General features: G+C 39.5%; 47 protein-coding genes, 1 tRNA gene, 1 pseudogene and 1 other annotated feature. Of the genes and pseudogenes, 41 read left to right on the top strand and 8 right to left on the bottom strand.

Going from position 1 to position 48,620, the window contains the following annotated elements; genetic code table 11:
• From HMPREF2619_RS10785 to HMPREF2619_RS05260, 3 genes are all read left to right on the top strand, one after another.
• Window positions 1-220, top strand: a 220-nt coding sequence (locus tag HMPREF2619_RS10785) for an LPXTG cell wall anchor domain-containing protein (protein WP_186821492.1), incomplete at its 5' end; no start/stop codon positions are given.
• A 127-nt stretch (window positions 221-347) separates the two neighbouring features.
• Complete coding sequence (locus HMPREF2619_RS05265; protein WP_070459705.1) at window positions 348-1,172, top strand: phosphate ABC transporter ATPase; 825 nt, start codon at window positions 348-350, stop codon at window positions 1,170-1,172.
• 3 nt (window positions 1,173-1,175) lie between these two features.
• Complete coding sequence (locus HMPREF2619_RS05260; RefSeq protein ID WP_070459702.1) at window positions 1,176-2,024, top strand: NAD(P)H-hydrate dehydratase; 849 nt, start codon at window positions 1,176-1,178, stop codon at window positions 2,022-2,024.
• 23 nt (window positions 2,025-2,047) lie between these two features.
• Here the strand turns inward: HMPREF2619_RS05260 and HMPREF2619_RS05255 are convergent, their stop codons facing one another.
• Complete coding sequence (locus HMPREF2619_RS05255; protein ID WP_070459699.1) at window positions 2,048-2,233, bottom strand: hypothetical protein; 186 nt, start codon at window positions 2,231-2,233, stop codon at window positions 2,048-2,050.
• Window positions 2,234-2,351: 118 nt separating this feature from the next.
• On the opposite strand from HMPREF2619_RS05255, the gene HMPREF2619_RS05250 reads away from it, so the two are divergent.
• From HMPREF2619_RS05250 to pyk, 15 genes and pseudogenes are all read left to right on the top strand, one after another.
• Entirely contained in the window at window positions 2,352-4,805 is a 2,454-nt protein-coding gene (locus HMPREF2619_RS05250; RefSeq protein WP_186821491.1) for a bifunctional DnaQ family exonuclease/ATP-dependent helicase, read from the top strand.
• 32 nt (window positions 4,806-4,837) lie between these two features.
• Window positions 4,838-6,061 (top strand): FtsW/RodA/SpoVE family cell cycle protein, encoded by a 1,224-nt coding sequence (locus tag HMPREF2619_RS05245; protein WP_070459697.1) that lies wholly within the window; start codon window positions 4,838-4,840, stop codon window positions 6,059-6,061.
• A gap of 10 nt (window positions 6,062-6,071) precedes the next feature.
• Window positions 6,072-6,623, top strand: a complete 552-nt coding sequence (locus HMPREF2619_RS05240; protein WP_070459694.1) for a DJ-1 family glyoxalase III — start codon at window positions 6,072-6,074, stop codon at window positions 6,621-6,623.
• A 105-nt stretch (window positions 6,624-6,728) separates the two neighbouring features.
• Window positions 6,729-7,292, top strand: a complete 564-nt coding sequence (locus tag HMPREF2619_RS05235; RefSeq protein ID WP_070460265.1) for an HAD family hydrolase — start codon at window positions 6,729-6,731, stop codon at window positions 7,290-7,292.
• Between the two features lie 29 nt (window positions 7,293-7,321).
• The gene (gyrB, locus tag HMPREF2619_RS05230; protein ID WP_070459690.1) at window positions 7,322-9,268 is read left to right on the top strand and encodes a DNA topoisomerase (ATP-hydrolyzing) subunit B; all 1,947 of its coding nucleotides are present in this window, start codon (window positions 7,322-7,324) and stop codon (window positions 9,266-9,268) included.
• A gap of 81 nt (window positions 9,269-9,349) precedes the next feature.
• On the top strand, window positions 9,350-11,077 hold the full coding sequence (gene ezrA, locus HMPREF2619_RS05225; protein ID WP_070459688.1) for a septation ring formation regulator EzrA: 1,728 nt from the start codon (window positions 9,350-9,352) through the stop codon (window positions 11,075-11,077).
• Window positions 11,078-11,191: 114 nt separating this feature from the next.
• Entirely contained in the window at window positions 11,192-12,583 is a 1,392-nt protein-coding gene (gene pgdA, locus HMPREF2619_RS05220) for a peptidoglycan-N-acetylglucosamine deacetylase PgdA (protein ID WP_070459685.1), read from the top strand.
• Window positions 12,584-12,671: 88 nt separating this feature from the next.
• Window positions 12,672-12,802: a sequence feature (ribosomal protein L20 leader region), on the top strand.
• Between the two features lie 15 nt (window positions 12,803-12,817).
• Window positions 12,818-13,348 carry a translation initiation factor IF-3 gene (gene infC / locus HMPREF2619_RS05215; RefSeq protein ID WP_000848177.1) on the top strand — a complete coding sequence of 177 codons (531 nt, stop codon included), beginning with the start codon at window positions 12,818-12,820 and terminating at the stop codon, window positions 13,346-13,348.
• A gap of 32 nt (window positions 13,349-13,380) precedes the next feature.
• Entirely contained in the window at window positions 13,381-13,581 is a 201-nt protein-coding gene (gene rpmI / locus HMPREF2619_RS05210) for a 50S ribosomal protein L35 (RefSeq protein WP_001125942.1), read from the top strand.
• 51 nt (window positions 13,582-13,632) lie between these two features.
• On the top strand, window positions 13,633-13,992 hold the full coding sequence (gene rplT / locus HMPREF2619_RS05205) for a 50S ribosomal protein L20 (protein ID WP_000124830.1): 360 nt from the start codon (window positions 13,633-13,635) through the stop codon (window positions 13,990-13,992).
• A 56-nt stretch (window positions 13,993-14,048) separates the two neighbouring features.
• Window positions 14,049-14,435 (top strand): lactoylglutathione lyase, encoded by a 387-nt coding sequence (locus tag HMPREF2619_RS05200; RefSeq protein ID WP_000157160.1) that lies wholly within the window; start codon window positions 14,049-14,051, stop codon window positions 14,433-14,435.
• Between the two features lie 58 nt (window positions 14,436-14,493).
• Window positions 14,494-15,015: pseudogene (locus HMPREF2619_RS05195) on the top strand (B3/4 domain-containing protein); the annotation flags it as partial.
• Window positions 15,016-15,132: 117 nt separating this feature from the next.
• Entirely contained in the window at window positions 15,133-18,234 is a 3,102-nt protein-coding gene (locus HMPREF2619_RS05190; protein ID WP_070459682.1) for a DNA polymerase III subunit alpha, read from the top strand.
• A gap of 80 nt (window positions 18,235-18,314) precedes the next feature.
• Window positions 18,315-19,322, top strand: a complete 1,008-nt coding sequence (pfkA, locus tag HMPREF2619_RS05185) for a 6-phosphofructokinase (protein WP_070459680.1) — start codon at window positions 18,315-18,317, stop codon at window positions 19,320-19,322.
• A gap of 65 nt (window positions 19,323-19,387) precedes the next feature.
• Window positions 19,388-20,893 carry a pyruvate kinase gene (gene pyk / locus HMPREF2619_RS05180; protein WP_014713116.1) on the top strand — a complete coding sequence of 502 codons (1,506 nt, stop codon included), beginning with the start codon at window positions 19,388-19,390 and terminating at the stop codon, window positions 20,891-20,893.
• A 506-nt stretch (window positions 20,894-21,399) separates the two neighbouring features.
• On the opposite strand, the gene HMPREF2619_RS05175 is transcribed toward pyk, so the two are convergent.
• Together HMPREF2619_RS05175 and HMPREF2619_RS05170 are read right to left on the bottom strand one after the other, a co-directional pair.
• Window positions 21,400-21,472, bottom strand: a tRNA-Thr gene (locus HMPREF2619_RS05175).
• Between the two features lie 112 nt (window positions 21,473-21,584).
• A complete protein-coding gene (locus tag HMPREF2619_RS05170) occupies window positions 21,585-22,340 on the bottom strand; it encodes a lysophospholipid acyltransferase family protein (RefSeq protein WP_070459677.1) in 756 nt (251 codons plus the stop codon).
• A gap of 130 nt (window positions 22,341-22,470) precedes the next feature.
• Here HMPREF2619_RS05170 and HMPREF2619_RS05165 point away from each other — a divergent pair, with 130 nt between their 5' ends.
• The 6 genes from HMPREF2619_RS05165 (at window position 22,471) to HMPREF2619_RS05140 (ending at window position 29,541) form a co-directional block, all read left to right on the top strand.
• Window positions 22,471-24,807: a cation-translocating P-type ATPase gene (locus HMPREF2619_RS05165; protein WP_070459673.1), complete on the top strand. Its 2,337-nt coding sequence runs from the start codon at window positions 22,471-22,473 to the stop codon at window positions 24,805-24,807.
• A gap of 101 nt (window positions 24,808-24,908) precedes the next feature.
• Window positions 24,909-25,586 carry a tRNA (adenine(22)-N(1))-methyltransferase gene (locus HMPREF2619_RS05160; protein ID WP_070459671.1) on the top strand — a complete coding sequence of 226 codons (678 nt, stop codon included), beginning with the start codon at window positions 24,909-24,911 and terminating at the stop codon, window positions 25,584-25,586.
• Window positions 25,573-26,370, top strand: coding sequence for a Nif3-like dinuclear metal center hexameric protein (locus HMPREF2619_RS05155; RefSeq protein ID WP_070459668.1), 798 nt, complete (start codon window positions 25,573-25,575; stop codon window positions 26,368-26,370). The genes HMPREF2619_RS05160 and HMPREF2619_RS05155 overlap by 14 nt, the downstream gene beginning before the upstream one ends.
• Before the next feature lie 16 nt (window positions 26,371-26,386).
• Window positions 26,387-27,484: an NAD(P)/FAD-dependent oxidoreductase gene (locus HMPREF2619_RS05150; RefSeq protein WP_070459665.1), complete on the top strand. Its 1,098-nt coding sequence runs from the start codon at window positions 26,387-26,389 to the stop codon at window positions 27,482-27,484.
• Window positions 27,485-27,587: 103 nt separating this feature from the next.
• Window positions 27,588-28,607: a UDP-glucose 4-epimerase GalE gene (gene galE, locus HMPREF2619_RS05145; protein ID WP_070459662.1), complete on the top strand. Its 1,020-nt coding sequence runs from the start codon at window positions 27,588-27,590 to the stop codon at window positions 28,605-28,607.
• Complete coding sequence (locus HMPREF2619_RS05140) at window positions 28,591-29,541, top strand: glycosyltransferase family 2 protein (protein WP_075230676.1); 951 nt, start codon at window positions 28,591-28,593, stop codon at window positions 29,539-29,541. The genes galE and HMPREF2619_RS05140 overlap by 17 nt, the downstream gene beginning before the upstream one ends.
• Window positions 29,542-29,643: 102 nt before the next feature.
• Here the strand turns inward: HMPREF2619_RS05140 and HMPREF2619_RS10780 are convergent, their stop codons facing one another.
• Entirely contained in the window at window positions 29,644-29,841 is a 198-nt protein-coding gene (locus tag HMPREF2619_RS10780) for a ferredoxin (protein WP_080979354.1), read from the bottom strand.
• Between the two features lie 45 nt (window positions 29,842-29,886).
• Here HMPREF2619_RS10780 and HMPREF2619_RS05135 point away from each other — a divergent pair, with 45 nt between their 5' ends.
• The 6 genes from HMPREF2619_RS05135 to pdxT all read left to right on the top strand — a co-directional run bounded on the left by HMPREF2619_RS05135 (window position 29,887) and on the right by pdxT (window position 33,754).
• The gene (locus HMPREF2619_RS05135) at window positions 29,887-30,375 is read left to right on the top strand and encodes an SAG1386/EF1546 family surface-associated protein (RefSeq protein ID WP_070459659.1); all 489 of its coding nucleotides are present in this window, start codon (window positions 29,887-29,889) and stop codon (window positions 30,373-30,375) included.
• Between the two features lie 8 nt (window positions 30,376-30,383).
• The gene (cmk, locus tag HMPREF2619_RS05130; protein WP_045762908.1) at window positions 30,384-31,055 is read left to right on the top strand and encodes a (d)CMP kinase; all 672 of its coding nucleotides are present in this window, start codon (window positions 30,384-30,386) and stop codon (window positions 31,053-31,055) included.
• A 139-nt stretch (window positions 31,056-31,194) separates the two neighbouring features.
• Complete coding sequence (locus tag HMPREF2619_RS05125) at window positions 31,195-31,533, top strand: zinc ribbon domain-containing protein YjdM (RefSeq protein ID WP_049548267.1); 339 nt, start codon at window positions 31,195-31,197, stop codon at window positions 31,531-31,533.
• Between the two features lie 2 nt (window positions 31,534-31,535).
• Window positions 31,536-32,168: a Pr6Pr family membrane protein gene (locus HMPREF2619_RS05120; protein WP_070459655.1), complete on the top strand. Its 633-nt coding sequence runs from the start codon at window positions 31,536-31,538 to the stop codon at window positions 32,166-32,168.
• 137 nt (window positions 32,169-32,305) lie between these two features.
• Entirely contained in the window at window positions 32,306-33,181 is an 876-nt protein-coding gene (pdxS, locus tag HMPREF2619_RS05115; RefSeq protein WP_070459652.1) for a pyridoxal 5'-phosphate synthase lyase subunit PdxS, read from the top strand.
• A complete protein-coding gene (gene pdxT / locus HMPREF2619_RS05110) occupies window positions 33,182-33,754 on the top strand; it encodes a pyridoxal 5'-phosphate synthase glutaminase subunit PdxT (RefSeq protein ID WP_070459648.1) in 573 nt (190 codons plus the stop codon).
• A gap of 29 nt (window positions 33,755-33,783) precedes the next feature.
• Here pdxT and HMPREF2619_RS05105 read toward each other — a convergent pair whose 3' ends face one another.
• Both HMPREF2619_RS05105 and HMPREF2619_RS05100 read right to left on the bottom strand, forming a co-directional pair.
• Entirely contained in the window at window positions 33,784-34,431 is a 648-nt protein-coding gene (locus HMPREF2619_RS05105; RefSeq protein WP_061863265.1) for a PAQR family membrane homeostasis protein TrhA, read from the bottom strand.
• Window positions 34,421-34,876: a DUF1836 domain-containing protein gene (locus tag HMPREF2619_RS05100; protein ID WP_070459644.1), complete on the bottom strand. Its 456-nt coding sequence runs from the start codon at window positions 34,874-34,876 to the stop codon at window positions 34,421-34,423. Before HMPREF2619_RS05100 ends, HMPREF2619_RS05105 begins: the two co-directional genes overlap by 11 nt.
• 134 nt (window positions 34,877-35,010) lie before the next feature.
• Here HMPREF2619_RS05100 and HMPREF2619_RS05095 point away from each other — a divergent pair, with 134 nt between their 5' ends.
• The 7 genes from HMPREF2619_RS05095 (at window position 35,011) to trxB (ending at window position 39,366) form a co-directional block, all read left to right on the top strand.
• Window positions 35,011-35,511 (top strand): GNAT family N-acetyltransferase, encoded by a 501-nt coding sequence (locus tag HMPREF2619_RS05095; RefSeq protein WP_070459641.1) that lies wholly within the window; start codon window positions 35,011-35,013, stop codon window positions 35,509-35,511.
• Complete coding sequence (locus HMPREF2619_RS05090) at window positions 35,504-36,016, top strand: methylated-DNA--[protein]-cysteine S-methyltransferase (protein ID WP_070459638.1); 513 nt, start codon at window positions 35,504-35,506, stop codon at window positions 36,014-36,016. The genes HMPREF2619_RS05095 and HMPREF2619_RS05090 overlap by 8 nt, the downstream gene beginning before the upstream one ends.
• A gap of 12 nt (window positions 36,017-36,028) precedes the next feature.
• The gene (locus tag HMPREF2619_RS05085; protein ID WP_070459635.1) at window positions 36,029-36,385 is read left to right on the top strand and encodes a Spx/MgsR family RNA polymerase-binding regulatory protein; all 357 of its coding nucleotides are present in this window, start codon (window positions 36,029-36,031) and stop codon (window positions 36,383-36,385) included.
• A 156-nt stretch (window positions 36,386-36,541) separates the two neighbouring features.
• Window positions 36,542-37,342, top strand: a complete 801-nt coding sequence (locus HMPREF2619_RS05080) for an amino acid ABC transporter permease (protein WP_070459632.1) — start codon at window positions 36,542-36,544, stop codon at window positions 37,340-37,342.
• Window positions 37,342-38,085, top strand: a complete 744-nt coding sequence (locus tag HMPREF2619_RS05075; protein WP_070459629.1) for an amino acid ABC transporter ATP-binding protein — start codon at window positions 37,342-37,344, stop codon at window positions 38,083-38,085. The genes HMPREF2619_RS05080 and HMPREF2619_RS05075 overlap by 1 nt, the downstream gene beginning before the upstream one ends.
• A 79-nt stretch (window positions 38,086-38,164) precedes the next feature.
• Complete coding sequence (locus HMPREF2619_RS05070) at window positions 38,165-38,389, top strand: DUF4059 family protein (RefSeq protein ID WP_000960970.1); 225 nt, start codon at window positions 38,165-38,167, stop codon at window positions 38,387-38,389.
• 65 nt (window positions 38,390-38,454) lie between these two features.
• Complete coding sequence (gene trxB, locus HMPREF2619_RS05065; protein ID WP_060955540.1) at window positions 38,455-39,366, top strand: thioredoxin-disulfide reductase; 912 nt, start codon at window positions 38,455-38,457, stop codon at window positions 39,364-39,366.
• A gap of 181 nt (window positions 39,367-39,547) precedes the next feature.
• Here trxB and rlmB read toward each other — a convergent pair whose 3' ends face one another.
• Both rlmB and def read right to left on the bottom strand, forming a co-directional pair.
• A complete protein-coding gene (gene rlmB / locus HMPREF2619_RS05060) occupies window positions 39,548-40,276 on the bottom strand; it encodes a 23S rRNA (guanosine(2251)-2'-O)-methyltransferase RlmB (protein WP_000855759.1) in 729 nt (242 codons plus the stop codon).
• A 44-nt stretch (window positions 40,277-40,320) separates the two neighbouring features.
• Entirely contained in the window at window positions 40,321-40,932 is a 612-nt protein-coding gene (gene def, locus HMPREF2619_RS05055) for a peptide deformylase (protein WP_001272935.1), read from the bottom strand.
• A 160-nt stretch (window positions 40,933-41,092) separates the two neighbouring features.
• On the opposite strand from def, the gene HMPREF2619_RS10775 reads away from it, so the two are divergent.
• The 4 genes from HMPREF2619_RS10775 to HMPREF2619_RS05030 all read left to right on the top strand — a co-directional run.
• Window positions 41,093-42,412, top strand: coding sequence for a CapA family protein (locus HMPREF2619_RS10775; protein ID WP_083279597.1), 1,320 nt, complete (start codon window positions 41,093-41,095; stop codon window positions 42,410-42,412).
• Between the two features lie 24 nt (window positions 42,413-42,436).
• Window positions 42,437-43,264, top strand: a complete 828-nt coding sequence (locus tag HMPREF2619_RS05040; protein WP_070459626.1) for an HAD family hydrolase — start codon at window positions 42,437-42,439, stop codon at window positions 43,262-43,264.
• Between the two features lies 1 nt (window position 43,265).
• A complete protein-coding gene (locus HMPREF2619_RS05035; RefSeq protein ID WP_070459622.1) occupies window positions 43,266-43,901 on the top strand; it encodes an SGNH/GDSL hydrolase family protein in 636 nt (211 codons plus the stop codon).
• A gap of 411 nt (window positions 43,902-44,312) precedes the next feature.
• Window positions 44,313-48,620 (top strand): Spy0128 family protein (locus HMPREF2619_RS05030; protein ID WP_148130371.1); only part of this gene is annotated, 4,308 nt, incomplete at its 3' end.

Here is a 48,620-nt window from a genome sequence, read left to right as displayed (position 1 = left end):
ACTTTATGCGATTGTCTATAAAGAACAAAACCAAGAACCAGTAGAACAAGCTCATGGACCAGCAGTTAATGTAGAAGTTCTTGAAAATGCTTCAGAGAAAGTAGATTCAGCAAGACTTCCAGAAACAGGTGAAAGTCGATCTGATACAGCTGCCTTCCTAGCAAGTCTCAGTCTTGTTTTATCAGTGGCACTACTAACAGTTAAACGTAAAGAAAAATAAGGACTGATAACTCCCAGCTCTAAAAAAATAATCATTATAAATAAAGGAGAAGATAGCATAGTCTTCTCCTTTATTAATTGATTAGTGAGGTGTATAATGAAAGTAAGAGAATGTGAGGAGAAGGACCATGCTTGTAAAAGTTTGTAATGCAGATTTTAGTCTCCAGTGGGATGGGATGTATCAATTTGCTCTTGAAAACTATCCTCAGATTCAAGAATGGGAATTGGAGAAGCTAGCAAAGTTTATTGCTTATGAACAGGACCATCGTCGTCAGACCATTATGGAATGTGAGGATCATGAATTAAATAAACAAATTCATGATTACTTGCAAGAGCATAGCTTTTTTCCTCCCTACAGACCAAGTCATCGCCTTGTAGCTTCTACCTATGATATCCAGAGGAAGTTGGTTACCTCAGATTATTGTAGTCATACTTGTACAGTTGAGGTGGCTCAGGCTATTTTTCAGACTGGAAAACTCATGTCAGCGGTTAAAGTATTTGGTAAAAGTGGGGCTGAGCTAGTTACAGATAGTCGTAATGCAGCTTCTGATCCAGCAGACTATTTTGACTATATCATGTTTGGATGGTCTAATACGACTTCGGGTTACCGACTCGCTATGGAGCGTTTGTTAGGACGGGCACCGTCTGAGGAGGAATTGCAAGAAAAGTTCATTCCTGGCGTTAGTTTTCATTTCCTGTATGAAGAATTAATTCAAGCGCCAGGTTATATCTTTGATGGCTATCATGTTGCGAAGGTAAGAGATAGTTTAGATTTGGATGCCTTTCTTCATTTGTGTGTTATTCCTTCAAAAGATAAGGCTTGTTTTGAAGGTTTGATTTCTAGTCAATTACAAGATAGAGTGATTTACCTAGACTATGAGGGAGAAGGGTTACAGGATTGGAATACTAAGGTTAATCAAGTGTTACATAGTAAGGTTAAGTTGAAGGAGTAGTGTATGAAAGAGATTGATCAAGCTCTATTGAAAAAAGTGATCATCGAGCGTTCTCGTTCTAGTCATAAGGGAGACTATGGGCGTCTTCTCTTGATTGGAGGGACTTATCCCTATGGGGGAGCGATTATTATGGCTGCCTTAGGTGCTGTTAGAAGTGGCGCAGGCTTAGTGACAGTAGCAACGGATAAGGAGAATATTCCAGCTCTACATAGCCATCTGCCGGAGGCTATGGCTTTTGCTCTTGATGATAAGCAATTGCTTGAGCAACAGTTGGAGAAAGCAAGTGTTGTCTTGCTTGGGCCTGGATTAGTGGATGATAAGAGTGGAAAAGAGCTTCTCCAAACAGTCTTTCATCATTCAAATCAAGACCAGACTCTCATACTGGATGGTGGCGCCTTATCCATTTTTGCTAAGACGGGAATGAAATTCCCCAAAGCTCAGCTTGTTTTAACTCCTCACCAGAGGGAATGGCAAGTCTTGTCAGGCTTAGATTTGGATTCCCAAGGAAGCAAGGAAACAGGAGAGGCTTTGATGAGTTTTCCTTCAGGAACGATTTTGGTTCAAAAAGGTCCAGCTACTCGAATCTGGCAAGCCGGGCATGCTGATTTTTATCAGCTGGGTGTTGGCGGTCCCTATCAGGCGACTGGCGGCATGGGGGATACTCTGGCTGGGATGATCGCTGGCTTTGCAGGTCAATTCCCACAAGCAAGTCTCTATGAAAGAGTGACGGTAGCGACCTATTTACATTCAGCAATTGCCCAAGAACTAGCTGAGGACAATTTTGTAGTTCTGCCAACCACGATTAGTCAACATATCCCAGCCTTCATGAAAAAAATACAAAAAGACACCTGAGGCTTTCAGGTGCCTTTTAAGGATTAGAAGAGTCCTTTGACCTTATCAACAAGATTACCGATTCCTTCTGAGCCTGAAACTAAAGCTTGTGCTTGGTTAAGATACTCACCGAGTTGGTCCTTATTTTCTTCGACAAAGGTTTTTGAGGCAGCCAAATCTTTTTTCTCGATTAGCTCCTTTACTTGATTAAACAAATCTAATGGGTTCATGATGTCCCTCCTTTTCTAAACTTCTATTCAATCATTTTTTAGAAAAACTTGCAAGAAACTTGACCCTTCCAATAAAGTTCATGGATGTCAAATTGTGTAAATTTTGATATAATTTTTAATGATGAATTTTAGAAATGATCGGTACGTGGTCGTGGATTTAGAGGCGACCAGTACCGGAAGCAAGGCAAAAATTATCCAAGTGGGAATCGTGGTCATTGAAAATGGCGAGATTGTTGACCAATTTGCAACGGATGTCAATCCCCACGAACCCTTGGATTCTCATATCAAAGAATTAACGGGCTTGACCGATCAGCGACTAGCAGAGGCACCGGAATTTTCTCAGGTGGCTGGAAAAATTTTTGACTTGGTCAAGGACGGTGTTTTTGTTGCGCACAATGTCCAGTTCGATGCCAATTTGTTGGCAGAATTTCTCTTTTTTGAGGGCTATGAATTGCGCACTCCTCGTATCGATACAGTCGAGTTGGCTCAGGTATTTTATCCTCAACTTGAAAAATACAATCTGGGAATTCTCTGTCAAGAGTTGGGAATTTCACTAGAAAAAGCCCATACTGCCTTATCAGATGCCCAAGCAACAGCAGAGCTCTTTCTTTGTATGAGACAAAAGATGTTTGGACTGCCAAAAGGATTGTTGGAGCGCTTATTGAGTTTATCAGATAGCTTACTCTATGAATCTTACCTAGTCATCGAGGAAGTTTATCAGAAACAGTCTCTCCTTGTTGAGCATGATTTGATAGAAGTGCAAGGCTTATTCTTAAGAAAAGAGAAGCCAGTCCTTTCTCCACGTAAACTATCTAAAGATTTCCAAACCAATATTGCCTTGTTGGATTTGGAAGATAGAGCCCCACAAGCTAGCTTCGCTCAGAAGGTTCAAGATTTTCTACAGAATGAGAAAATTGCTTTTGTGCAAGCTCAGACTGGAATTGGGAAAACCTACGGCTATTTGTTACCCGCTTTATCACTAGAAAACGAAAAAGGAATCCTTCTCAGTGTTCCTACTAAAGTTCTACAAAATCAAGTCATGCAAGAAGAGGCTCGTAGATTGGAAGAGGTCTTTCACCTTTCGATTCATAATCTTAAAGGACCACAGAATTATCTAAAACTAGATGCCTTTCATCATGCACTAGAGGAAGAAGAGTCCAATCGCTTGTACACACGTTTTAAGATGCAACTCCTGGTTTGGTTGACCGAAACAGAAACTGGAGATTTGGATGAGATTGGACAACTTTATCGCTACCAGCAGTTTTTACCAAACTTGGTACATGATGGTAATCTTCCCAAAGCTTCTCTCTTTTGGTTAGAGGATTTTTGGAGACGGGGGCAGAAAAAAGCTCGCTCTTGCCAGCTACTTGTGACCAATCATGCTTATCTCGTTACCCGACTTGAGGATGATCCCAGTCTACTAGAGGGCCGTCTCTTGATTTTGGATGAGGCCCAGAAGATCTTACTAACTTTGGAAAGTCTGTTACAAAAGAGTTTCGTTTTAAATGACATAGTAGACCAGCTAGATCAAGCTCTAGTTCGAGAAGAAGGGACGCTTCAGAGACGCTTGATGGAGAGTATTCGCTTTGAGCTTTGTCATTTGATGGACCAGTTCCTATCAGGCAAACGAAGAATGTGCCCTGCGACAACAATGGCACAACTCCAACAGGATTTCTCAGAGTTAGGAGGTCAAAGTTTTCAAGATTATCAGCGATTTTTCTGCACTGATGGAGAATTTTGGCTATCAGCCTCAGACTTGTCTAGCAAGAAGGTTGTCATTTCTTCCAGTCGCAATCAACGTCTGCTCTTTTCGGAAATCTTTCCAGAGAGTTGTCAACTCTTAGCTGTCTCTGCAACCTTGGAAATTAGTAGCAGAGTATCTTTACCAGAACTAATGGGATTTCCGTATGCAGCTTTTGACAGACTGGAAGAGAATTTTCAAGAAAATCAAGAAATTTTGGTTGTTAAGGATTTTCCATTGGTGACTGAAACCTCTCAAGAAGACTATGCTCATGCTCTTGTAGAAGTGCTGGAAGATTTGTCCTATCTTGAAGAACCCATGCTCGTTTTATTCACTTCAAAAGACCTTTTGTTGCAGGTATCAGATTCTTTATCTCTTTCTCATTTAGCCCAATATAAGAACGGGAATCCGGCTCAACTCAAGAAACGATTTGAAAGAGGAGAGTCTCAACTCTTACTAGGGACAGGTAGTTTTTGGGAGGGAGTTGATTTTGCAACTCACCCTCGAGTGATTGAAGTGGTGACACGCCTGCCCTTCCAAAATCCAGAAGATCCTTTTACGAAAAAAATGAATCAGGAACTGCGTCTTGAAGGGAAAAATCCTTTCTACGACTATCAACTGCCAATGGCTATTATTCGCCTCAAACAAGCAATTGGTAGAACCATGCGTCGTCTAGGGCAACGCTCCTCTGTCCTTATCTTGGATAGCCGAATGACAAGCAAGCGATATGGAAAGCAGATTGGCAAGGCTTTGTCACAGACTAGTCGAGTCAGAGAAATTGGCAAAGAGCAAGTATTTTCAAAAGTTCAAGAATTTTTACACAAAAAATAAAATAAACATCTGAAAGAATGAAGGAGACCTTTATGAAACGTTCTCTCGACTCTCGGGTCGATTATAGTTTGATATTGCCAGTATTCTGTTTGCTGGTGATTGGAGTTGTGGCTATTTACATAGCTGTCAGTCATGACTATCCTCAAAATATTTGGCCTATTCTCGGTCAGCAACTAGCATGGATCGTCTTGGGAATTATCATCAGCTTTGTAGTCATGTTTTTTAATACAAAATTTTTATGGCAGGCGACTCCCTATCTCTACGCCCTAGGTCTAGTCCTCATGGTTTTACCCTTGGTTTTTTACAATCCCAATTTAGTGGCAGCAACAGGGGCCAAAAACTGGGTATCAATTGGAGGAGTGACACTTTTCCAACCCTCCGAATTCATGAAAATTTCCTATATTTTGATCTTGGCTCGGGTCATTGTTCAGTTCACACAGAAACACAAGGAAAAAGAACGAACGATTGCATTAGACTTTCACTTGATATTGTGGTTGATTGTCTTTACCCTACCAGTCTTAGTTTTACTGGCCTTGCAGAGTGACCTAGGAACGGCCTTGGTCTTTGTCGCCATCTTTGCTGGACTTGTCTTGCTCTCTGGCGTTTCTTGGAAAATTATCATTCCAATTTTTGCGACAGTTGTATCAGGGATTGCAGGATTTTTGGCAATTTTCATCACAAAAGATGGGCGTGCTTTCATGCATCAGGTCGGGATGCCAACCTATCAGATCAACCGTATCCTTGCTTGGCTCAATCCCTTTGATTATGCACAAACGACCACCTATCAACAGGCGCAAGGGCAAATCGCCATTGGAAGTGGAGGCTTATTTGGTCAAGGATTTAATGTATCCAACCTCCTCATTCCCGTTCGTGAGAGTGATATGATTTTTACCGTCATTGCAGAAGATTTTGGTTTTATCGGCTCTGTCCTCGTAATTACGCTTTATCTCCTACTTATCTATCGAATGTTAAAAATCACTCTCAAGTCCAATAATCAATTTTATACCTACATTTCAACTGGCTTCATTATGATGCTCTTGTTCCATATCTTTGAAAATATCGGTGCAGTGACAGGTCTTCTTCCTCTGACAGGGATTCCTTTGCCGTTCATTTCCCAAGGGGGATCAGCCATTATCAGTAATCTGATTGGTGTTGGTCTGCTTCTATCGATGAGTTATCAAACGCATCTAGCCGAAGAAAAGAGCGGTAAGACAAGATTTAAACGGAAGAAAGTTGTTTTGAAAAAAGTTAAATAAGGAGTAAATCATGGCTAAAGTTGCAGTTATCTTAGCAGATGGCTTTGAAGAAATCGAAGCCCTAACAGTTGTGGATGTATTACGTCGTGCCAATATTACTTGTCATATGGTTGGTTTTGAAGCCCAAGTGACGGGGTCACATGCCATCCAAGTACAAGCAGATCGTGTGTTTGATGGTGATTTATCTGACTACGACATGATTGTCTTACCAGGAGGTATGCCAGGTTCAGCTCACTTGCGTGATAATGAGCAATTGATTGCTGAACTTCAAAAATTTGAGCAAGTTGGTAAAAAAATAGCAGCCATTTGTGCAGCACCAATTGTACTGAATCGAGCTGGACTCCTCAAGGATAAAGGGTTCACCTGTTATGATGGTGTCCAAGAGCAAATTGCTGATGGTTACTATCGCAAGGAAACAGTAGTTGTCGATGGTCAGCTGACTACCAGTCGTGGTCCAGCAACTGCCCTTACTTTTGCTTATAACCTAGTAGAACAACTTGGTGGAGATGCAGATGCTTTGAGAGAAGCCATGCTCTATCGTGATGTGTTTGGAATAGATTAACTAAAACGAGAGGAATCTATGAATTAGGGGATTCTTCTCGTTTTTTACTGTTAAAATAGAAGGAAATCGTCGCTTTTTTGATAAAAAAATGCTATAATGAAGGGTATGAAATATCACGATTACATCTGGGATTTAGGTGGAACTTTACTTGATAATTATGAGACTTCGACTGCTGCTTTTGTGGAAACATTAGCTCAATTTGGAATCGAAGAAGAACATGATAAAGTTTACAATGCCTTGAAAGTGTCAACTGCTTTTGCGATTGACCAATTTGCCCCAACAATAGAGCATTTTTTAGAAAAATATAAGGAAAATGAAGCGCGAGAGCTTGAACATCCTGCCTTGTTTGAGGGAGTACCTGCTTTGTTGGAGGAAATCTCAGATCAGGGAGGACGGAACTTTTTAGTTTCGCATCGCAATGACCAAGTTTTGGAAATCCTTGAAAAGACTGGAATTGCTGACTATTTTACAGAAGTAGTAACAGCTAGCTCTGGCTTTAAGAGAAAACCAAATCCAGAGTCTATGATCTATTTGCGAGATAAGTACAAGATAGGTTCTGGCATCGTTATTGGTGATCGACCTATAGACATTGAAGCTGGACAAGCGGCTGGCTTAGCGACGCATCTCTTTAAAAATATCGTGACATTGAGACAAGTATTAGAAATGTAAGAAAAAGGAAAAAAAGAAAAAGGGAAAAAATGACAGAAGAAATCAAAAACCAACAGGCACAGGATTATGATGCCAGTCAGATTCAAGTTTTGGAAGGTCTGGAAGCCGTTCGTATGCGTCCTGGAATGTATATCGGATCGACTTCAAAAGAAGGCCTACACCACCTAGTCTGGGAAATCGTTGATAACTCTATCGATGAGGCCTTGGCGGGATTTGCTAGTCATATTCAGGTCTTTATTGAGCCAGATGACTCTATTACGGTTGTTGATGATGGACGTGGTATCCCTGTTGATATTCAAGAAAAGACAGGTCGTCCTGCCGTTGAAACTGTCTTTACCGTTCTTCACGCTGGAGGTAAATTTGGCGGTGGCGGATACAAGGTTTCAGGTGGACTCCACGGTGTAGGTTCATCCGTTGTAAATGCTCTTTCTACTCAGTTGGATGTTCGTGTTCACAAAAATGGAAAAATCCATTACCAAGAATACCGTCGTGGACATGTTGTTGCTGACCTTGAGGTGATTGGAGATACTGATAAAACAGGTACAACCGTACACTTTACTCCAGACCCAGAGATTTTTACAGAAACAACAACCTTTGATTTCGATAAATTAAACAAACGTATCCAAGAACTCGCCTTTCTGAATCGTGGCCTTCAAATCTCCATCACTGACAAGCGTGAGGGATTTGAACAAACAAAACACTACCACTACGAAGGTGGGATTGCGAGCTATGTTGAGTATATCAATGAAAACAAGGATGTCATTTTTGAAAAACCAATCTACACTGATGGAGAAATGGATGATATCACAGTCGAAGTAGCCATGCAGTACACAACTGGTTACCATGAAAATGTCATGAGTTTCGCCAATAACATTCATACACATGAAGGCGGAACACATGAACAAGGTTTCCGTACAGCCCTAACTCGTGTCATTAACGACTACGCTCGTAAAAACAAACTCCTCAAAGACAATGAAGATAATCTAACAGGTGAGGATGTTCGTGAAGGATTGACTGCTGTTATCTCTGTCAAGCATCCAAATCCTCAGTTTGAAGGACAAACGAAAACTAAACTTGGAAATAGTGAAGTTGTCAAGATTACCAACCGACTCTTTAGTGAAGCATTTTCAGACTTCCTAATGGAAAATCCTCAGATTGCTAAGCGTATCGTTGAAAAAGGGATTCTGGCAGCTAAGGCGCGTGTCGCAGCCAAGCGTGCGCGTGAGGTTACTCGTAAGAAATCTGGTTTAGAGATTTCAAACCTTCCAGGTAAATTAGCAGATTGTTCCTCAAACAATCCAGCTGAAACTGAACTTTTCATCGTCGAAGGAGATTCAGCAGGAGGTTCTGCAAAGTCTGGCCGTGACCGTGAATTCCAAGCGATTTTACCAATTCGCGGTAAAATTCTCAACGTTGAAAAAGCCAGCATGGATAAAATCCTTGCCAATGAAGAAATCCGTAGCCTTTTCACAGCTATGGGAACAGGTTTTGGTGCTGAATTTGATGTCAGCAAGGCCCGTTACCAAAAACTCGTTATCATGACGGATGCCGATGTTGATGGAGCCCACATCCGTACCCTCTTGTTAACCTTGATTTATCGTTATATGAAACCCGTTTTAGAAGCAGGTTATGTTTATATCGCTCAACCACCAATTTACGGTGTTAAGGTCGGCAGTGAAATTAAAGAATACATCCAACCTGGAGCAGATCAAGAAACCCGTCTACAGGAAGCCTTAGCTCGCTATAGTGAAGGACGTTCAAAACCAACTATTCAGCGTTATAAAGGTCTTGGAGAAATGGATGACCATCAACTTTGGGAAACAACCATGAACCCAGAACATCGTCTCATGGCGCGTGTATCAGTTGATGATGCTGCAGAAGCAGATAAAATCTTTGATATGCTCATGGGTGACCGCGTAGAACCACGTCGAGAATTTATCGAAGAAAATGCTGTCTACAGTACGCTTGACGTTTAAAAAAATTGGGAAATAGTTCCCATGGTTTGAAAAATATGATATAATCATTACAATTGTTTCATGTATAAAAAGGAGTTTGATATGTCTGATAATCTGTTGATTATTACTATGATTGCAATCGCGGCTCTTCTGATTATTGCATATGTTGTGGCAGTTTTGTTACGCAAACGCAATGAAAAGAGGCTGGCAGTATTAGAAGAAAGAAAGGAAGAGTTGTATAACCTTCCAGTTAACGATGAAGTAGAAGCTGTTAAGAATATGCATCTGATTGGTCAAAGTCAGATTGCATTTAGAGAGTGGAACCAAAAATGGGTAGACCTATCACTCAACTCATTTGCGGATATTGAGAATAATCTGTTTGAAGCAGAAGGGTACAATAATTCATTTCGTTTCTTGAAGGCTCAACACAAAATTGATCAAATTGAAAGCCAGATTACCCTTATCGAAGAAGATATTGCTTCCATTCGAAATGCTTTGGCAGATCTAGAAAAACAAGAATCCAAAAATAGTGGTCGTGTCTTGCATGCTTTAGATTTATTTGAAAGCCTGCAGAAAACAGTCGCAGAAGATTCTGAGAAATATGGTCAAGCGCTTCCTGAAATTGAAAAACAATTGGAGAACATCCAATCTGAATTTTCTCAATTTGTGACGCTAAACTCTTCAGGAGATCCAGTTGAAGCAGCAGGGATTTTGGATAATGCTGAAAATCATATTCTCGCTTTGACACATATCGTAGAGAGAATTCCAGCAATTGTTACTAAACTAACGACTGAACTCCCTGATCAACTTGAAGATCTAGAGGCTGGCTATCGTAAGTTGCTTGATGCCAACTATCACTTTGTAGAAACTGACATAGAATCACGTTTACAGTTGTTGTATGAAGCTTTGAAAAATAACCAAGAAAATATTAAAAAATTGGAATTGGACAATGCTGAATATGAAAACACTCAGATTCAAGAAGAAATCAATGCTCTCTATAATATTTTCACACGAGAGATTGCTTCTCAAAAAGTTGTTGAAAACTTGTTGTCAACACTTCCAACCTACCTTGACCACTTAAAAGACAATAATCAAGTCTTGGTGAAAGATATCGAGCGTTTGAGCAAGACCTACTTGATGGCTGAGAGTGATGTAAATCATGTTCGTCGTCTTCAAGTGGATTTGGATTCCCTAGAACTTACAGTTAGCGATTTGACTTCAGAACAAGAGGAATATTCAGAAGCTTACTCTGTATTGGAAGAACGTTTAGAAAATGTTCAAGCTACATTAAAAGAAATTGAAGATGATCAAGTTTCAGTGAGCGAACGTCTAGTGCAGATTGAAAAAGATGATGTTAATGCACGTCAAAAGGCAAATGTTTACGTCAATCGCCTTCACACAATCAAGCGCTACATGGAAAAGAGAAATCTTCCAGGAATCCCACAGAACTTCTTGAAATTGTTCTTTGCTGCTAGCCATAGTACAGAGGATTTGATGGCAGAATTGGAACAGTCACAAGTCAACATTGAGTCTGTCAATCGTATCCTAGAAATCGCGTCACATGATATGGAAGTTTTGGAAACAGAAACATACAGTATCGTGCAATATGCTACCTTGACAGAACAGTTGCTTCAATATTCTAATCGCTACAGATCATTTGATGAAGGGATTCAACAAGCCTTCCATGAATCTTTAGAAATCTTTGAAAATGCCTTTGATTATCAAGCATCTTTTGAAAAGATTTCCCAAGCTTTGGAAGTTGCTGAGCCAGGAGTAACAAATCGCTTTGTTTCTTCATATGAAAAAACAAGAGAAATCATTCGATTTTAATCAAGAAAAGTCCTAGAAAAATCTAGGCCTTTTCTTTTACCTTTCTTTTCTTAAAAAATGGACATTTTCCTATTTATCATTGAAATTATAGGCCTGATTTGATATGATAAGACTATGACAAAAAAAAGAACAAACCGTAAAGTAAACGACAAGAAGAGAAGAAATTTGTGGATTATTGTGGGGCTTCTATTCTTCACAATCTTAACATTAGGTGCTGGTATTGCTTATAAAGTCTTGACCAATCAAGCTTTTGAGCAAAAAATTGAAGCACTGAAAAAAGAAAAAGATGATTCCTATTCACAAGGAAGTCAGAAAGATCATTTTCGTAAAGGGCAGGCAGAAATCATCACCTACTATCCTATGACGGGGGACAAGGTCATTACCCCTGTTCAGGATATCATTGTAAAAGATATCACGGATAAGGTAGAAGATAAGGAAGATTTGATTTTTTACTACTCTGAGAAAGATTCTTCTTCTATCAAGGGTGTGGAGAGTCATCTTGTGAAAAAACAGGTCTATGATTTGAGTGATTCTACTGTTGTAGAATTAGAAAATACATCATTGGATCAGCTTTATCTTAAGGAAGATGGGACCCTGTTTACTTTAGATCAGCTCTTTACAGATGCTAGCAAAGCTAAGGAAACATTTCTTGAGAATATCAAGTCAACGCTCCAAGATAAAAAGATTGAACAAACACTTGTTGATCAAGTAATAGCCGATTTTACAGCTAGCGATTTATCATCTTGGAAGTTTGCATACAAAGATAGTCAATTGGTGTTATATCCAGTCAAAGCAACCAATAATGTAGAAGAAATAGCTTTACCTATTTCAGACTTCTTTGATGTTATCCAATCGTCCTATCTAACTGAAAAGGATGCGGAACTTTATAAGAAGGCTCAGGCTGAGAAAAATAAAAAAGTAGTAGCTCTTACCTTTGATGATGGACCGGACGGAAATACAACACCACAGGCATTGGATATCTTGGCTAAATACAAGATTAAAGCAACTTTCTTTGTCCAAGGAAAGAATATTGCAGGTAATGAGTCGATTCTTAAACGTATGCAGTCTGAAGGTCATGAAGTTGGAAACCATAGTTGGAATCATCCAATTTTAACAAAACTGTCATTGGAAGATGCTAAGAAACAGCTCACAGATACCGAAGACGCTATTACAAAAGTTCTTGGAAAAAGTTCTAAATTGATGCGTCCGCCATACGGAGCAATCTCAGATGATATTCGCAATAGCCTTGATTTAAGCTTTATTATGTGGGATGTGGATAGTTTGGATTGGAAGAGTAAAAATGAAGCTGCTATTTTAACAGAAATTCAACGTCAGGTAAGCAATGGATCTATCATTTTGATGCATGATATCCATCAAACATCTGTTAATTCATTACCAAAGGTAATTGAGTATCTGCAGGGACAAGGTTATAGTTTTGTTACTGTATCAGATTTACTCAACACTCGTTTGAAGCCACATGAGATTTACTATTCTCGTAACCAGTAAGGTCATTGTCGGCAAATATTTAGAAAAAATTAAAAAAAGATAGTTTTAATCTTGACAAATAGGGGAAAACTTGATATCATATAAAAGTTGAGAAAAGCAGAAGTGAGAACTTCTCGCCTTGCGACTAACGTTGTCTGGCCCCTACGGATCAAATTTCAGAAATGAAATACAATCATGTAGTGCGGGTTTGCGTTAGCAAGTCCGCTCTTGTTTTTCTCTAAATTAAAAAAAGAGGTGAAAACCATAGCAAAGCAAGACTTATTCATCAATGATGAAATTCGTGTACGCGAAGTTCGCTTAATCGGTCTTGAAGGTGAGCAATTGGGTATCAAACCACTAAGCGAAGCGCAAGCACTTGCGGACGAAGCTAATGTGGACTTGGTTCTCATTCAACCTCAAGCTAAACCTCCTGTTGCGAAAATTATGGACTACGGTAAGTTCAAATTTGAGTATCAGAAGAAACAAAAAGAGCAGCGCAAAAAACAAAGCGTTGTGACCGTGAAAGAAGTTCGCTTGAGCCCAGTTATCGACAAGGGTGATTTCGAAACTAAACTTCGCAATGCTCGCAAGTTCCTTGAAAAAGGAAACAAAGTGAAGGTATCCATTCGCTTTAAGGGGCGTATGATCACCCATAAAGAGATTGGTGCAAAAGTTTTAGCCGAGTTCGCTGAAGCAACTCAAGATATTGCTATCATTGAACAACGTGCTAAAATGGATGGACGCCAAATGTTCATGCAATTGGCGCCAGCAACTGACAAAAAATAATTGTCAGAAAGTTAAATAAAGGAGAAAAAATCATGCCAAAACAAAAAACACACCGCGCATCAGCTAAACGTTTCAAACGTACAGGTTCTGGTGGACTTAAACGTTTCCGTGCTTACACATCTCACCGTTTCCACGGAAAAACTAAAAAACAACGTCGTCATCTTCGTAAAGCATCTATGGTGCATTCAGGAGATTTCAAACGTATCAAAGCAATGCTTACTCGCTTGAAATAATCGCGTATTTGTAAGTAAACAATTCTAGGAAATATTTGGAGGAAATAAAACATGGCACGTGTTAAAGGTGGCGTTGTATCACGCAAACGTCGTAAACGTATTCTTAAATTAGCAAAAGGTTACTATGGAGCTAAACACATCTTGTTCCGTACTGCAAAAGAACAAGTAATGAACTCTTACTACTATGCATACCGTGACCGTCGTCAAAAGAAACGTGACTTCCGTAAATTGTGGATCACACGTATCAATGCGGCAGCTCGTTTGAACGGACTTTCATACTCACAATTGATGCATGGTTTGAAATTGGCTGAGATCGAAGTTAACCGTAAAATGCTTGCTGACTTGGCTGTTAACGATGCAGCAGCTTTCACAGCTCTTGCAGATGCAGCTAAAGCAAAACTTGGTAAATAATTATTCATAAGACTGGTACAAGTTTGTCCCAGTCTTTTTTAACAAAGGAGAAAAAAATGGCTTCAAAAATGCTACACACATGCTTGCGAGTAGAAAATCTTGAAAAATCAATCGCTTTTTATCAAGATGCTTTTGGTTTTAAGGAATTACGTCGTAGAGACTTTCCAGACTATGCTTTTACGATTGTTTATCTTGGACTTGAAGGTGATGATTATGAGTTAGAGTTGACTTACAACTATGATCACGGACCTTATGTTGTCGGTGATGGCTTTGCTCACATCGCCCTAAGCACACCTGATCTTGAGGCTCTTCACAAAGAACATAGCGACAAAGGCTATGAAGTAACAGCACCTAATGGACTTCCAGGGACTCAACCAAACTATTACTTTATCAAAGATCCAGATGGATACAAGGTAGAAGTGATTCGTGAAAATTCATTATAGTTCCTATCGAGTAGCTTGTAGGCTACTCGTTTTTTGAATTTGTAGTAGAATGAAAGAAAAAGAATGGCGTCAGGCATTCACTTAACTCAAAACAAAAAAATGTGCTCGTTCTTCTATTGAGGCTTTATTAAAATGTGTGAGTCAAGGAAGAGAATTTAATCTAATAAATCCTTTGGTAGATGTCTATAATAGCGTTTCACTTTCTTACACAGTTCCTTGTATGGGGGGAGAGGATTTAGCTAAGATTGTTGGTGACTTATGTCTTGGAAGAGCTCAAGGGAATGAATCCTTCTTTCCACTAGGGGCTGAAAGTGATGCTCCTGCCTTAGCTGATGAAATGATTTATTTTGATGAACAAGGTGCGGTTTGTCGGTGTTTAAACTGGCGTGAAGCCCAAAGAACCATGTTAACAGAAGAAACCAAAGATGCTGTTTTAGTCATTGAAGCTATCAATGAAGAACAGGCATCACGAGCTCGGGAAGCAATGCTAGAATTACATACTAAAATTGAGGAATATTTTGGTATCAGTGGTAAGATCAGCCACTTGACAGCTACAAATCCTATCCTAGAGGTAGAATAATGAATGGGAATCACGGTTAATTCAACTGTGGTTCTTTTTTCTACAAGGGAAGAAAGAAATTGTTTTTCTATTTTCTAAAATGGTATAATATAAGTAGAAAAAGGGAGGTGATAGCGAGTGATTGCACAACTTGATACAAAAACGGTTTATAGTTTCATGGAGAGTATGATTTCCATTCAGAAGTATGTTGACCAAGGGAAAGCATACGGCTACTCAGCACTTGGAATCATGGATATTGATAATCTCTATGGAGCTTATTATTTTATCAAAGAGTGCCAAAAGCAAGGGATTCAGCCCTTATTAGGTCTTGAGGTGACCGTTCATCATAAGGCAGAACTGATTAATCTGCGCTTTCTAGCCCTATCAAATCATGGTTATCGAAATCTCATGAAACTTTCGAGTCAAAAAATGACAGGTAAAAAGGAATGGACTGATTTTTCTCCCTATCTAGAAGATGTTTGTGTTATTGTTCCCTATTATTCTGGAATGAATGACTTAGATTTAGGACACGATTACTATATCGGGGTTTATCCAGATACACCTCAATCAAATTTTTCTCACCCCATTCTCCCTCTTTATCGTGTTAATTCTTTCGAAGCTGAGGATTTAGAAACGCTCCAAATGCTCAAGGCGATTAAGGAAAATGTGACCTTGCGAGAGGTAGATGTTCAATCGCAACAAGGCTTGTTTTTACCTACTGACCGTCTAGAACAGATTTTTGTAGAGAAATTTCCACTCGCGCTTGAAAATCTTGCAAGATTAATCAAGGAAGCTTCCTATGAGATTGATAGTAGTCTCAAGCTTCCACGCTTCAATCCAGAGAGACCAGCTGTTGAAGAGTTGCGCGAAAGGGCTATTAAGGGCTTGGAACTGAAAGGCTTACTAGATTCAGTTTATCAGGCTCGTTTAGAAGAAGAGCTATCTGTGATTCATGACATGGGATTCGATGACTATTTCTTGGTTGTCTGGGACCTCTTACGTTTTGGTCGTTCTCAAGGATATTATATGGGTATGGGGCGTGGATCTGCAGTTGGAAGTCTAGTGGCCTATGCCTTAGATATCACTGGTATTGATCCTGTAGCTAAAAATCTCATTTTTGAACGCTTTTTAAATCGTGAACGTTATACCATGCCCGATATCGATATTGATATTCCTGATATCTATCGTCCAGAGTTTATTCGCTATGTTCGTGACCGCTATGGCAGTATTCACGCTGCTCAGATTGTCACCTACTCAACCTTTGGTGCTAAACAGGCCGTCAGAGATGTTTTTAAACGGTATGGTGTACCTGAGTATGAGTTAACGGCTATTACCAAAAAAATCGGTTTCAAAGATACCTTAACAAGTGCCTATGAAGGTAATCTAGGCTTTAGACAACTGATTCAAGGTAAGATTGAGTACCAAAAGGCTTTTGAAATTGCCAAGAAAATAGAAGGAGCACCACGTCAAACCTCCATCCATGCTGCGGGTGTCGTGATTAGTGACAAAAATCTAACGGACTATATTCCTCTTAAGTATGGTGAGGATATGCTCATTACCCAGTATGATGCTCATGGAGTTGAAGGAAATGGCTTGCTCAAAATGGATTTCTTGGGCTTACGAAACCTAACTTTCGCTCAAAAAATGCAGGAGCTCTTATTTGAAACTCAAGGAATTCAGTTAAGGATTGAGGAAATTGACCTTGAGGATAGGGCAACTTTAGCCCTCTTTGCAGCTGGGAAGACCAAGGGAATTTTTCAGTTTGAACAACCTGGTGCTATTCGCTTATTAAAGCGCGTGAAACCAGAAAGCTTTGAAGAAGTAGTGGCAACGACTTCCCTCAACAGACCTGGAGCAAGCGACTATATCGACAACTTTGTGGCTCGAAAACATGGTAAAGAAAAGGTAACAGTTCTGGACCCAGTTTTGGCAGATATTCTGGCTCCAACTTATGGCATTATGCTTTACCAAGAACAGGTAATGCAAGTCGCACAGCGTTATGCTGGTTTTAGCCTTGGAAAAGCTGATATTTTACGTCGCGCCATGGGGAAAAAGAATGCTGCCGAGATGCACCGAATGGAGGAGAGTTTTATCCAAGGGGCACTCGAAAAAGGTCATGGAAAGGAACAGGCTCAGCAGGTTTTTGCTGTTATGGAAAAATTTGCTGGTTATGGTTTCAACCGATCGCATGCTTATGCTTATGCGGCTTTAGCTTTTCAACTCGCCTACTTTAAAACACATTACCCAGAAATCTTTTATCAGGTCATGCTCAATTATGCAAGTGGAGACTATATCCTCGATGCTCTTGAAATGGGTTTTGAACTAACACCACTCTCTATCAATACAATCCCATATCAGGATAAATTGACAGACCAGACTATTTACTTGGGACTTAAGAGTATCAAGGGGATGCCTCGAGATTTTGCCTATTGGATTTTAGAGAATCGTCCTTTTAGTAGTGTCGAAGATTTTGTTACTCGCTTGCCTAAAAATTATCAGAAGTTGAGTCTTTTAACTCCCCTAGTCGAGATTGGTTTATTCGATAGTTTTGAAAAAAATCGCCAAAAAATCTTATCCAACTTACCTACTTTATTTATTTTTGTGGAAGAATTGGGTAGTTTATTTGCAGATAATAGCTACAATTGGCTTGAGAGTGAGGATTTTACGCAAGTTGAAAAGTTCCGTAAGGAACAGGAGTGGCTTGGAGTAGGTATCAGTCCGCATCCTTTATTGATCTTAGCAAAGAATCCTTTGTACCCAATTGTGAGTTTGTCTGAACTATTTGAAGGACAGACAGCTACAGTACTCGTTGAGATTCAGTCTATCCGAGTAATCAGAACTAAAAAAGGTGAAAATATGGCCTTTTTGAAAGTAAGTGATAGCAAATCAAATTTGGAAGTCACAGTTTTTTCTGACCAGTATCGCCAATTTAACAATCTCTTACATGAAGGAAGATTCTACTACCTTAATGGAAAAGTACAGGCAAGAGATGGTCGGCTTCAATTAGTGTTAAATAATCTAAAAGAAGCAGTGAGTGAACGATTTTGGATACAGGCTGCTGATCATGAACATGATACTGAAATTTATCATATTTTAGAGCAATATAAGGGAGAAATTCCAGTCATCATTCGCTACGAAAATGAACAAAAAAATGTCCTTTTACCGAGTTATTTTGTTGCAAAAGATGTTAGTTTACAGGAATCTTTAAGTCAGATAGTTATGAAAACGATTTATCGTTAAAAATCAATGAAAATAAAAGAATTTTAACTTTAATTATGGTATAATCAGTTAGAATGTTAAAGAAAAAGGAGCAAAACCAAATGAAACGTATTGCTGTTTTGACTAGTGGTGGAGACGCCCCTGGTATGAATGCTGCTATCCGTGCAGTAGTTCGTCAAGCAATCTCAGAAGGAATGGAAGTTTTTGGTATCTATGATGGATACGCAGGTATGGTTGCCGGCGAAATTTATCCACTTGATGCAGCTTCAGTGGGAGACATCATTTCACGTGGTGGTACTTTCCTTCACTCTGCTCGTTACCCTGAGTTTGCAAAACTCGAAGGTCAACTTAAAGGGATTGAGCAGTTGAAAAAACACGGTATCGAAGGTGTCGTGGTTATCGGTGGTGACGGTTCTTATCACGGAGCTATGCGCTTGACTGAGCATGGATTCCCTGCTATTGGACTTCCAGGAACAATCGATAACGATATCGTAGGTACTGATTTCACAATCGGATTTGATACTGCAGTTACAACTGCGATGGATGCCATCGATAAGATTCGTGATACTTCATCAAGTCACCGTCGTACATTTGTAATTGAAGTTATGGGACGTAACGCTGGTGATATCGCTCTTTGGGCTGGTATTGCAACAGGTGCTGATGAAATTATCATCCCTGAAGAAGGATTCAAGATGGAAGACATCGTAGCAAGTATCAAGGCTGGATATGAACACGGTAAGAAACACAACATTATCGTTTTGGCAGAAGGTGTTATGTCAGCGGCAGAATTTGGTCAAAAACTAAAAGAAGCTGGAGATACAAGCGATCTTCGTGTAACTGAACTTGGTCACATCCAACGTGGTGGATCACCAACTGCTCGTGACCGTGTATTGGCGTCACGCATGGGTGCACATGCTGTTAAACTCCTTAAACAAGGAATCGGTGGTGTCGCTGTTGGTATTCGCAATGAGAAAATGGTTGAAAATCCAATTCTTGGAACTGCAGAAGAAGGAGCTTTATTTAGCCTAACAGTTGATGGTAAGATCGTTGTTAACAACCCTCACAAAGCTGATATTGAACTTTCTGCTTTAAACAAGAGCTTGTCTTAATCAACTTTAACTAAACTGGTAAAATGACCATAAAAGGTCGAATTATATAAAGGAGTCACAAAATCATGAACAAACGTGTAAAAATCGTTGCAACTTTGGGTCCTGCGGTAGAAATCCGCGGTGGTAAAAAATTTGGTGATGACGGATACTGGGGTGAAAAACTTGACGTTGAAGCTTCAGCTAAAAACATTGCTCAATTGATTGAAGCAGGAGCTAACACTTTCCGTTTCAACTTCTCACACGGTGACCACCAAGAACAAGGTGATCGTATGGCAACTGTTAAACTTGCAGAAAAACTTGCAGGTAAAAAAGTTGGTTTCCTTCTTGATACTAAAGGACCAGAAATCCGTACTGAATTGTTCGAAGGAGAAGCTAAAGAGTACTCATACAAAACTGGTGAAAAAATCCGTGTTGCAACTAAACAAGGAATCAAATCAACTCGTGAAGTGATTGCTTTGAACGTTGCTGGAGCCCTTGACATCTATGATGATGTTGAAGTTGGTCGTCAAGTATTGGTTGACGATGGTAAACTTGGTCTTCGTGTTGTAGAAAAAGACGATGCAACTCGTGAATTTGTCGTTGAAGTTGAAAATGACGGTGTTATCGCTAAACAAAAAGGTGTAAATATCCCTAACACTAAAATTCCTTTCCCAGCTCTTGCTGAACGTGATAACGCTGATATCCGCTTCGGTTTGGAACAAGGTATCAACTTCATCGCGATCTCATTCGTACGTACTGCAAAAGACGTGAATGAAGTTCGTGCAATCTGTGAAGAAACTGGTAACGGTCACGTTCAATTGTTCGCTAAAATCGAAAACCAACAAGGTATCGATAACTTGGATGAAATCATTGAAGCTGCTGACGGTATCATGATCGCTCGTGGTGACATGGGTATCGAAGTACCATTCGAAATGGTTCCAGTTTACCAAAAAATGATCATCACTAAAGTGAACGCTGCTGGTAAAGTTGTTATCACTGCAACAAACATGCTTGAAACAATGACTGAAAAACCACGTGCAACTCGTTCAGAAGTATCAGACGTATTTAACGCTGTTATCGACGGAACTGATGCTACAATGCTTTCAGGTGAGTCAGCAAATGGTAAATACCCACTTGAGTCTGTTCGTACAATGGCAACTATCGATAAGAACGCTCAAACTCTTCTTAACGAATACGGACGTTTGAACTCAGATTCATTTGAACGTAACTCTAAGACAGAAGTTATGGCTTCAGCAGTTAAAGATGCTACAAACTCAATGGACATTAAATTGGTTGTAACTCTTACTAAGACTGGTCACACAGCACGTTTGATCTCTAAATACCGTCCAAATGCTGATATCTTGGCATTGACATTTGACGAATTGACAGAACGTGGATTGATGTTGAACTGGGGTGTTATCCCAATGTTGACAGAAGCTCCATCATCAACTGATGACATGTTCGAAATTGCTGAACGTAAAGCAGTTGAAGCAGGTCTTGTACAATCTGGTGACGATATCGTTATCGTTGCAGGTGTGCCACTTGGTGAAGCAGTTCGTACTAACACAATGCGTATCCGCACTGTACGTTAATCTAATATTAAAAAGCCTACCATATCAAGCTTTATAGCTTGTATGATAGGTCTTTTTTTGTGACGAGGGGCAAAATATATCCCCTTCCTTTCAATGCTAAGGTATATAATACAGTTTGCCCTGTAACTTTTGCTATAATTATTGACTACAATGGTCATCTTTCTATCTTTATGACTAAACCTAGCTAGGATTTTTTGGGTAATAAGTCTATAAGTGTATGATTGAGGCTTGAGCTTATTACTATTTGTGCAGAAAGGATTGCTAAAAGATAGGGTTTAGTAGTGTTTAGGAAAATAAAAAAAGCTCTCTGGAAAAACCAGAAAGCTTGAGAGGCATCTCCATGTGAGAAATCGGTTCACACAATTTCTCAAGGTCCGCTCCTGCGTTATGACCTCCTTTGCTCAATAGTAGCTCTCGCTACATATCGACTCATCGCAAATTTCATTTTACTATAAAGTCGAAAAAAAGTCAATAAAAAAATCCTATAAAAAGGAACTGTTACACAATGCTAATTGCCGGGATCGAACCGGCGACCTCATCCTTACCATGGATGCGCTCTGCCTACTGAGCTAAATCAGCTTACTTAAAAAGTATACTATAGAATCAAATCTTTGTCAATAAAATGTTTTATTTAAAAGTAATTAGCTGTCAGTCAAACTAAAACGGCTTAAGAGAATATCCCTCAGCCATTTTATTCTAACCTAATTGATTTTGTTTTTTTTTCTGGATTCCAGATAAAACTTGCGATAAAGCTAAAGATGATGGTAACAATTGCAACTAAGACAGCAACAATCAGTGCTGGTATGCGAATAAACCACCACAAAGGATTTGGTTTTTTATTTGTATGCCATTGTTTTGTTTCCTCATCCAGACGTTGGAATTCTGATTGGATACGTTCAGCAACCATCTCAATTCCTTCATCATTCATTTTCTTAATGTCTGAGATATCGATAGGATTTCCGAAGTTCATATCGACACGTTCACGACTGATGAGTCCTTTTAAGGTCATTGGACCAGTGTAAGTAACTGGCATGATGCGAACCTTGGCCATTTTAGCAATCAGAGCTACGCCACCTTTGACATCGTTAGAATGACGACTACCGCTTGGAAACATGATGAGAGATCGGTCGCTCTTTTTAAGGACATTGATAGGATACTTAATAGCAGAAGCGCTAGGATTTTCCCGATCAATAGGAAAGGCACCACACATACGAATCCACCAACCAAAGATTCGGTTGGAGAAAAGTTCCTTTTTAGCCATAAAAACAAATTGTTTCGGTTTGGTCGCAAATGCCATGTAGACAGGATCCCACCAGGTACGATGGGGAGCGACTAGGATATAGTTTTCATCTTGACTCGGAATTTTATTGGTATTATGATAATGAGCATTACCGTTGATAGACCAGAGAATCAACATAACGAGTCCACGAAGATAAGTATAAAACATGGTGTCTCCTTCAAATTTCTTTCTTTTATTATACCTTATCGTTGTAGGACAGGCAAATTTTTTTGTATAGACGGAAAAGCTCTTTATATGAAATTAGAATTATTCAAAAAAAAATGATATGATAGAGAGTATGGATAAAAATAAAATTATAGGCTTAAGCCAATCAGAAGTTAATGAACGTCAGAAACAGGGGCAAGTCAATGATTTCAAAGCATCAGCTAGTACCAGTACTTGGCAGATTGTAAAACGAAATGTTTTTACTCTCTTCAATGCTTTAAACTTTGCTATTGCCTTAGCACTCGCATTTGTTCAAGCCTGGAGTAACCTAGTTTTCTTTGCGGTTATCTGCTTTAATGCATTTTCTGGGATTGTAACTGAGCTACGAGCTAAACATATGGTTGATAAACTCAATCTCTTGAATAAAGAAAAAATTACGACAATTCGTGATGGACAAGAGATAGCTTTGGACCCTGAAGAACTTGTTTTAGACGATGTGATTCGCTTGTCAGCAGGAGATCAGATTCCAAGTGATGCCATTGTATTAGAAGGTTTTGCAGAAGTCAATGAAGCCATGTTAACGGGCGAGAGCGACTTGGTGCAAAAAGAAGTAGAAGACCTAATGTTGTCAGGTAGCTTTCTTGCAAGTGGCTCTGTCATTGCTCAAGTTCATCATGTAGGGGTAGATAACTATGCAGCCAAACTCATGCTTGAAGCTAAGACTGTTAAACCGATCAACTCACGTATCATGAAATCGCTAGACCAGTTAGCTGGCTTTACTGGGAAAGTCATTATTCCATTTGGAATTGCTCTTTTGCTTGAAGCTTTGGTCTTGAAAGGTTTACCACTGAAGTCTTCTGTAGTGAATTCATCTACAGCCCTTTTGGGGATGTTGCCTAAGGGAATCGCGCTCTTGACTATCACCTCTCTCTTAACCGCTGTTATCAAGCTTGGTTTGAAAAAGGTTTTGGTACAGGAGATGTATTCTGTTGAGACCTTAGCACGCGTGGATATGCTCTGCTTGGATAAGACAGGGACAATCACACAAGGGAAGATGCAGGTTGAGACGGTCTTTCCTCTTACTCAAGCTTACGATCAAGATGCCATTGTCAAAATACTAACTAGTTATATGGCACACAGTGAGGATAAAAATCCAACAGCTCAAGCTATTCGAAAGCGTTTTGCGGGAGAGGTAGCTTATCCGATGATTTCTAGCCTTCCATTTTCAAGTGATCGAAAATGGGGAGCAATGGAGTTGGAAGGTCTAGGAACTGTTTTCCTAGGCGCACCGGAGATGTTGTTGGGTGCTGAAGTTTCTGAAGCTAGAGAAGCTCTTGAACGAGGATCTCGTGTCTTGGTGTTAGCGCTCAGTCAAGAAAAACTTGACCATCACAAGCCGCAAAAGCCATCTGATATTCAGGCTTTGGCTTTGCTTGAGATTCTAGATCCGATTCGAGAAGGTGCTGCTGAGACGCTAGACTATCTTCGTTCTCAGGAAGTGGGATTGAAAATTATCTCTGGTGATAATCCAGTCACTGTTTCAAGTATTGCCCAAAAAGCAGGTTTTGCAGACTATCAGAGTTATGTAGATTGTTCGAAAATTACTGATGAAGAGTTGGTTGCCATGGCTGAGGAGACAGCCATTTTCGGACGTGTCTCGCCTCATCAAAAGAAACTAATCATCCAAACTCTGAAAAAAGCAGGACATACTACAGCAATGACAGGGGATGGTGTCAATGATATCCTAGCTCTCCGTGAGGCAGACTGTTCCATTGTTATGGCTGAAGGAGACCCAGCAACTCGTCAGATTGCAAATCTGGTCCTCTTGAATTCAGATTTCAATGATGTTCCTGAGATTCTCTTCGAAGGTCGTCGTGTGGTCAATAACATTGCCCACATTGCTCCAATTTTCTTAATTAAGACCATCTATTCTTTCTTGTTAGCAGTTATCTGTATTGCGAGTGCATTGTTGGGACGTACTGAATGGATTTTGATTTTCCCATTCATTCCGATTCAGATAACCATGATTGACCAGTTTGTGGAAGGATTCCCACCGTTTGTATTAACTTTTGAACGAAATATCAAACCTGTGGAACAAAACTTCCTCAGAAAATCCATGCTTCGAGCTTTACCAAGTGCCTTGATGGTAGTCTTTAGTGTTCTCTTTGTTAAAATTTTTGGAACCAGTCAAAGCTGGTCAGCCATTGAAATTTCGACACTTTTGTATTATCTGTTGGCATCGATTGGTTTCATGTCTGTAGTTAGAGCCTGCTTGCCATTTAGCCTGTGGCGTGTACTTTTGATTATTTGGTCAATAGGTGGCTTCCTTGGGACAGCTCTATTTCCAAGAATCCAAAAATTGCTTGAAATTTCAACACTTACAGGTCAAACATTGCCTGTCTATGGTATTATGATGCTCGTCTTTATTGTGATTTTCATACTGACAAGTCGTTATCAAGTTAAAAGATAAAGAAAGACTGCAATCCATGATTGCGGTCTTTTTTAGGTGCAGGACTGCTAGATAAAATATGGTATAATAAAGGGAAATAGAGTTTTTGAAAGTGAGAGAAGATGATTTCAAAGAGATTAGAAACAGTAGCTTCTTTTGTTCCCCAAGGAGCTGTTTTGCTGGACGTCGGTAGCGACCATGCTTATTTACCGATTGAACTAGTTGAAAAAGGTCGTATTGAACGTGCTATTGCAGGAGAGGTAGTAGTAGGTCCTTATCAATCTGCTGTAAAAAATGTTGAGAGCCATGGCTTGACTGAGAAAATTCAGGTTCGTTTAGCCAATGGTTTAGCAGCTTTCGAAGAAAGTGACCAGGTTTCTGTTATCACTATTGCTGGGATGGGAGGTCACTTGATTGCTACGATATTAGAAGAAGGATTGGACAAACTAGCCAATGTTGAGCGTTTGATTCTTCAACCAAATAACCGAGAAGATGAGTTACGCAGCTGGCTACAAGAGCACGGTTTTCAAATTATGGCAGAAAGTATCCTAGAAGAAGCTGGGAAATTTTACGAGATCATAGTTGCAGAAGCTGGTGAAATGAAATTGTCAGAAAGAGATACCCGCTTTGGTCCATTCTTGCCCAAAGAAGTCAGTCCCGTATTTGTTCAGAAATGGCAAAAAGAAGCCAGCAAGCTTGAGTTTGCCCTTAGTCAAATTCCAGAAAAAAATCAAGAAGAACGTCAGGTTCTGGCAGATAAAATTCAAGCCATCAAGGAGGTGCTTCATGAAAGCAAGTGAAGTGATTAAGCGTTATGAAACTTATTGTCCACAAGAATTTTCTATGGAAGGTGATAGTCGTGGTCTGCAAATTGGTACCCTAGACAAGGAAATCAAAAGGGTCATGGTTGCCCTTGATATTCGTGAAGAGACAGTCGCTGAAGCAATTGAAAAGGGTATCGATTTGATTATCGTCAAGCACGCGCCTATCTTTCGTCCTATCAAGGACTTGGTAGCTAGTCGCCCTCAAAATCAAATTTATATCGACCTCATCAAGCATGATATTGCAGTTTACGTCAGTCATACAAACATTGATATCGTTGAAAATGGTCTTAATGATTGGTTCTGCCAATTGTTAGATATTAAGGATACAACGTACCTACAGGAGACAGGTCCTGAACGTGGGATCGGACGTATTGGAACTATTAGACCTCAAACATTTAAAGAATTTGCAGATCATGTTAAGGAAATCTTTGATCTAGATAGCCTTCGAATGGTGTATTATAAAGAGACTGAATTGCAAAAGACAATCTCAAGAGTGGCTATTTGTGGCGGCAGTGGGCAGTCTTTCTACTCTGATGCTTTGGCAAAAGAAGCAGATGTTTACATTACTGGTGACATCTATTACCACACTGCCCAAGATATGTTGTCAGACGGTTTGTTGGCTCTGGACCCAGGACACTATATTGAAGTTCTCTTTGTTGAAAAAATTGCAGCGTTCCTGAACGAATGGAAGGAAGAAAATGATTGGCCTTTAGAGGTTATCGCAAGTCAGGCATCCACCAATCCATTCCATCATATCTAGTTAGAAGGTAAAGACAATGAAAAAAGTTGCCATTGTAGGAGCAGGAATTGTAGGGGCAACGGCTGCCTACTATCTTTATAAAGAAACTGATATCGAAGTAACTGTCTTTGATCATGGGCACGGACAAGCGACCAAGGCAGCGGCAGGAATTATAAGCCCCTGGTTTTCTAAACGACGCAATAAGGCTTGGTATAAGATGGCGCGCCTAGGAGCTGATTTCTATGTAGATTTATTAGCTGACCTAGAAAAATCGGGTCAAAAAGTTGATTTTTACCAACGCTCAGGAGTCTTTCTTCTTAAAAAAGATGAGTCCAAACTAGAGGAACTCTATCAACTAGCCTTGCAACGTAGAGATGAATCTCCCTTAATAGGGAAATTAGCCATTCTGGATCAAGAATCTGCGAGTAAGTTATTCTCTGGTCTAAAGGGATTTGAGAGATTGCTTTATGCTTCTGGTGGAGCTCGAGTAGATGGGCAACTCCTAGTGAGTCGTTTACTGGATGCCAGTCAGGTTAAGGTCGTAAAGAAAGAGGTTAGTCTAACTCCTTTATTATCAGGTTATCAGATAGACAATCAAATGTTTGATCAAGTAATTTTATCTACGGGAGCTTGGCTTGAACACATTTTGGAGCCTTTAGGCTATGAGGTGGATGTTCGTCCTCAAAAAGGTCAACTTAGAGATTATCAGGTTGATTTAGACATGGCAAGCTATCCTGTTGTCATGCCGGAAGGTGAGTGGGATTTGATACCATTTCCTGGAGGTAAGTTATCTCTAGGAGCTACCCATGAGAATGACATGGGATTTGATCTTACAGTCAATAAAAATTTGCTCCAACAAATGGCTGAGGTAGCGAGTCCATTTTATCCGAGTTTAAAGGATGCAGTTTTATCTGGTGAACGTGTAGGAATTCGGGCTTATACGAGTGACTTTTCTCCATTTTTCGGACAGGTTCCAAACTTATCAGGAGTCTATACAGCAAGTGGTCTAGGATCTTCAGGGTTAACGACTGGTCCTATTATCGGTTATCATCTAGCTCAAATGCTTCAAGGGAGAAAAGGAGTATTGGATCCAGCAGATTATCCGACTGAAAGATACATTCAAAAGAAACAATAGTAAACCTTTTACCTAGTTTTTACGATAGTCTTAGGAAAGTAAATGACTTTCCCTATCAAAAATGGTAAAATGAAAAAAATAATCCAAGAATTGAGGAAATAAAATGCAAGAAAAAATTCTGGTAACAGGTGGAGCAGGTTTTATCGGAACTCACACTGTCATTGAATTGGTCCAAGCTGGACACCAAGTAGTTGTCGTGGATAATTTGGTAAACAGTAGTCGTAAAAGTCTTGAAGTAGTGGAAAGAATTACAGGAGTTGAGATTCCTTTTTATGAAGCTGATATCCGAGATACGGATACACTTCGCGATATTTTCAAACACGAAGAGCCAACAGGTGTGATTCATTTTGCTGGTTTGAAAGCTGTAGGTGAGTCTACACGTATCCCACTTGCCTACTATGATAACAATATCGCTGGAACTGTCAGTCTCTTGAAAGTTATGGAAGAGACAAACTGTAAGAACATTATCTTCAGTTCTTCAGCAACAGTTTATGGAGATCCACATACTGTTCCAATCCTAGAAGATTTCCCACTTTCAGCTACCAACCCTTATGGCCGTACCAAGCTTATGCTGGAAGAAATCTTGACAGATATCCATAAAGCAGATTCAGAGTGGAACGTTGTCTTACTTCGTTACTTCAACCCAATTGGTGCGCATAAGAGCGGTGATTTGGGTGAAAATCCAAACGGTATTCCAAATAACCTTCTTCCATATGTGACACAAGTTGCAGTTGGTAAGTTGGAACAAGTTCAGGTCTTTGGAGACGACTACGATACTGAAGATGGAACAGGTGTACGTGACTATATCCACGTCGTTGACCTAGCAAAAGGGCACGTTGCGGCACTTAAGAAGCTTCATAAAGGTTCAGGACTAAACATTTACAACCTTGGTACAGGAAAAGGCTACTCAGTTCTTGAAATTATCCAAAATATGGAAAAAGCAGTCGGACGTCCTATTCCATATCGTATTGTTGAACGTCGCCCAGGTGACATTGCAGCTTGCTACTCAGATCCAGCAAAAGCTAAGGAAGAGCTAGGATGGGAAGCAGAACTTGGTATTACAGAGATGTGTCAAGACGCATGGCGTTGGCAAAGTCAACATCCAAATGGATTTGAAGACTAAGATGATGATTTCAATCATAGTCCCATGTTTAAACGAAGAGGAAGTACTTCCTCTTTTTTATCAAACTCTTGAAGTACTGATCCCAGATTTGGGAACAGAAATCGAATACATTTTTGTAGATGATGGTTCGACTGATAAGACTTTGGACGTTCTAAAGGTTTATCGAGAGAAAAATGCTGCAGTACATTATATCTCTTTCTCGCGAAATTTTGGGAAGGAAGCGGCCATATATGCAGGTTTACAACAAGCAAGTGGAGATTTGGTGGTGGTTATGGATGCAGACCTTCAGGATCCACCAAGCCTCTTGCTTGAGATGAAAGAACTACTAGATCAGAATCCAGACTTGGATTGTGTTGGAACTAGGAGAACTAGTCGAGACGGGGAACCCGTTTTACGTAGTTTCTGCGCCGATCTTTTTTATCGTTTCATGCAAAAAATTAGCCCAGTGGCTCTTCCATCGGGTGTCCGTGATTTTCGAATGATGAGAAGAACAGTTGTGGATGCAGTGTTGGAATTGACAGAATACAATCGCTTTTCCAAAGGGCTCTTTGCCTGGGTTGGTTTTCACACTCACTATCTAGAATACCCTAATGTTGAAAGGCGGGCGGGTAAGACTAGTTGGAGCTTTAGACAACTCTTTTTCTACTCTATCGAAGGGATTGTGAATTTTTCAGATTTTCCTTTGATATTAGCTTTTGTTGCGGGTCTTTCATCATGTTTTCTGGCTTTGGTGATGACACTGTTTGTAGTTGTCCGTACTCTCTTACTTGGCAATCCAACTTCTGGTTGGACCTCTCTGATGGCTGTCATTCTATTTCTTGGTGGTGTCCAATTATTGACGATTGGGATTCTCGGAAAATATATCAGTAAAATTTATCTGGAAACGAAAAAAAGACCCCTCTATCTGATAAAAGAACAGAGTGAGTCAAGATAAGATTTGCTAAAAATAAGTCCTTCAAAAGACTATAATTTTCTGGAAAAATATGCTAAACTAGAGGAAGTGGTATTTGGAAATCGAATCACCACTGATGACAAATTAATCTTTGATGAGCGCGCGAGTGGGACACTGTTTTACAGCTTCCAGTAGCTCTTCACTAGCTGGGACGTCTCTCTCTAGTTGATTAGGATCATCATAGAAACGCACTATACCATTATCATGGTAATCAAATAAATCAGAATAGGTTTGGCATAGCCCGCAGGCAATGCATCGTTCAGGTATAAGTGTGATTTTCATATTTATATTGTAATAAGAAATTAGAAAAAAAACAAGGAGTAAGGTATGGAAAAGGAACCATGGCAAGAAGATATTTACGACATCGAGGAAAGTCGTTCGGAACGCAGAAGCAGAGGAAATAAGGAATCAGGAGTAGGAGCTAATCGTATTTTAACGATTTTGGCTTGTATTTTCTTTGTTATCGTTGTCGGTATGATTGCCATTCTAATCTACCTGTCATCAGGTGGAAGTGATCGTACGGCAGCCTTGAAAGATTTCCATGATTCTTCTGCGCCTAAGGTAGAGGAAGTTTCTTCAACATCATCAAGTAGTTCAGTTGAATCATCAAGTTCTGAAGCAGAATCAACTTCTTCAAGTAGTTCAGAGGAACATACAAATGCTGAGGGAACCATTACTGTCCTTGCAGGTGAAGGTGAGGCAGCTATTGCAGCTAGAGCAGGTATTTCTATTGCCCAGCTTGAAGCCTTGAACCCTGGTCATATGTCTTCAGGAACTTGGTTTGCAAATCCTGGTGATGTCCTTAAGACAAGATAGGAGTTAGAATGAAAACAATTCAGATCGCTATTGATGGTCCAGCTTCAAGTGGTAAGAGTACAGTAGCTAAGATTATCGCTAAGGACTTTGGCTATACTTATCTGGATACAGGTGCCATGTATCGTGCTGCGACTTACATTGCTTTAAACAACCAAGTAAGCCCAGAAGAGTCATCTCGACTTCTTGAATTATTGGAACAATATCCGATTAGTTTTGGTCGTGCCGAAACAGGAGAACAGCTTGTTTTTGTTGGAGACGTTGATGTTACCAATCCAATCCGAGAAAATGAAGTAACTAATGCTGTATCAGCTTTTGCAGCTATTCCAGCTATTCGTGAAAAATTGGTAGCCCTCCAGCAAGAAATTGCCCAACAAGGCGGAATCGTCATGGATGGTCGAGATATTGGTACAGTGGTCTTGCCTAAGGCTGAATTGAAGATTTTTCTTGTTGCTTCAGTGGATGAACGTGCAGAACGACGTTATAAGGAAAATCTTTCAAAGGGGATCGAAACAGATTTGGAAACTTTGAAAGAAGAGATTGCTGCGCGTGATTATAAAGATAGTCATCGTGAAACTTCTCCTCTTAAGCAGGCAGATGATGCAATCTATCTGGACACGACAGGGCTAAGTATTTTAGAAGTTGTCGAAAAAATTAAATCAGAAGCAGTCAAACATTTTTAATTTGAAATTTTAACCGATTGACCACGATAGTGGTGAGTCGGTTTTTTACCAATTTGTCAAATTTTTAATTTTAAGGTATAATAGTCTTTGTTAACGAAAATTTGACAATCAAACCATCATGAAAATAGAAGGAGATAAAATGAACAATCTACCAAATTGCCCAAAATGTAATTCAGAATATGTCTATGAAGACGGAGCCTTGCTAGTCTGCCCAGAGTGTGCTTATGAATGGAATCCTGCTGAGCAAGTAGAGGTTGAAGAAGGCCTTGTTGCTATCGACGCTAATGGAAATAAATTGGCTGACGGTGATACAGTAACCTTGATCAAAGACCTTAAGGTAAAAGGTGCTCCAAAAGACCTTAAGCAAGGAACTCGTGTGAAAAACATCCGTATTGTTGAGGGTGACCACAACATCGATTGTAAGATTGATGGTTTTGGTGCTATGAAATTGAAATCAGAATTTGTTAAAAAGATTTAATCATGACTACTTGGAATAAATTTATTTTTTTCAGTCGGACTCTCTTGTTTTTCGCAGCATTTACAGGGGTCTATCTGGAAATTACCAAACGTGGTGGTTTAGGGATGTTGCTTTACTATACAGTCCTTTCCAACCTTTTGGTTGTCATCTTTACAGGTTATCTTTTGTTAAAGATGCGTAGTGGCAGTGATAGTTGGCAAAGTCCAGGAATTCTACGTCTCAAAGGTGGTGTCACTATGAGTATCATGATTACTTGTGTCATCTATCATTTCATGCTAGCTCCCTTGACGACAGATTTTTACCGTTTAGAAAATTTCCTTTGTCATTATATTGTCCCTCTCTGGTTTTTAGCAGATACAATTATTTTTGATAAGAGTCGTCAATATAAGTGGTTTGATCCCATGCTTTGGACCAGCCTTCCTTTGTTTTATATGATTTTTGCCATCTTAAACGGTTTTGTTCTAAAGATGGATGTCCCTAACGCTAAGGATAGTCCCTTCCCTTATTTCTTTTTGAATGCTACCAAACATGGTTGGGGCTTTGTCTTTAGATGGGCAGCTACTATCTTTGTTGCCTATATGGTTTCAGGATATCTGTTTTATCTTGTTAAAAACATTAAAAAATCTAAGAAATAAGAGTACCTTATATGGGTACTTTTTTAATGATTGAGATAATTGTACCCAGACAAATCGATTTTTTTTATCTTGTACTTGAGTCATTTCTACCTTAAAATAAAATTGTAGCTACCAATACAACTATTGAGGAAGAGAAAATGACTGAAAATCGTTATGAATTAAATAAAAATTTGGCTCAGATGCTTAAAGGTGGCGTCATTATGGACGTTCAAAACCCTGAACAAGCAAGAATTGCAGAGGCTGCAGGTGCAGCAGCGGTTATGGCCTTGGAGCGAATCCCAGCGGATATTCGTGCAGCTGGTGGTGTCTCTCGTATGAGTGATCCAAAGATGATTAAGGAAATCCAAGACGCAGTCAGCATTCCAGTTATGGCCAAGGTTCGAATTGGGCATTTTGTTGAAGCACAGATTTTAGAAGCCATCGAGATTGACTATATCGATGAGAGTGAAGTGCTATCTCCAGCTGACGATCGTTTCCATGTGAACAAGAAAGAATTTCAAGTTCCTTTTGTTTGTGGTGCTAAAGACCTAGGAGAAGCCTTGCGTCGTATCGTTGAAGGAGCATCGATGATCCGTACAAAAGGGGAACCTGGAACAGGAGACATCGTTCAGGCAGTCCGCCATATGCGTATGATGAATCAAGAAATCCGTCGCATTCAAAATCTACGTGAAGATGAACTCTATGTCGCAGCAAAAGAACTCCAAGTACCTGTAGAATTAGTTCAATACGTTCACGAACATGGAAAACTACCAGTCGTGAACTTCGCAGCAGGCGGTGTAGCAACACCTGCAGATGCTGCTCTTATGATGCAGCTAGGTGCAGAAGGTGTCTTTGTTGGTTCAGGGATTTTCAAATCAGGTGATCCTGTTAAACGTGCAGCAGCAATTGTCAAGGCAGTTACAAACTATCAAAATCCTCAAATTTTAGCTCAAATCTCAGAAGATTTGGGAGAAGCCATGGTTGGTATCAATGAGAATGAAATCCAAATTCTCATGGCGGAGCGAGGAAAATAGATGAAAATTGGAATATTGGCCTTGCAAGGCGCCTTTGTAGAGCATGAGAAAGTCCTTGCAAAACTAGGAGTTGAAAGTGTTGAACTGCGAAATCTAGAAGACTTTCAGCAACATCGAGGTGAGCTGTCAGGTTTGATTTTACCTGGAGGCGAGTCGACAGCTATGGGAAAACTCCTACGTGACCAGCAGATGCTACTTCCTATAAGAGAGGCTATTCTCAATGGTTTACCAGTCTTTGGAACTTGTGCAGGCTTGATTTTGCTAGCGAGACAAATCACTTCTCAAGAGGAAAGCCATCTAGCGACTATGGACATAGTAGTGGAGCGCAATGCCTATGGACGTCAGCTAGGAAGCTTTTATACAGAAGCAGACTGCAAGGGTGTTGGCAAGATTCCCATGACCTTTATCCGTGGACCTATTATTAGTGAAGTTGGTAAGGGTGTTGATGTTCTGGCAGTAGTGAACAATCAAATCGTTGCTGCTCAAGAAAAGAATATGCTAGTGACCTCCTTCCATCCGGAATTGACAAATGATCTTCGCTTGCATCAATACTTTATCAATATGTGCAAATAAAAATAGGTCGGGATTTTCCCGGCCTATTTTTACATGTAATATACAATGGCGATGTATTGGAGAGCGGAAGCTGCCAGAATGAAGAGATGCCAGATCATGTGGAAGTAAGGTTTCTTCTTAGCATAAAAACCAGCACCAACTGTATAGCAAAGCCCACCTGATACCATAAGAGTCCAAAAGATTGGATTTGTTTGACTGATGATTGCTGGTAGGATAGCCACAACTAGCCAACCCATGATGAGGTAGAGTATCAGACTAAATTTTTCATTGACTTTTTTGGCAAAGATTTTATAAAGAATACCAAAAATAGTTGTTCCCCACTGAATGGCGATAATCAGATAACCAAACCAGTTATTCATCAAGGTCAAAACGACAGGAGTATAAGAACCTGCAATCGCAACATAAATCATGGAATGGTCGATAATGCGCAAGACATACTTATGAGTGGAACCATAAGCCATAGAATGATAAATAGTCGATGAAAGGAACATGAGAAAGAGACTGATGACGAAGATGGACACACCGACAGACGATAAAAATCCATGAGCTTCATAACTATAAGTCGATGAGATAGGGAGCAAAATCAGCATGATAAGTGCCCCTACAGCATGGGTGACACTGTTTGCTATTTCTTCTCCAAAACTAAGGCGCTTGCTAAGTTTAAAACTAGTATTCATTTGTTTCCTCCTCTATATTTTCTGTATAGACTAGTGCAAGTGTTTGATGATAGAGTTTGACCGTTTGGCAGCTTGCCTGGATAATGGAATTAGCTGGATCAATGTCTTCATTCATATAGTCCACAAAAGCATTGTAAAGTTCTTGTGAGTTAGTCTCTGTGTGTAGGGTGTTTAGGGTTTGAGCAATTTCCTGGATTGAAAAAACAGACTTGAGTGTTGTTATAGCAATCAATCGGGCAATTTGTTTGCGTTGGTATTTTTTCTTTTCAGGTTTACTGATATAGCCGTGCTTCACATAGTTGTTCACCATTGATGCAGTTAAACCTTTCTCTTTAGCAAGAGAAATAGGGGAACAAACTTTATTCACATAAAGTAGGACCTGATCCAAATAGAGATCAATGTTTGGAATTTCGTCCCATTCTGGGTAGGAAAAAGTAGTTTTCATTTCCAACTCCTGTTTATCTAGTTTCGATAACTAGATTATAAAATAATAGAAATAAAAAGTCAAGTTTTAACTGCTTGTAGAAAGCTTTAAATTATGCTATGATGAGAGAAACCAGTCAGAAAAGAGGAGATAAGATGGAAATTCGTTTAGCCTTTCCAAACGAAGTAGATGCAATTATGCAGGTGATTGAGGAAGCTAAAAAATGCTTGGCGGAAGCTGGTAGCACCCAGTGGCAAAATGGTTACCCAAATGCCGACACGATTATTGAAGATATCATCTCTGGTCAGGCTTATGTAGCCTTGGACGAAGGAGAACTTTTAGCCTATGCAGCAGTGACTAAAAGTCCAGAAAAAGCTTATGAAGCCATTTATGATGGAGGTTGGGAAGGAAGAGAACCAGAATACCTTGTATTTCATCGGATTGCGGTTTCTAGAGATGTCCAAGGCCAAGGTGTTGCCCAGACCTTCTTGGAAGGCTTGATTGAAGGCTTTGATTACCTAGATTTTCGTTCAGATACACATGCTAAAAACAAGGCCATGCAACATATCTTTGAAAAGCTTGGTTTTAAACAGGTCGGTAAAGTTCCAGTAGATGGAGAACGCTTGGCCTATCAAAAATTAAAATCAAATGCCTAAGAAATATGCAAAGATACTGTACAAGTCTCCGATTGGGATCTTATCTTTGGTAGCAGATGATCACTATCTGTTTGGGATATGGGTTGAAGCACAGAGTTATTTTGAGAGAGGCTTGTCGCTAGGTAATCTAGTTGAGGTGGAAAGTCATCCCATTTTAAATCAGATTGCTAGCTATTTAGATGCTTATTTCAAAGGACAAAATCAAGATTTGTCTCAGTTACCTTTAGCTCCTGTAGGTAGTGATTTCGAAAAAAGAGTCTGGAACTACTTGCGGCGAATTCCTTTTGGTCAGACAGTTACTTATGGACAAATAGCTAAGGACTTGCAGATAGCTTCGGCTCAGGCAATCGGAGGTGCTGTGGGGCGCAACCCATGGTCTATCCTAGTACCTTGTCACCGCGTATTAGGTGCTGGCAATCGGCTGACGGGCTATGCTTCAGGAATTGACAAGAAGGCTTGGCTCTTAAAGCATGAAGGTGCAGTATTTCAAGAGAATAAGGAATAGAAAGAAAAGAAAATGTTAGAATTTATCGAATATCCAAAATGTACAACTTGTAAAAAAGCCAAAAAAGAGTTAGATCAACTCGGAATAGAGTATAAAGATGTTCATATTGTAGAAGAAACTCCGAGTGAAGAAGTCATTTTAAATTGGCTTGAAACTTCAGGATTTGAGTTGAAGCAATTTTTCAATACTAGTGGTATTAAATACCGTGAACTTGGTTTAAAAGACAAGGTTGGAACTTTATCCAATAAAGAAGCAGCCAAACTCTTGGCCAGTGATGGTATGTTATTAAAACGTCCAATATTAGTGGAGGATGGTGCTGTGAAGCAGATTGGTTATCGTAAAATCTACGACAATTTGGATTTGAAATAGTTTTTTTCTATCTCCTTGATAGGTAAAATATATAACCTCACGCTTTTAAAGTATGATAAACTAGTAGGTAGACAAAGTCTCTTCTGCTCGTAGCAAATATTTTAAATCTAGGCAGAAGTATGATAGAATGATTCATTATCAGGAGAGGATGTTTCTATGAATGTTACAACAATTTTAGCATCAGATTGGTACCAAAACTTGATGCAGTATATTCCAGACGGCAAACTGTTTAGTTTTCGTTCTGTCTTTGATGGGATTCCAAGAATTGTACAACAATTGCCAACAACATTGATGTTGACAGTATTTGGTGCTTTTTTTGGTATAATCTTGGCCTTGGTTTTTGCTATTGTAAAAATTAATCGCGTTAGAATTCTTTATCCATTACAAGCATTCTTTGTTAGTTTCTTAAAAGGGACACCAATCCTAGTGCAGTTGATGTTGACTTACTATGGAATTCCTCTAGCATTAAAAGCGTTGAATCAACAATGGGGAACTGCTTTTAATATCAATGCGATTCCAGCCGCAGCTTTTGCCATTGTAGCTTTTGCTTTTAACGAAGCAGCTTACGCTAGTGAAACTATCCGTGCCGCTATTCTTTCTGTCAATCCTGGAGAGATTGAAGCCGCTCGTAGTCTTGGAATGACACGTGCACAAGTTTACCGTCGTGTGATTATTCCCAATGCAGCGGTAGTAGCGACTCCAACCTTGATTAACTCCCTAATCGGTTTGACTAAGGGGACTTCCCTAGCCTTTAGTGCGGGTGTTGTAGAAGTCTTTGCCCAAGCTCAGATTTTGGGTGGTGCCGACTATCGTTACTTCGAACGTTTCATCTCAGTTGCCCTTGTATACTGGGTGGTAAATATCGCTATTGAAAATCTTGGCCGCTTTATTGAGAAAAAAATGGCAATCGAAGCACCAGATAATTCGAAAACAGATGTGAAAGGAGACCTTCGCTAATGATTAAGATTTCAAATTTAAGCAAATCCTTTTCTGGTCAAACCGTCTTGGATCATCTGAATTTAGATATTCAAAAAGGGGAAGTAGTAGCTTTGATTGGTTCCTCAGGAGCGGGGAAGTCAACCTTTCTTCGTAGCCTAAATTATCTGGAAACACCTGATAGTGGAAGTATTCAGATTGATGATTTCAAAGTTGACTTTTCTCAAATTACTCAAGATGAAATCTTGACTCTTCGTCGCAAGTTGTCCATGGTGTTCCAACAGTTCAATTTGTTTGAGCGTAGAACAGCCTTAGACAATGTCAAGGAAGGTTTGGTAGTTGTTAAAAAACTTTCCGACGAAGAAGCAACTAAGATTGCCAAAGAAGAGTTGGCTAAGGTTGGTCTTTCAGATCGTCAACAGCACTATCCTCGCCATTTATCAGGTGGACAAAAACAACGGGTAGCTTTGGCGCGTGCTTTAGCTATGAAGCCAGCAATCTTGCTCTTGGATGAACCTACTTCAGCCCTTGACCCAGAATTGGTTGGTGAGGTAGAAAGATCTATCGTTAATGCAGCTAAATCAGGTCAAACCATGATTTTAGTCAGTCACGATATGTCCTTTGTTTCTCAAGTAGCTGATAAGGTTTTGTTCTTGGATAAAGGAAAGATTATTGAGTCTGGAACACCAGATGAGATTATCAATCATCCTAAAGAAGAACGTACAAAAGAATTCTTTGCTAGTTACAAACGAACCTATATTTGATATAATAGAAGATAAGAAAGACTCAGTTAGCTAGGCTAACTGGGTTTGCTCTTTAAAATTAATAGAAATGAGAGAGAGCATGCTAGTTCAGCTATTTGCTTTGTATTTAGAGAGTTTAGTGTTGACAATTCTACTGGTCTTGATTATTTTGGGACTCTGGATTGGACTTAGAGCTCTGTCTGGGGTTGACAAAACTGCTAAAGCACGTCAAGCCCATCTCTACGATATGATTATGATTGGAGTTTTAACAATTCCAGTATTGTCATTTGCAACCATGAGCATTTTGTTGGTTCTCAAGGCTTAATAGTTGTAAAATGGGATTTAATCCGTTAGAATAAAAATAGTTACAACAAGAAAGAAGGAAAGTGAATGTACGATACGATTATTATCGGTGCAGGGCCTGCTGGGATGACTGCAGCCTTGTACGCAGCACGTAGCAATTTGAAAGTTGCTTTGATTGAAGGTGGACTTCCTGGTGGTCAGATGAATAATACCTCTGACATTGAAAACTATCCAGGTTATGCTAATATCAGTGGTCCTGAATTAGCTGAAAAGATGTTTGAACCTCTTGAAAATCTAGGTGTTGAGCATCTCTATGGTTTCGTTGAAAATGTTGAGGATCATGGCGAATTCAAAAAAGTCGTAACAGACGACCAAGTTTATGAAACGCGCACAGTTATCGTAGCGACTGGTTCTAAGCACCGTCTCTTGGGGGTTCCAGGAGAAGAAGAACTCAATAGTCGTGGAGTTTCTTACTGTGCAGTTTGTGATGGAGCCTTTTTCCGCGACCAGGATTTGTTGGTCGTAGGTGGAGGTGACTCCGCAGTTGAAGAGGCTATCTTCTTAACACGGTTTGCAAAATCTGTTACCATTGTTCACCGTCGAGATGAACTACGTGCCCAAAAGGTCTTGCAAGATCGTGCCTTTGCCAATGAAAAAATCAACTTCATTTGGGATTCTGTCGTTAAAGAAATCAAGGGTGAAAACCGTGTGGAATCGGTTGTGATTGAAAATGTTAAAACAGGTCAGGTGACAGAACAAGCTTTTGGTGGTGTCTTCATCTATGTTGGTTTAGACCCTGTTAGTGACTTTGTCCAAGAGTTGCAGATTCGCGACCAGGCAGGTTGGATTGTGACAGATGATCACATGAAGACAAGTGTTACAGGTGTCTTTGCGGTTGGGGATGTTCGTCAAAAAGACCTTCGCCAAGTTACAACAGCTGTTGGAGATGGCGCTATTGCAGGTCAAGAGGCCTACAAATATATTACCGAACATTATTAAAAAGGCGGTGGGACAGAAAACGATAGACAAAGTCTAGATTTCGAAGTTCCAGCCCTGCGAGGATGATTAGGAGCTTTTTGGAGTCTAAAAGACGAACAAAAAGTTCAATCAGCTACCGCGTCAAAGTTTGATTGCTAATAAAAAGTGAGGTCGGGATCTTTTGTCCCAACCTCACTTTTTATTAGAGTCGATTTCGAAAAACTTCGTACATGAGAATGGCTGCAGCGACGCTGGCATTGAGGCTCTGTACGTGCCCATTCATTGGAATAGTGATCATCTCGTCCACTTGTTTTTTGATGTTGCTAGAGATACCTTTGCCTTCATTTCCGATGATGAGAGCAATCTTTCCTTTGGTATTCCATTTGTGGCAAGGAGTTCCGTTCATATCAGTACCAAATGTCCAGAAACCTTCATCCTTAAGTTTGTCTAAGGTTTGGCTAAGATTAGTGACTCGAGCAATAGGAACGTGTTCAATCGCACCTGTTGCTGTTTTTGCAACTACGGGTGTTACACCAACTGCTCGATGTTTTGGAATAATGACACCTGAAACATTGGTTGCATCCGCTGTTCTCAAGATAGAACCAAGATTATGTGGGTCCGTTAAACCATCAAGGATTAGTAGTAGTGGGTTTTCTTCCTGGCGTGTCTTAGCAAGAATCTGCTCAAGTTCAGTGTAGGCAAATTCAGAAACGCGCAAGACAAAACCTTGGTGAACAGCTCCTTCAGTCATCTCAGAAAGTGATTTTTTGGAAGTCCAAGAAATGGATACTTTCTTTTCAGTAGCCAATTCCTTAACTTTTTCCACATTCTTTCCTCGTAAATCTTCCTGAAGGTAGAGTTTGTTTCCAGTATTTGCTAAAAGAGCTTCTGTGACGGCATGAACGCCATAGACAATATCGTTTGTTTTCATATCTTCATTATAACACAAAATCCCGTCTTGCAACGGGATTTTCTTTATTCAAGAATGAGCAGGCCATCTTTAACTTCAAATGGGTCTTTTTCATTGATACGATCATAGAACATAATGCCATTTAAGTGGTCAATTTCATGTTGAACTACAATAGAGTTATAGCCCTTAAGTTTGATGCGGTGCTTTTCTCCATCCTTATCAAAATAGTCAACGGTTACTCGAGCGTGGCGGATAACATAGCCTGGAACAGCACGGTCAACAGACAAGCAACCTTCTCCCTCGCCTAGAGCAGCGTCTTGGACTGAGTGGGATACAATTTTCGGATTGTACATGACAGCCTGTAAATCATAGGCTTCTTGAGGAGTTTCACCTTCCTCAGTGATATTTGGTACCAGTACGGCGATGATGCGTTTTGAGATGTCGAGCTGCGGTGCAGCAAGTCCAACTCCTCCACGTAGACCTAATTTTTCAGCCATAACAGGATCTTGCGAGTGTTTCAAAAATTGCATCATTTTTTCTCCAAGAATGATATCTTGATCACTCAAAGGGAAACTGACTTCCTCGGCAACAGCACGAAGAGTAGGGTTCCCTTCTCGGATAATATCTTTCATATCGATTAAATGAGCAGCTTTGGTAATTCGTTCTATAGCAGACATATTCTTTCCTTTCCTTCTATTACAATTACATGATAACACAAAACAGATGAGAAAGAAAGTCACAGAAGTTGCTAAAAAATAATATAATAAAAGGAAATACCTATTTGTCTGTGGTATAATAGAGTAAGAAAATAGACTTTAAAATCATGGGAGAAAAATGATGGAACAACGTAGTAGAAAAAGAAAAAATGGTCCCGTTTTACAAGCTATTAGACATTCCGTTCGGTTTTTCAGGAACTATAAGCAGTGGAATAATCGCACTTTTATTGTGGTCTTGTTAGCTTCGGTAGCTGTCTCGATGATGCTTACTTTATTAGTGGAAGGAGCTCGAGGGATTTCTTTAAGCAGTAGTGATCCAAGTTCCGCACACCAAGAGTCAAGTTCTCAGGCAAAGAATGCAGAGACGGAACAAGAAACGAGTGCGCGTATCATGGCAAATGGTGATTTGCTCTATCATGACATTATCTACATTTCAGCCAAAAAATCAGACGGCACCTATGATTTCCATGAAAATTTTGAGTATGTAAAACCCTGGCTGAAGCAAGCTGACTTAGTCATTGGTGATTTTGAAGGAACTGTAAATAAAGACCACTATCTTGCAGGATACCCCTTGTTCAATGCACCTGGTGAAGTTATGGATGCTATAAAAGATGCAGGCTATCAAGTGCTAGATTTGGCTCACAATCATATCTTGGATTCTCAGATTGAGGGAGTGATTTCAACTGCAGATGCTATTGAAAAGGCAGGAATGACACCGGTCGGGGTCTATACCCATGAATCACGAGATAAGGCTCCTTTAGTTATCAAGGAAGTTAATGGTATTAAAGTTGCTATTTTAGCTTATTCCTATGGTTTTAACGGCATTGAACAAAGCATTTCACAAGAGGATTATAATCGTTATCTTTCAGACTTAGACGAAGATAAAATGAAGGCTGAAATTGAACGAGCAGAGAAGGAGGCAGATATTACAATTATCATGCCTCAGATGGGAGTTGAGTATCAAATTGAGCCGACTGAGGAGCAAAAGAAACTTTACCATAAAATGATTGATTGGGGAGCTGATATTATCTTTGGTGGTCATCCTCACGTTGTTGAACCAGCTGAAACGGTTGAAAAAGACGGTGATAAAAAGCTTATCATTTACTCTATGGGGAATTTCATCTCAAATCAACGGATTGAAACCATGCAGGATGTGGAAAATGCCAAGTGGACGGAACGTGGAGTTCTCATGGATGTGACCATTAAGAAGAAATCCGGTAAAACAACTATCGAGACGGCTCAAGCCCATCCAAGCTGGGTGAGTCGTACTCCAAAAGGGGGTTATTCTCCAGAAGGCTACCCACTCTATCTTTACCAAACCTATATCTTGGAAGATTTTATAGAGGGCGGGAAATACCGTAGTCAGTTAGACGAGGCCACCAAGCAACAGATTGATACAGCCTATAAAGAAATGAATGAACATGTAGGTTTGAAGTGGTAGTGATTCGAATCTCAAGGAGACAAAATGGAAATTAAGATAGTAGCAACGGATATGGATGGTACTTTGTTAGATCCAAGAGGTCAATTAGACCTTCCTCGCTTAGAGAAAATTTTGGATAAGCTGGACCACCGTGGCGTTCGGTTTGTCATTGCGACTGGAAATGAAGTTCATCGTATGAGACAATTACTGGGACATTTAGCAGAAAGAGTCGTTCTGGTAGTTGCTAATGGTGCTCGGATATTCGAAAACAATGAATTGCTTCAAGCACAAACTTGGGATGATGCCATGGTTGATAGGGCTTTGGGCCATTTTAAAGGTAGAGAATGTCAGGATCAGTTTGTCGTAACTGCTATGAATGGTGGTTTTGTAAAGAAAGGTACTGTTTTTACAGAACTAGATAAATTTATGACTCCAGAGATGATTGAAAAGCTCTATCAACGGATGCACTTCGTCGATGAATTTGACTCTAAACTCTTCGGTGGTGTTCTCAAGATGAGTATGGTTGTTGGTGAAGAACGATCCGATTCGGTTTTACAGGAAATCAATGACTTATTTGATGGGCATGTGCGAGCTGTTTCTAGTGGATACGGTTGTATTGATATCTTACAAGATGGGATTCATAAGGCTTGGGGCTTAGAAGAATTGCTCAAACGTTGGAACTTAAAACCCGAACAAATCATGGCTTTTGGAGACAGTGAAAATGACATTGAAATGTTAGAGTTGGCAGGTATTTCTTACGCAATGGAAAATGCAGAGGATAGAGTCAAGGAAATTGCGACAGAAGTAGCGCCAGCAAACAGTCAGGCAGGGGTTTACCAAGTTTTAGAAAACTGGCTAGAAGAAGGAGAATAACTTGGCAGTACGACTATTAGAAAACTGGCTCTTAAAAGAGCAGGAGAAAATTCAAACCAAGTATCGTGAACTCAATCAAATTGCAGTAATCGAACCAGATATCATCTTTGTTGGAGATTCTATTGTTGAGTATTTTCCCTTGCAAGAATTACTAGGGACAACAAAGACCATTGTGAATAGAGGGATTCGTGGTTATCAGACCGGACTTTTACTAGATAACCTTGATGCCCACCTCTATGGTGATGCAGTGGATCAAATTGTACTTTTGATTGGGACAAATGACATTGGAAAAGATATTCCAATGAGTCAAACGCTGACCAATCTCGAGAGTGTGATTCAAACCATTTCTCGTGATTATCCACTGTCACAGATAAAGCTAGTTTCCATCTTGCCTGTCAATGAAGGTGAGGATTTTAAACAGACAGTGTATATTCGTACCAATGAGAAAATCAAGGCGTGGAACCAAGCCTATCAAGACCTAGCCTCTGCCTATATGCAGGTTGAATTTGTGCCTGTTTTTGAGAACTTACTAGATCAGAAAGGTCAACTCAAGTCAGACTTCACAACAGATGGCCTTCACCTCAGCGTCTCTGGTTACCAGGCTTTATCAAGTACTCTAAAAAAATATATTTTCTAGATTGATTCGCTAATGTGAGATAAGTTTAAGAATCATAAATAATAAAAAAATTCTTCTTGTAGATATAAAAAAGTGATAAACATTCACTATGGTCTATAAGTTGAATTTTTTGTTTTTAGTATAAATTACCTTGAATACTAGAGTCTTTTTGCTATATAAAGTAAAAAGAAGGAATAAAAATAGAGATTTAGATATGTGAATTTAACATTTACAGCTATTAAATATTCTGTATAAATGCATATTATACACTTTGCGGATATAGTTTTGGAGGATCGTTATTCTTGCTATGAGTCCTGTAGTATGGTATACTAGTAGCGTTACTGATATTATGGGGAAGAGTATTTTATTTTCGGAAAAACTCAATAATCTTACATATTATTAGTTAAAATGTTAAAAAGGAGAACTTATCACATGATAAGAAGAGAGCAACAACGATTTTCTTTAAGAAAATACAAAGTTGGTGTCGCATCAGTTTTCTTAGGAACGACCCTTAGCTTCATGATGGCTAACGGTAGTGCGGTAAACGCTGCTGAGATTGTAGCAAAGCAAACTGCTGAGAATACTGAACTAGTCGACAATAACGACAAGGAAAAGTTGAAAGAGCCATCAACGGATGTGGCAACTTCAGCTAATTCTGAAACTTCAGAAGTTAAGTCAGAAACATCAACACCTGAAGTTAAGTCTGAAGAAGTAAAATCAGAACCAACTGAAGTAAAATCTGAAGAAACAAAAGCTGAAAAAACTGAGGAAAAAACATCTGTTAGTCCTGAGGCAAAACCAGAGACTTCTAAGCCAGTAGCAACAACTGCTTCAAAAGCAAAAGAAGTTGTAGTAGCTAAGCCTAAGGCAGAAGAAAAGACTGAATCTAAATCAGAGGAAAAATCTGAACCTAAAGCAGAACTTTCAGCTGTAGCTGAGGTAACTAGCCTTGATACAAATGCTAGTGCAGCTAATGTTGAAGCAAAACCACTAGTAGATACAGAAACACTAGCTTTGGCAGCTGAAAATACAGTAAATGCAGGTGCATTAGCTACAAATGGTGGTCGTCGCCGTAATCGTCGCGCCGCAACTGAAGAAGTTGTATCTGGAGATCATAACTCTAAACCAATTGCTGTAACTACTTACCTAAAGGATGGTGAAGTTGCTACACCTAATATGACAGATTCAAATGGTGCAAGTGTTCGTTCTCAAACGGTACCAGCTGGTTACTCTGCTAAAGAGGGAGATTGGTATACATACGCTATCTGGGATTTAACTAGATTCAATGAACGTTATGGTACAAAATACTATGCTCGTGCCTATAAGAGATTTGATGAATCTACAGATACAAATGTTGATTTAATCGATAAAACGACTGGTGCTGTAGTTGAAACAAGAACAATTACTGCCTCTAGTGGTGTTCAAAAATTCACTACTACCACAGCTGCGTCTAATAGTCAATTAACCTTCCAAGTGGATTATAAAGCAGGTACTGCTGAAAAAGGTAAAACTACTCAACCATTTATTCAAAATGGTTATGAAATTGGAAAGAGTATAACAGATTTAGTTGCTGCTGGACACACACTTACGCCAGCAGAGCAAACACTTTATACTGCGGTTTATAATGCTCGTACTACAACAGATGTTCTAAACGTTGTTGAACCAGCTTACAATGGCCGTACAATTACTGATTCAAACGCTAAAATACCAGAAACAATTAATAAAACAACTTACTATAAAGTAGTTGATAAAAACAACCCTACTTTCAACGCTAATAAAACGGATAAAACTGTTCAAGATTATAAAGAAAATGGTAATGAAGTAGACTTAGCTAGATATACACTTAAAGCTGAAGAAGGACAAAGATTCACAGCATCTGGTGAGCGCCAATTTGATGGATATAAATTGTATCAAAGAGCTGATGCAAATGATCAATCAGGCTTTGTAAATCGTCCTTATACTATCGGTTCTAAATTCATGGATGCGGACCGATACGGTATCAAACGTATCAAAGAAGTTGTTGGAGAAGACGGTTCAGTAGTTATTCGTGTTTACTTATTAGATCCAAGACAACAAAGCAAGCGTTCTGATGGTTCATTAAGTACTGATGGCTATATGTTGCTTGCAGAAACGAAACCTATTAAACCAGGTGAACATAATACACAAGAATTAGTTGTTAAAAAAACACCTCTTAATACAATTGCATTCACTGGTGCTGATGGTGTTAACCATCCAAATGGTGTAGAAGTTACATTCGATTTCCAAAAAGCTGCAGGATATACGCCATATAAAACAGTATTCGTACCATTCTTAGGAGACGGGATTGGACACGGTTCAGCTAACGCACAATTAGAACGTGGAGTTGGTGGTATCGGTACAAACGTTGACTTGCTTAACACTTTGACACCGTATAAACAACCTATCTATTATTACGTAAAACAAGAGCCAGTTGAAGTCACTCCAGAAGTTGAAAAACAACTGGAAGGACGTGCACTTGTTGATGGTGAATTTACTTTCAAATTAACAGAAGATAAGAGTAGTCCTGACAAATACGAAGAAACAGTTACCAATAAAGCTGGTAAAGCTACATTCAGCAAGCTGACCTTCAATAAAGCTGGTACTTATAAATACAAAATCACTGAAACAAAAGGTTCTGATACAAACGTTGACTACGATGCAATGACAGTTACTATGACTGTTACTGTAACTGAAGATTCTAAAGGTGTTTTACAAGCTTCTGTTAAATACAGTGGTATTGGTGGATTTGCTTCAAGTGCAGATGATAAAGTCTTTAACAACTATGTTGTAGCACCAGTTAAGACTAAGTTTGACTTCAGCAAGGCTCTCGCAGGTCGTGAATTGAAAGCTGGTGAGTTCACTTTCCAATTGAAAGATTCAAAAGGAACTGTTCTTCAAACTAAAACTAATACTAAAGCAGGTCTTGTAGCCTTTGACGACTTGATCTTTGACAATACACAAGTTGGTACTCACAAGTATACTGTAGAAGAAGTTCAAGGTTCTGAAGCAGGAATGACTTATGACCCAATGAAAGCTGAAGTAACGATTACTGTTACTAAAGAAGGTCACGTTCTTAAAGCAACAAACACACTTCCTGCAGATACAGAATTCAACAATACCTTCACACCATCTCCTGTTAAAGTAAACCTTGAGTTTGATAAATCACTCTCAAATGGTAACTTGAATGCAGGTGACTTTAGCTTCACTTTGACTGGTGATAACAATGTTAATGAAACTGTAACAAATAAAGTTAATGGTAAGATTAACTTCAGCGAATTGTCATTTGATCAAGTGGGTGTCTACAACTATACTGTTAAAGAAATTAAAGGCGATAAAGCTGATGTAGACTACGATGCAATGACTATCGCAGTTAAAGTAACTGTAACCAAAGATGCAAGTACTGGTCTTTTGTCAGCTAAAACTGCAATGACCTCTACTGGTGGTGAAGCAACTGGTGAAGATGATAAAGTCTTTAACAACCATGTAGTGGCACCAGTAACAGCTCAATTTGACTTCAGCAAAGCTCTTGCAGGTCGTACACTTAAGGCTGGTGAATTTAGCTTTGTATTGAAAGACAAAGATGGCACTGTTATCCAAACAAAACAAAATGATGCCGCTGGTAAGGTTAAATTTGATGCCTTGACATTTACAAATGCTCAAGTTGGTGATCACAAGTACACTGTAGAAGAAGTTATCCCAGAAACAAAAGAAGCTGGTATGACTTATGACACCATGAAGGCTAATGTGACAGTTACTGTTACCAAATCAGGTCATGCACTTACAGCTGTAGCAACACTTCCAGCAGATAAAGAATTTAACAATACCTTTACCCCAACTGCAACACAAGCTCAATTCAAGTTTACTAAGAAACTTGAAGGTAAAGAGCTTACGAAGGATGCCTTCACATTTGAATTAGTTGAAAATGGTAGAGTCATCCAAACTAAGAAAAATGCGGCTGATGGAACTATCCAGTTTGACGCGATTTCTTATGATAAAGAAGGTGCTCATACCTATACTGTACGTGAAGTAGCTGGAACAGATACAAATATCGACTACGATTCAATGAATGCAGTCGTAACAGTTAATGTAACGAAAGACGCTGCATCTGGTGTCTTGACTGCTAATGTTACAATGCCTGCAGATACAGAGTTCAACAACTTTGCAGTAGCTCCAGTTAAGACTAAGTTTGACTTCAGTAAGGCTCTTGCAGGTCGTGAGTTAAAAGAAGGCGAATTTACATTTGTATTGAAAGATGCAGATGGTAATACTCTTCAAACTAAGACCAATACTAAAGCAGGTGTTGTAGCCTTTGATGACTTGACCTTTGATAATACACAAGTTGGTACTCACAAGTACACTGTAGAAGAGGTTATTCCAGAAAATAAAGAAGCAGGAATGACTTATGACCCAATGAAAGCTGAAGTAACGATTACTGTTACTAAAGAAGGTCACGTTCTTAAAGCAACAAATACACTTCCTGCAGATGCAGAGTTCAACAATACCTTCACACCTGCTGAAACACAAGCTCAATTCAAGTTCACTAAGAAACTTGAAGGTAAAGAGCTTACGAAGGATGCCTTCACATTTGAATTAGTTGAAAATGGTAGAGTCATCCAAACTAAGAAAAATGCGGCTGATGGAACTATCCAGTTTGACGCGATTTCTTACGATAAAGAAGGTTCTCATACATACACTGTACGTGAAGTAGCTGGAACAGATACA

It is taken from the genome of Streptococcus sp. HMSC074B11 (genome assembly GCF_001808705.1).
Lineage (GTDB): Bacteria > Bacillota > Bacilli > Lactobacillales > Streptococcaceae > Streptococcus.
This window is presented reverse-complemented; position numbering and strand designations above follow the sequence as displayed.

Bases quoted from the DNA above. Each gene is read 5' to 3' on its own strand.
- HMPREF2619_RS05265 (WP_070459705.1), top strand. From the start codon at position 348: ATGCTTGTAAAAGTTTGTAATGCAGATTTTAGTCTCCAGTGGGATGGG.
- HMPREF2619_RS05260 (WP_070459702.1), top strand. From the start codon at position 1,176: ATGAAAGAGATTGATCAAGCTCTATTGAAAAAAGTGATCATCGAGCGT.
- HMPREF2619_RS05255 (WP_070459699.1), bottom strand. From the start codon at position 2,233: ATGAACCCATTAGATTTGTTTAATCAAGTAAAGGAGCTAATCGAGAAA.
- HMPREF2619_RS05250 (WP_186821491.1), top strand. From the start codon at position 2,352: ATGATGAATTTTAGAAATGATCGGTACGTGGTCGTGGATTTAGAGGCG.
- HMPREF2619_RS05245 (WP_070459697.1), top strand. From the start codon at position 4,838: ATGAAACGTTCTCTCGACTCTCGGGTCGATTATAGTTTGATATTGCCA.
- HMPREF2619_RS05240 (WP_070459694.1), top strand. From the start codon at position 6,072: ATGGCTAAAGTTGCAGTTATCTTAGCAGATGGCTTTGAAGAAATCGAA.
- HMPREF2619_RS05235 (WP_070460265.1), top strand. From the start codon at position 6,729: ATGAAATATCACGATTACATCTGGGATTTAGGTGGAACTTTACTTGAT.
- gyrB (WP_070459690.1), top strand. From the start codon at position 7,322: ATGACAGAAGAAATCAAAAACCAACAGGCACAGGATTATGATGCCAGT.
- ezrA (WP_070459688.1), top strand. From the start codon at position 9,350: ATGTCTGATAATCTGTTGATTATTACTATGATTGCAATCGCGGCTCTT.
- pgdA (WP_070459685.1), top strand. From the start codon at position 11,192: ATGACAAAAAAAAGAACAAACCGTAAAGTAAACGACAAGAAGAGAAGA.
- rpmI (WP_001125942.1), top strand. From the start codon at position 13,381: ATGCCAAAACAAAAAACACACCGCGCATCAGCTAAACGTTTCAAACGT.
- rplT (WP_000124830.1), top strand. From the start codon at position 13,633: ATGGCACGTGTTAAAGGTGGCGTTGTATCACGCAAACGTCGTAAACGT.
- HMPREF2619_RS05200 (WP_000157160.1), top strand. From the start codon at position 14,049: ATGGCTTCAAAAATGCTACACACATGCTTGCGAGTAGAAAATCTTGAA.
- pfkA (WP_070459680.1), top strand. From the start codon at position 18,315: ATGAAACGTATTGCTGTTTTGACTAGTGGTGGAGACGCCCCTGGTATG.
- pyk (WP_014713116.1), top strand. From the start codon at position 19,388: ATGAACAAACGTGTAAAAATCGTTGCAACTTTGGGTCCTGCGGTAGAA.
- HMPREF2619_RS05170 (WP_070459677.1), bottom strand. From the start codon at position 22,340: ATGTTTTATACTTATCTTCGTGGACTCGTTATGTTGATTCTCTGGTCT.
- HMPREF2619_RS05165 (WP_070459673.1), top strand. From the start codon at position 22,471: ATGGATAAAAATAAAATTATAGGCTTAAGCCAATCAGAAGTTAATGAA.
- HMPREF2619_RS05160 (WP_070459671.1), top strand. From the start codon at position 24,909: ATGATTTCAAAGAGATTAGAAACAGTAGCTTCTTTTGTTCCCCAAGGA.
- HMPREF2619_RS05155 (WP_070459668.1), top strand. From the start codon at position 25,573: ATGAAAGCAAGTGAAGTGATTAAGCGTTATGAAACTTATTGTCCACAA.
- HMPREF2619_RS05150 (WP_070459665.1), top strand. From the start codon at position 26,387: ATGAAAAAAGTTGCCATTGTAGGAGCAGGAATTGTAGGGGCAACGGCT.
- galE (WP_070459662.1), top strand. From the start codon at position 27,588: ATGCAAGAAAAAATTCTGGTAACAGGTGGAGCAGGTTTTATCGGAACT.
- HMPREF2619_RS05140 (WP_075230676.1), top strand. From the start codon at position 28,591: ATGGATTTGAAGACTAAGATGATGATTTCAATCATAGTCCCATGTTTA.
- HMPREF2619_RS10780 (WP_080979354.1), bottom strand. From the start codon at position 29,841: ATGAAAATCACACTTATACCTGAACGATGCATTGCCTGCGGGCTATGC.
- HMPREF2619_RS05135 (WP_070459659.1), top strand. From the start codon at position 29,887: ATGGAAAAGGAACCATGGCAAGAAGATATTTACGACATCGAGGAAAGT.
- cmk (WP_045762908.1), top strand. From the start codon at position 30,384: ATGAAAACAATTCAGATCGCTATTGATGGTCCAGCTTCAAGTGGTAAG.
- HMPREF2619_RS05125 (WP_049548267.1), top strand. From the start codon at position 31,195: ATGAACAATCTACCAAATTGCCCAAAATGTAATTCAGAATATGTCTAT.
- HMPREF2619_RS05120 (WP_070459655.1), top strand. From the start codon at position 31,536: ATGACTACTTGGAATAAATTTATTTTTTTCAGTCGGACTCTCTTGTTT.
- pdxS (WP_070459652.1), top strand. From the start codon at position 32,306: ATGACTGAAAATCGTTATGAATTAAATAAAAATTTGGCTCAGATGCTT.
- pdxT (WP_070459648.1), top strand. From the start codon at position 33,182: ATGAAAATTGGAATATTGGCCTTGCAAGGCGCCTTTGTAGAGCATGAG.
- HMPREF2619_RS05105 (WP_061863265.1), bottom strand. From the start codon at position 34,431: ATGAATACTAGTTTTAAACTTAGCAAGCGCCTTAGTTTTGGAGAAGAA.
- HMPREF2619_RS05100 (WP_070459644.1), bottom strand. From the start codon at position 34,876: ATGAAAACTACTTTTTCCTACCCAGAATGGGACGAAATTCCAAACATT.
- HMPREF2619_RS05095 (WP_070459641.1), top strand. From the start codon at position 35,011: ATGGAAATTCGTTTAGCCTTTCCAAACGAAGTAGATGCAATTATGCAG.
- HMPREF2619_RS05090 (WP_070459638.1), top strand. From the start codon at position 35,504: ATGCCTAAGAAATATGCAAAGATACTGTACAAGTCTCCGATTGGGATC.
- HMPREF2619_RS05085 (WP_070459635.1), top strand. From the start codon at position 36,029: ATGTTAGAATTTATCGAATATCCAAAATGTACAACTTGTAAAAAAGCC.
- HMPREF2619_RS05080 (WP_070459632.1), top strand. From the start codon at position 36,542: ATGAATGTTACAACAATTTTAGCATCAGATTGGTACCAAAACTTGATG.
- HMPREF2619_RS05075 (WP_070459629.1), top strand. From the start codon at position 37,342: ATGATTAAGATTTCAAATTTAAGCAAATCCTTTTCTGGTCAAACCGTC.
- HMPREF2619_RS05070 (WP_000960970.1), top strand. From the start codon at position 38,165: ATGCTAGTTCAGCTATTTGCTTTGTATTTAGAGAGTTTAGTGTTGACA.
- trxB (WP_060955540.1), top strand. From the start codon at position 38,455: ATGTACGATACGATTATTATCGGTGCAGGGCCTGCTGGGATGACTGCA.
- rlmB (WP_000855759.1), bottom strand. From the start codon at position 40,276: ATGAAAACAAACGATATTGTCTATGGCGTTCATGCCGTCACAGAAGCT.
- def (WP_001272935.1), bottom strand. From the start codon at position 40,932: ATGTCTGCTATAGAACGAATTACCAAAGCTGCTCATTTAATCGATATG.
- HMPREF2619_RS10775 (WP_083279597.1), top strand. From the start codon at position 41,093: ATGGAACAACGTAGTAGAAAAAGAAAAAATGGTCCCGTTTTACAAGCT.
- HMPREF2619_RS05040 (WP_070459626.1), top strand. From the start codon at position 42,437: ATGGAAATTAAGATAGTAGCAACGGATATGGATGGTACTTTGTTAGAT.